Here is a 57671-nt window from a genome sequence, read left to right on the forward strand (position 1 = left end):
TGTGCAACCCCTTTGCCATGCCGATGACTCATCGATAGTTTTTGTAAGTTACTGAGGTACAAACAGTTATGGTGAACGGGAGGACGTCTCAGGCCAGGTGTTTTCGTCTCAAACCCTGTTCTTGTGGCTCATTTCATCTCACGCTGAGACAGACACCTTAGTCGGCTCGCGGTTACCTCAAGGGCAACTTGAGGTTCAATTAGCCTTGACTCAAATTGAGATTGCAGAGTACCTTGCACTTTCCCGCAGTTGGTCCCGCAATGCTGCGCAACCACTCATGAGCGTAGAGACGAACAACACCGCAGACGCGCAGCAGAACCGTGCTGAAGAGCTTCAGCAGTTGCTCGATATCACTTCTGAACTGGGAACCCTCGGCGATCTCGACGAGTTTCTTCAGAAGTTCGTCGTCCGCGCAGCTCAGTTTTTAGGCTTCCGTCGAGCGTTTATAGCCATCGCCGATCAGGGCAGGTTTGACATCCGTTGGGTTGCCGAAAATAACGCTGCTAAGGCATTGCACGCGCAGTTACCTGATCCCGGGGCGAAGCGGTTGGTCTCGAGTTCTGAACCGGTCTTCGGCGATAACTTCAATCAACTCATATCTGCCGACTCTCAGTTCAGCCTGCAAATCGAACGCTTCCTGTCTGTGCCGCTCCTGGCTTCCGACCGTTCTCCTCTGGGGATTCTGGCCGTCTACGACCGCGATGCCGGCCAAGTCTCACAAGAAGACATCCGCCGGGCCAAAGCGCTAGGGGCCGAGGTCGCTGTCGTTCTCGAAGCGACACAGAACCTGCATCTGGCCAAAGTGAACCGCGAGCGCGCCGAAAGCCTGATGAATCTGGCCCTAGAGCTAAATTCGTCACTTCGGTTGCCACAATTTGTCAGAAGCTTTACCCAACGTGCTGCCGACATGTTGAATTCCCGGGCCGCAGTCCTGGCGCTGGCTCAGCGGTCTGTCCTCGAGACGGTGCTGGTTCACGACCCCCAGAACGTTCCTGATAAAGGCCTGCTTCGACGGCTGAACTCGGCCATGACGGAACTTGCGGCCAATCATACTGAGGCTATCGCTACCGGAACGGCCGCTTCACTTATTGGGCAGTCCATCGCAACAGCGCTTAACTGGCAGAACCTTACCGTGGCCCGCCTCCGTAGTGGCGATGGCGAACTCATCGGGCTTCTCTGCCTTGTCGACCCGAGCCAACCCCTGGGCGAAGGCGATCGCAACCTTCTTCATGCGCTCGCTGCCCACGCGTCCGTTGCCCTGGAGAACGCCCGCCTGTTCACCCGCATGGACCAGGCGAACCGGCATTGGGTCGAAATTTTCGATTCCATCACCGACTTCATCGTCGTTCACGACGAAAGCAATCGTGTACTCCGTGTAAACCGCACGCTGGCAGACTTCATCGGCGTTCGTCCGTCGGAGCTAATCGGGGTCAGCATGCGCGCGCTGGTCGCCATGGCCAGTGACAACAGCGGCCAGCCATGCCCGTTCTGCCGCGTTGGACTCGACGGTGCCGACGAATACATCCATCCCGTGCTTGAGCGGACGTACCTGGTATCCACCTCGCGCATCCACGGCGCCCTGAACGAGGCCTTCCAGACCATCCACGTGCTGAAGGACATTACGGATCGCCGCGAAGCCGAGCGCCGCTATCGCGAACTGTTCGACACGATCCAGGAAGGACTTTTCTTTTCGACCCCGGACGGCCGGTTCATCGAAGTCAACGACGCCCTTGTCCGCATGCTCGGTTATGAAAGCCGCGAGCAGTTGCTGCAGGTCGATATACCGAGAGCGCTCTATATGTCTCCCGGCCAGCGGGAGACCTTCCAGAGCGCCATTGAAGGCGAAGGTATGCTGCGGAATTACGAGGAGGCCTTGCTCAAGCGTGATGGATCCATCATCCATACGCTCCAGAACGCCTTTGCGGTGCGCGACTCTCAGGGCAAAATTATTCAGTACCGCGGTCTGATCCTCGATATCACCGAGCAGAAGAACTATCAGGCTGAACTCCAGCGACAGCGCGACTTCAACAACAAGATCCTGAACAATACGCAAAGCATGATCCTGGTGGCCGACACCGCCGGGCTGGTCAGCTATGCGAACAAGCGGTGTTACGAAGCAGGTGGCTATACACAGTCCGAACTTCTAGGCCGCCGTTTGTCCGAGTTGGTTGCGCCGGGCCGACGGGAACTGCTCCAGGAAGCGCTCGAAACCACCATCCGCGGCCTTCAGGTCGACAATCTCGAACTGCCCATTGTTCTCGGCCGTGGCCGCGTCGGTCAGTTCGCCGTGAACCTCAGTCCGATGCGCGACGAATCCGGGCAGGTCGCGTCGATCGTGGTCGTGATGACCGATATCACGGACGCTGCCATGCTCCAGGCGAAGTTAGTCCACACGGAAAAGATGGCCGCCGTCGGCCAACTCGTCTCGGGCGTTGCACACGAGGTAAACAACCCGCTCACGGCGATCCTTGGATTCGCCGATCTGCTCATCGATCATCCGGACGTGCCGGAATTTGCCAAGTCCGATCTGCGGGTCATCCTGGAAGAAGCACAGCGCACTAAGCAGATTGTGCAAAACCTGCTTAGCTTTGCGCGCCAAATGCCGCCGCAGCGCAAGCCGGTGCAAATCAACGGCATCCTTCGCCAGACTCTCGCCCTGCGTGCCTACGACTTCGCCAATCACGGTGTGAAAATCGTGGAGCGTTTCAGCCCGAAAGTGCGCGAGGTCGTCGGCGATTCTCACCAATTACAGCAGGTGTTCCTGAATATTCTCAACAATGCCTACGACGCTGTCCGCGAGGCTGATCATCCCGGCCAGATCGTCATAGAGACCAGCGAGCACGACGGGATGGCGGAAGTGGTCTTCCGCGATAACGGCCCCGGTATTCTCTACCCCGAGCGTATCTTCGATCCATTCTTCACTACCAAGGAAGTCGGGAAGGGAACGGGCCTCGGGCTGAGCATCTGCTACGGCATCATCCGTGAGCATCAAGGCGAGATCACGTGCCGCAATAACCCGGACGAGCCAGGTGCCATGTTTGTGGTCCGGTTGCCGCTCGCCGCGGATGAAGCCATCGCTGCGTATGCGGCGGGAGCAAACGCATGAACCCTGCAACGGCGCCGCAAAAACTGCCTGTCCTGCTGATCGAGGACGAAGCGGCTGTCATGTCGTTTGTGAAAGCGGCATTGGAGCGTGCTGGCTACAGCATTGTCACCGCAGCTTCCGGCGTCGAGGCACTCCCACTACTCGAGGACGGAGACTTTCTCGGGGTGGTTAGTGACATGCGTACACCGGGCGGCGTGGACGGAGCGGATGTCCATGCTTGGCTTGCAAGCAACCGGCCCAACCTGGTGTCGAAGCTCATCTTTATTACTGGGGACATCGTCAACGAGGAAACGGCGCAAACGCTGGCAAAGACCGGCGCACCCTGCGTGGAGAAGCCGTTCCGTATTCAACAACTCTTGGAAGTCGTAAAAAAGGTAATGGGGAGTCCGCGATGACGGACGATTTTAGAGTACGTTTTCTTATCGTCGACGACGAGCAAAGTATCCGTCGTCTCTGCATGACAATTGGGGCTTCGCTCGGTTTTGACGTTGCCGAGGCCGAAAGCGCCGAAGCTGCACTGGCGTATCTTGAAACCGATTCTCCCGACGTCGTTCTTGTGGACCGCATGCTCCCGGCGATGTCCGGTGACGAGTTCCTAAAGCAGGCCAAACAGATGTTGCCCCGCACCGAATTCGCCATGATCACCGGTCATGGTTCGATCGAGTCGGCTGTCGAAGCCATGCGCCTTGGTGCCTACGACTACATCACGAAGCCGTTCGGTGCCGGACAACTCAAGCTCCTGCTTCAACGCATGAAGGAGAAAGTTCGCCTCGTTGCCGAGAACGAATACCTGAAACAGGTCGTCTCAAACGAGATGGAACTGAACGTTATTGACGGTTCCTCGGCGAAGATTCAGGACATCCTGCGAATGATCTCGCGCCTGAAGGACACCCGCACGCCTGTGCTGATCATGGGTGAGAGCGGAACCGGCAAAGAGTTGGTTGCGCGCGCCATTCACTTCCGCGGATCGTTGGCGAAGCGCCCCTTTGTCGCCGTCGATTGCGGATCCCTCGTTCCGACGTTGATCGAGAGTGAACTGTTCGGATACGAGAAGGGTGCCTTCACGGGAGCACTGAAAACGAAGCAGGGACTTTTCGCATCCGCGAACGGTGGGACGATTTTCCTCGACGAAATTGGCGAGCTACCGCTTGAAATGCAGGCCAAGCTCCTGCGCGTATTACAGGAAAAAGAAATCCGCCCAGTCGGTTCGAACGACAAAATCAAGATCGACGTGCGGATCGTCGCAGCGACCAACCGGGACCTGGAAGCTGCGTACAAAGCTGGCACGTTCAGGAAAGACCTCTACTTCAGACTCAATGTCGTCACCATCCAGATCCCGGCCCTTCGAGAGCGTAAGTCCGATATTCCCGCACTTGTGCAATCTTTCCTTACTCGTTATGCTCCGGACGAAAAAATTCAGCTCACGGCCGGTGTAATGAACTGCCTGCTGCAATATGATTGGCCCGGCAACGTCCGCGAGCTTGAAAACTGCATCGAGCGAGCGATTGCCTTGGGCAATCACAAGCTCATCGATATTCCTGACCTGCCGCCCGCAATTGCTTCCGCGGCGCCGGCGGGTATTGGTATTGCGCAGGTTGCTACGAGCAACACCGGCAACCTCGAAGACCTTGAGCGGGAAACCATTCGCCGAGTCTTCGAGCAGTGCAAGGGAGACAAGGTGCTGGCGGGGAAGACGCTTGGCATCAGCCGCGCTACGCTCTACCGCAAACTCAAGCGGTACAACATCGAGCCGGGTTCACCGCAAGCGATGGGCGTCGGCGCCAGCTAGCGAACAGATCTCTGGGCGACCGTTGCGTTCGTGATGGGCGCCCACTTTCTTATCGCGAGGGCGATCGGCAAGCCCACAAAGAACAGATGTCCGACCGGGCCTGAGATCAGTGATGCCCAGGTGAACCGCCCCTGTTGCGCCCGCGATAATGGAACCACCACGTAGTGCATAAACAGGAAGACGAACTCTCCGTAAAGCATTCCGAACAATACCGCGCGTTGTACGAGGAAAGTCAGCTTCCTGCTCGCAAGGTAGTAGACCGTCGCTGCCGTGAAGGCGATGGTGAAATGGAATCCCAGCCCAAGCAGCGCGGTGCTCCATCCACCGTCGAAGGCGGCACGTCCAAGTGCGCCGCTGGCGACGGATTGCAGGATTCGGATGGGCTTCACGCCGCGGATACCCCAGGCGACCATCGCTGAACTGATATCGAGGATCCCGCACCAAAAGCCGCCCCAGAAGATTGCCTTCAATGGACTTGCCATTCCACCCCTCCGCTGGTCGGAGAGTGTAACGTACTTGGGCTTCGGCGAGGAGGCGAACTGTTACGGAGCTACAGCCGAGTGCCTTGAAATGGGCGAAACCCAAATTGGGCCTCCGCCAAATTGCCTGGCGCGAATGTGCTGGCTTTTGCCCCCTCGTGGCGAGATCATTTCTGCACATCCGAGAAGGAGTACAGTATGTCTTCACGTTACTCCGCACTGTTTTCCTGCCTCCTGTTTGCAATCAGCGCTTTCTCTGCCGACCAAGTCACGCTCACGAACGGTGACCGATTCACGGGCGATATCCTGAAGTCAGACGGCAAGACCCTGACGTTAAAGACCGAGTTGGCCGGGACCATTGAGATCCAATGGTCTGGCGTCAAGGAACTCGCGTCGGACCACACGCTGACGGTGACATCTGGAGCCGAACATCCGTACTCCGGAATCGTGGCCGCGAGGGACGGCGTCGTGACGATTACCGCAGGACCTGGAGACGTCAGGACGGTGCCGCAAGCGGAGGTGAAGGCCCTGCGAACACCCACCGAACAACTGGCGTATGAGAAGTCGCTGAATCCTCCTTTGTATCGAGGGTGGAATGGCGGCATCAATGTGGGATTCGCGCTGACAGGCGGGAACAGCAAGACGACAAACCTGGGCGTGGCATTCACGGCTGCGCGTCCGACGCTCACCGACAAATGGAACCTGTATGCGAATTCCGTGTACGCGACGAACAACGCTCCTGGTGTAACTGCGACCACGACGGCGAACAACATCACGGCTGGAGCGCGTTATGACCGCAACATCACCAAGAGACTATTCGGCTTTGTGAACACCGACTTCCAAACGAATGAGTTGCAGGAATTGGACCTGCGATCACTGTTCGGCGGAGGTCTCGGCTTCCATGCCATCAAAGGCGAGCGCACGACGCTGGACTTGCTGGGCGGCGCGAACTATACGCACGAGACGTACTGGACCTTGTCGCGGAGCATCGGCGCTATGACGATCGGCGACGAGTTCATGCACAAGATCGGAGCCGGAACCACGCTGGTGCAGAAGCTCTTTTTCTATCCGGACATGAGCAACTTCGGCGAGCACCACACAACGTTCGACTTATCGACGGTGACCAAGCTGAGCAAGTGGCTTGGCTGGCAGAATTCATTCAGCGATATCTATGTGTCGAATCCGCCGGCTGGGGCGAGGAAGAACGACATCATCTTCACGACAGGTTTAAATATCGCGTTCACGCATTAGCCGAAGTTTTTAGTTCTTAGTCGTTAGTATTTGGCGGTGGAGTTTGTGGTACTCCATCTATACCAACGAAACCACAAGATGTTGTATCTCGCCAAATTTAACTCCAGGGTACCCCCTACCCCCTCCAGGTTAGAAAACAAAGCACTTGCACGACGGACTATGAAAACAAAGGACTTATAAGTTGATGATTCTAAAGCTAGTTACAGTTTGGATTTGATTCTAAAGGACTTACGAGTTGCACAATCGGTTGTATCTGGTGATGCCAGAGATTCTTCGGCTGCGCCTCAGAATGACAACCCCGCTCCCCCTCAGAATGACAAAAACTCAAAAGACCATCTACAAATTCAGAATAACAACTTGGGTGGGGGCATCATGCCACGGTTTTGAAATTTATTTTGTGAGTGGAATCAAGAGTTTGCGGGTAACGAGGGCTTTAGACCCCCTTGACAACAAATTTCCCGAAACGGGCTGCGGAGGGTTTGGCCGCGAGAGATCGCGGCCTTTTGTTTTGTTGAGCTGAGAATTGAAATCGAGGTTCCCGATTCAGGAATCCATCAATCTCTGATTTGGTTTACCAACCTCTGGCGTTATAATTCGCAGCGCAAATCAGAGACATACCTGAAGTTAACGCGAGTAAAGGGAGAGGAATCTGTGTCGAAAAGAGTCATTGCATGTTGCTTGTTAATCGCTCTGAGTTCCGAGATGGCGTTTGCTGGCCTTGGAAGCAAAAAGGTGATGTATGTGGGCGGCACTGCGACCGCAATTTCCGAACGGACGGAGGGAACAACGACGACGAAAGACGAGAAGGAATATGTGTTCACGTATCCCGGAGGAAAACTGTCGATTCCGTACGATCAAGTGGACAGCCTGGAGTACGGACAAAAAGCTGGACGTCGAGTCGGGCTCGCAGTTGCGATCACTCCTTTTGCGTTGTTCTCAAAGAAGCGGAAGCACTTCCTGACAATCAGTTGGAAGGATGAAGACGACAAACAGCAGGCGGTCGTATTGGAGCTTGGTAAGGACATCGTTCGTACTGAACTCGCGACGCTAGAAGCACGAACCGGGCGCAAGATCGAGTACCAGGACGATGAGGCCAGGCACGCCGGGAAGGGGAACTAACTGTGATCGGTAGCATTGTGTTGTTCGCATTGCTTCTGCAGGAGCCTGCACCTGCTCCTCAGTCGCCGCCGACGCCTGTGCCGGAACAAACGGAAGCGCCCGCTGCAAAGAAGGAGGCTCCACCGCAGCTGGACAAGCGGCAGGAGTTGTTGAAAGTTCGTCGGATCTTCGTCGAGAGCTTTGGGACGAGTGATGCTGCGCAGCAACTGCAGGCAATGATTGTGACGAGCCTGACGGAATCGAATCGGTTCACCGTGACGGAGAACAAGGAAAAAGCCGATGCGATTCTGAAGGGTTTTGCAGGCGAGAAGACATATCAAGAGACACATGCATACGGAAGCGGGACCGCAGTGTCCACCGCAGCGGGCGCGCATTCGTCGTCGATCAGCGGCAGTGGTTATTCAACTCCGAGCGGAGGGAGCGCTCATGTGTCTGGCTCGTCGAGCGGTGGCTTCCATGCAGCTGGTGGGGCAATAGAAGATTCCTCGGTGAATACGGAAACAATCGACAACGCAAAAGCGTCAGTTCGGCTCGTGAATCAGGAGGGCGATGTGATTTGGACTTCGACCCAGGAGAGCAAGGGCGCGAAGTTCAAAGGTGCGAGTGCGGACGTAGCGGACAAGATCGTGAAACAACTGCTTCGTGACGTGACCCGTGCGGAGAAGCCGCCGGCTAACACTGGAGAAGCGAAGTAACGGACTAAGGCACTTGATGTGAGCAGTAATGGAATCCCAGGTTAGCGCGGAAAAGCGCCGCGCGAACCTGGGGCACGAGGCAATCACTTGGGCACACTGCACAAAGGAGACACGTCACGAATGAACGCGACAGGAGGCAACACAAAGCTCTACGACACTCTTTGTAAGGTACTTGACGTTTTGAGAGCCGAAGCCCCCGCAAGTCAATCAATTTACCATCCAACATCCGGCAATAACGATGCACTAATTCAGGCACGTTCCCGGGCGTTGCTCCACTTGTTTCTTAAAGCTCGTTTTGGTCTCATCTCCTTTTCAGAGCGCGAGCGACTCGTGACAGATGGTCCCCAAGATGGCGGCATAGATGCGTACTACATAGACCAGAAAACAAAACAGATATTCGTCTTGCAGTCCAAATTCCGCGCTTCTGCAGGAAACTTCGTCTCAACTAACATGACCGCGACCGATCTACTTAAGATGGATGTAAGCAGAATATTGAAGGGGGAGAAACGCGACGAAAAAGGAATTGCCTACAACGACCGCATCGTGAAGGGATTTCAGCGGGCAATTCAGAGGCTCTCGGATGCAGCAAGCTATACAATTCGAGTGGTACTCCTTGGTAACACAGGAAATTTCACCAAGACTCAACTTGACAAGTTGATAGAGGGATATGCAGTAGACCAGTTTCCCCACGACCGTGCCTATCGAGACCTACTGTTCCCAATTATTAATGGTACGTACTTCACCGACCCTAATCTCACGATTGAAATCAATCTTGCAAATCTTAAAGGAGATACGCACCTCGACTACGACGTCAGGATTGGGCATTTGAAATCGAACGTGAAGCTTCTGTTTGTTCCCACTAGAGAAATCGGCAGAATTATGCAGAAGTACAAGAATTCCATTCTAACGTTCAATCCGCGAAGCTTTCTCGAGTTGAAGAACAATGCTGTCAACCAAGACATCGAGGCCTCGATCAGAAATGTAAATAGTAATGAATTTGCACTATTTAATAATGGTATAACGATTATTTCCGATGGTACCTCTATTAGCTCCGACACTGCCAAACAAGGGACTGCTCAAGTCGTTCTTCGGAATCCGCAGCTTGTCAATGGAGGTCAGACCGCTTACACGCTAAGCAGAATTTATGAGCAGTGCAGTTCAAAAGGTGATTACAAGGTTTTCACGGGTAAGGAGGTCCTTGTAAAAATCATCACGTTTGTGGGCCCGCGTAAGAAAGCAACAGAGCATTCTCATCTCAAATTAGTCGCGGATATCTCGAAAGCCAGCAATTGGCAAACACGAGTCGAAGAGTCGGACAGACGCTCCAACGATCCAATTCAACTGAGTTTACAAAAGGAATTATTCGGCAAGTACGGGTTGTTTTATGAACGCAAACGCGGAGAGTTCGCAGATGGGCTTCACTACGCCTACTTGTCGCATCGGCTCGTTTTAAACCGCGAAAAACTCGTGCGGGTGAGCCTAGCCTGCGGGTACCGTGCGAATCAAGCTCGCTCAAGTATAAAGAAATTTTTCAAAGAGGGTGTCTTGTCGAGCGTTCTCAATGTTACTGACGCCGGCAAGTACGCCTTTGGATACGAAGTTCTCGAATTGCTCGAACACAAGAGAAAAACAAAACCATCTGTGAAAGGCGATCGGTACCACACTAAAGATTTCGGACAAGCACTTCGATACGGACAGTATGCTGTTGTGGCAGTCTGCGCTAATGTAGGAATGACAAAGAAGATGAAGGAACTTGATGCTGTAAACAAAGTCCTTTCGCAGTGGCTAAAGTTCGAAAAATGGGCAAAGAAACAGGCAAATAACTCGAGCTACAGGATCGGGAGATCATTTGATTACGTCAACTACTACAAGGGATCAACAGTAAACGCTGACTTGGAAAGGTATCCCTTTGTCGTCTAATGATCAGTTAGTCTCTCGGCGCGGCTGAAGCCGCGCCCCTTCAAAACATCTTGTGTGATCTTGCGATCTTTTCCGGGATTTGAAATCCCGGACTACCGGTTTACCGCTCCCGGGGGGCGGGATTTGAAATCCCGGGCTACCCCGCCTGAGCGAACCATGGGCCTCATCGGGCTTATTGCAGGTTCATTAAGACTACGTCCGACTGGGATTGCAGGCGCTCCACGACGATCTGCGTGCCGTCTGCCGAGACGTCGAAGTCATGGATATCGAACTTCGGATCGAAGTTGGTCAATTGCCGCTCAGTTCCTTTTTCGAGATCGAGCAACCAGAGGCTCTTATGCGAGATGTCGCCGCGGAGGAAGAGGAGCTTTCGTCCGCGCGGCAGGAACACGAGTCTTCGAGCGCCGCGAGTGAGTTTCAGCGTGGGAGAAGCCATTGCAGAACCGCTCGAGGAAATGGCTTTGACTTCGAACGTAGTGCCGATATCGGGCCCGGAGTATAGAAGATAGCTCCCATCGGGTGACCATACGGGATCGAGCGAATACTCACGAACCAGGACTTGAGGCGAGCTTCCGTCGATGGGAATCCGGAATATGTGCGGTGTGCCCTGATCGTTGACGGCGGAGACGATCGACTGTCCATCGGGGGCCCAGGCCAACTCACCCTGGAGATTGAGTGAAGAGGTTACGACGCGAGCGTTGGTGCCGTCGTTTTGGATGACCTGCAATGACGGTTGCCCTTTTTGCATGATCGAAAACGCGATCCACTGTCCATCACGCGACAGCGCGGGGCCTCCGATGATTTCTCCCTGTCCGCTCCAGATCTCCGCAGCATTGTTGTTCGCAAGTTTCCAGATGCTGGTGCGGTCGGCATTGCTTGAGACATACAGGAGAAATCCGGCGCCGAGACGGGGGGAGAATCCGGAAGTCGTTGTGAGGGATATCGGAGAAGCGGCAGCGTTTGGTGTCGAGGATTCATCAAGCTGCAGGCGCCAGAGGCTTCGTTTGGGATTGGCGATGGTAGCGACGAGTCGCCGGCCATCGGCACTGGCCGACAGCGAAGTGTACCGTTCGGGACCGAAGGTCAGGCGGTGGGGATTGCCGCGATTGAGGTCGAGTGCGTAGATCCAAGGTCCAGAAGCATCGGGATTGGTGGCGAGATAAGCAAGGGTCTTTCGCCCGAGCAGCACCGGGAAGGTGATCGCCGCATTCTGCGAAGTGATGCGTTCTGGAGTCCCGCCATTGGAATGAATCCGCCAGATATCCAGCTTGTCGGGGAGCGCACCGTGAACGAAGTAGACGAACTTGTTGTCCGGCGAGAAGAAGGGGAAGTGCGAGTGTAAGCCCTGGGGCGCGGTGAAGATCGGTTTATCGGCGGTGTGACGAGCGCCCTCGGAGACGAACGTCGGGTCGCCGGGACCGGGGGTGTGATAGACAAGGAGCGAGCCGTCGCCGGACCAGTCAAATTCGGCGGCACCTTCAAGATAGGGCCGGGGCTCTCCGCCGAGAGTGGGAACGGCCCAGATACTGATGTCGCTGGAACTGTCGGACTTACGGGACCAGAAGGTGACGAGGGAGCTGTCGGGGGAAAATCCCAAAGTGCGAATCGATGGGTTGACCAGTTCGGGTACGCGGCCGCGAGTGAGATTGTGGAACTGGCCGGAACCAAGCTGCGTGACCCAGACGTCCATTTGGCCGTCACGGTCGGAGAGAAAGGCGACAAACTGTCCGTCGCGCGAGATGGCGGCGGCCTGGGCGACACCGTCGAAATCGGTAAGGACCTGAAAACGGGCGTTGGCGATGGGGTTGCGCCAGAAGACCTCACGTTCCTGGAACCAGACAGCAAGGCCAGCTACGACAACCAACAGAGCTACGGCGAGAATCGGCCGGAGTGGTTTGGCTTTGGGCGGCGCGGCCAGAATGGGATCTCCGGATTCGGGGAGCGAGACGCGGAGTTTACGACTTTGCCACCAGGAGTCGAGTTCGGAGCGGAAGGCGAAGACCGAGCCCATGCGATCGTGCTGATGGCGGTGAACGGGCATGCCTTCGCGCTTCTCCCAACGCTGGACGGTGGTGACGTCACGGTTGAGGTAAGCGGCGATTTCTTTCCAGGACTCCAGACGGTCTGACTTGCTGTCCGGCTGGGGCGCGCGTACGGACGCTTCGGCCAACTGTCCTCCTCAAAGTCCCCCACGAACCGAGGAGGAGAGATTGTACGTCGGAGAGAGGGTGCTGCGAAACACGGTATTTCGCGGCAAGGGGGTAAATCCGTGCTTTGCGGCTTGAAGGGCACGGCGGAAGAGGGGCATTGTCAGCCATGCGTCTGTGGGGCGCGATACAAGGAGATGGCAATGCGAAGAAAAATGTTCTGGTTGATGCTGCTGGCTGGTGCGGTTGCGCTGGCAGGAATTTATGGTGTCCAGACGGTGCGGGCGAATGACGCGAGCGGAGGGTTCAAGGGATCGACCCTATTTACAGCAACTTGGGATGAATTTGACGTCTTCAACAAGCAACTGGTGCCGGCGTCGGACACCGACGGCGCAGCAAGCGTCTGGTTATCGCAACAGAAAACTAAGGGCAAGTCGGACGTATATGTCCAAACTAACTCGTGGCCGGCGGGGGCGAGCACGGGGTGGCATACCCACCCGGGGCACAGCTTGATCTATGTCACGTCGGGGACCCTGACGGTGTACGACTCGCTGAACTGCGAGCAGCACGTCTATACGGCCGGGCAGACGTTCGTGGACCATGGTGGCGACCATGTTCACGTGATCCGAAACGAGAGCGGCACGGAGGCGGCGACGGGATACGCAATCCAGATTATTCCGCATGGCGCGCAGCGCAGAATTAACGCCGACCCTCCGGAGGCGTGCAGCACGATCCAGTAGCAGAACCGCCCAAAGAAGAAGGCCGCGATTGCTCGCGGCCTTTTGGAGTTTGGTGGAACGATTTGTTAGTCGCCCGGGACGCCGGCTACTTCGTCTTCGTGCACGGTAGTGGGCTTGTGGCCGTTGCCATTCCCGTTACCGTTGCCGTTGGACGGTGCGCCGAGTGAAGTCAGCGGAATGAAGCCTTCGGGCTGCTTTTCGCCGAGGACAACTTCCTTATAGAGCTTCATCATCTCGCGGTTGCGTGCCTCTTCCTTCGGATCGATAACCTTGAGCTGAGCGGCATCACGCTTGCGGAGTTTTTCCTCGCGAGCGTTCTTGGCGATGCCGAGGTTATCGAGATCGGTCTGCTCGGTTTCGGTGACGAGTTCGTCCTTGAGTTCGAGCAGTTCGAGATGGCGTTCGTTGCCGCCCGCCATGGCGACGCGCTTGCCGCCGGCGAAGATTTCGTGGCGTCCGTGCTCTTCGTACCACTTGGTGAGCGTGGCCGTCATGTGCATCTTCTCGACGATGTTGCGCCAGCCGATACCGGTGTTGTAGGCGCAGAAGCTGATTTCACCTTCGACGGTCGCGTACGGAATGATGCACTGCTCGGTACGGCGGAAGTCGTAGTTGAACAGATCCTGGAACCACATGCCGGCGATCATGAGGACGTTCCAGCGGTCCTTGCGGCGCTTCTCGATGTCTTCGAGGGTACGGTCGCCGCTGACCTTGCCGTAGGCGCCGGACTGAGCCTTCTTGGTGACGCCGAAGGTTTTGTCCATCTTCTTAAGGAATTCGAAGATGGTGAAGTGACGCGGCGTCTCGAAGGCGTTGTAGTTGCGCATGAGTGACAGCGCCATGCCGAGCGCCGACCAGTTCTTGGTCCAGCCTGCGTCGTTGATGAAAGCGGTGTCCTTGGCGAGCTGAACGGCGTCGAGGAACGCGGTGATGGCTTTGGCTTCCTTGGTTTCCTTGTCGACCATGACGGCCATACCGGTGCCGCAGTTCGGGTGGCATCCGCAGGAGAGCTGGCCCCAATCCTTCTGCGGTCCGTGAACGACGTCGGACCAATCGGAGAAGGTGGACATGAACGAGATGGGGAACCAGTCACGGGCGGGCTCGCCGATGCCGACCTGGTTCTTCACGTCGTGCGCCAGGTGCGACAGGGTGTAGCGCTGCGCTGCGCGACGCTCGTCGGTGACTTCCTCGTCACGGCCGGTGAACGAAACCGGCTGGAAGGAGAGGAAGGGAATAACCTTCGGGTTGTCGAGCGCGAACTTGACGATCTTGCCGACCTGCTCGTTGTTGATGCCGTTGACGATGGTGATGACGGGGATGATGTCCACGCCAGCCTTGTAAAGGTTCTCGATGGCGCGGAGCTTTACGTCGAACAGGTTGCCGACCTTACGGTGCGCGTTGGCGGCGTTGCCGATACCGTCGAACTGAAGATAGACGTAACGGAGTCCGGCTTCGGCGGCCTGCTGGGCGAACTCGACGCTCTTTGCGAACTCGATGCCGTTGGTCGCGGCCTGGACGGAGGTGTATCCGACCTTGCGGGCGTAACGGACGGCGTCGAGGAAGTAAGGCGAGAGCGTGGGCTCACCACCGGAGAACTGCACCGACATCTGGCGCTTCGGCTTAATGGTGATGGCGTTGTCGAGAAGCTGCTTGATTTCGGACCAGGAGAGTTCGTGAACGAAGCCGACCTGGTTGGCGTCCATGAAGCAGGGGTCGCACATCATGTTGCAGCGGTTGGTGAGGTCGATCGTAAGGACCGAACCGCGACCGTGCTTCACGGTGCTGGTGCCGTGGTTGTGGAGCTTCTCGTCGTTGTGGGCGCGGATGTCGCGTCCGGGGAAGACCTCTTCAAGGTGCTTGGTGAAGGCGGGGTCGATGGACATGATGTCCTCGAACTGTCCGTGCTCGGGGCACTCCTTCACCATCATGATCTTGCCGTCGCGCTCGATGATGGTGGCCTTGATTTCGCCGACCTTCTCGTTGCGGAGGACTTCCTGAGGGATCTTGCCGTCGAGAATCTGCTTGCGGACTGCGGGCACGCACTTGGGGCAGAGAGAGTCGGTGGTGCGCGGCCAGCCTAGCGGCGGCTTGGTCTTCTCATACGACTTGAGCAGCGGCTTGTCGGACCATGCTGGTGTGAAGGAGGGATTGGTTTTGCGGCGAGTGATGGCCGCGTATCCTACCCAACCTACCTTGGCAACCTGGGTCAGCGCCCACTCTACGTATTTAACCGGTTTGTGCATTCGTCAGATTCTCCCAATAAAGCTGCAAAACTTGTGGCGTGCCCGCGAAGAGGCACGGATAAGTAGCTGTACTTCCTAGAACTTAGTTCCCCACATTTCACATGCTACGGTGATGTCCGTCTCACCCCAACTGTGATTTTGTAAAACGGCGGAATTGGCGGTTCAGTGGTAAGGCTGTGCATTGAACGGTACAGGCTAAATGCTTGAAAATCAAGAGAAAGAGGCATTTTGCGGGTGGCGCCGGAGGGTGTGGAATTCCGAGGGCGAAGGGAGAAGAGCGGCTGTTAGAATCTGGGTTTGTCATTCATCCAAGGGCCCAGAAAGATGGAACACAGCCGTTCGAACCTGCAGAAGATATTTGGGGATGCGTTGAAGAATGCCCCCGCTGACCAGGCTCCCATGCTGGCATGGCCGATGGTGTGCGGCGCCAGCGTAGCCAAAAAGACGCGAGCACTGGACTTCGCACGAGGCGTGTTGCGAGTGCAGGTGCCAGATAAGGCGTGGAGGACGGAGTTGGAAGCCTTGTCGGGAGACTACGTGCGTGCGATCAACGATATGGTGGTGAAAAAGGTGTCGAAGATCGAGTTCGTGGTGCCGGTGGTCAGGAAGAGCGAGTTGGGAATAGCTTAGGAGAACGGTGTCCAAATGAAGGTCACAGAAAAAGACGTGGCGTATGTGGCGGAACTGGCGAACCTGGAACTGACGCCGGAAGAGCAACAGCGCATGTTGCGGGACATGAACGCCATCCTGGGGCATATCGATAAGCTGAATGAGTTGGATACGTCGGGCGTGGAGCCGATGGCGCAGGTTCATACGGACTCGCATGAAGCAATGCGCGATGACGTGGTGCGGCCGTCGTTGGACCGGGATGTGGTAATGAAGGGTGCGCCGAAAACGGATGGAAGCTTCTTTAAGGTGCCGAAGGTCATAGAAAAGTAGTTAGTCATTAGCAGTTAGTACTTGGTCGCAGAGCTCAATTCATTCCATGGATTTGAACGTTCTCACTGTCGAAGCTGTCCGTACCGCCGTTGTAGAGCGGGTGCTGAATCCTGTCGCACTGGTTGAAGAGCACTACAAGAAGATCGAAGCAGAAGACGCGAACATCGGCGCGTTTCTAACGCTGACCAAAGAGCGCGCGCTGGCGAAGGCGCATGAGGTACAGAAGGCGGCAGATAAGGGTGAAGCGCTTGGGCCGCTGGCGGGGGTGCCCATCGCGGTGAAGGACGCGATGGTGATGAAGGGAGTGAGGTCGACCGCCGGGTCGAAGATCCTCGACAACTTCGTATCCCCGTATGACTGCACAGCTGTGAAGCGGTTGGAAGATGCCGGCGCGATTGTGCTTGGTAAGACGAACTGCGATGAGTTCGCGATGGGTTCGTCGAATGAGAACTCGGGATACTGGCCGGTAAAGAATCCGCGAGACACTTCGCGAGTGCCGGGCGGGTCGTCGGGCGGGTCGGCTGCAGCGGTGGCTGCGGATTTTGCGGTTGCGGCGCTCGGTTCCGATACCGGTGGTTCCATCCGCCAGCCCGCGGCGTATTGCGGAGTGGTGGGATTGCTTCCGACGTACGGGCGCGTATCGCGCTACGGGCTGATTGCGTTTGCGTCGTCGCTGGACCACATCGGTCCGATCACAAAGACCGTGAAAGACGCTGCCATCCTTCTCCACCACATAGCCGGACGCGACGAGATGGATTCGACATCAGCGGCGGTTCCGGTGCCAAACTACGAAGAAGAGATCGGCAAATCGGTGCGCGGGTTGAGAGTTGGCATTCCGAAAGAATACTTCGGAGAAGGGCTCGATCCGGAGGTGCGCGCGGCGGTTGAGGCAGCGATCCAGAGGCTCGCGAAGGATTGCGAATGCGAGATCGTGGAGATTTCGCTCCCACATACGGAGTATGCGATCCCTTGCTACTACATCATTGCCCCGGCAGAGGCATCGGCGAACCTGGCGCGGTTCGATGGCGTGCGCTACGGCTATCGCGCTTCCAATGTGAAAACCCTGTCGGAGATGTACCGGCGTACACGTGACGAGGGATTCGGCGCGGAGGTGAAGCGTCGCATCATGCTCGGCACGTACGCGCTGAGCGCGGGATACTACGACGCCTATTATCGAAAGGCGCAGCAGGTGCGCACGTTGCTAACACGCGATTTCGAACAGGCGTTTGGGAAAGTGGACGCCATCGTTTGTCCTACCACGCCGACGACGGCGTTCAAACTGGGCGAGAAGACCGACGATCCCGTGGGGATGTACCTGAACGACATCTACACGGTTACGGCGGACCTGGTTGGCGTGCCGGGGATCTCGGTGCCGTGCGGGAATTCGAAGGAAGGTCTGCCGATTGGGTTGCAGATCCTGGGCAAGCACTTCGATGAATCGACAGTGCTACGACTTGCGCACGCTTACGAGCACTCACGCGCGGCAGTCTAGTTGCAGGTACATCCAGCATGAAGGTGGTGAACGTACACGAGCGGTTCATTCCGCACTCGGCGTACGACGTTGGGCAACTGCTGCGCACGCTGGCGAGCGACGACGATCGTATCTGGCCGAACGGCGACTGGCCGGCTATGCAGTTCGATCGTCCATTGCAGGTTGGCGCCACCGGCGGACACGGGCCCATCGGGTACTTCGTTGAGGAATATGTACCGGGGGACCGCATCGTATTTCACTTCCTGCGGCCTAAAGGATTCAACGGCACACACGGCTTTTATGTGATCCCGAAGGATGAGGGATGCATACTTCGACACGAGATGCGAATGCGTGCCAGCTTCACCTCGACCTTCCAATGGATCTTCGTTTTTCGGCCGCTGCACGATGCGCTGCTGGAGGATGCACTGTACAAGGCGGCGGGGAACTTCGGGAATCCGGGGTCAGCGCCGAGATGGTCCTGGTTTGTGAAGTTCCTGCGTAATCGGCTGCGCAAGAAGCGACAGCGCTCGTAAAGGGTCAGAGTTCCTCAAGGCGAGTAGTTTTTACCTAATCACTTGAATCCTTCTTACAGGTAAGTGGCTGAAACCGTGGGTACAATGCACGGCAGGAATCGTGCTGCACGGTATAGACAGGTATAGAGTTCCAGGTACCGCGCAATCAGGAGGTAACGTGAAACGAGTTTTCATTATTGCCGTGCTGGCGATATTCGCATTGAGCATGACCGCGTTCGCACAGGGTAAGGGCAAAGGAAACAGCAAGGGTCAAGGCCAGGGAAATCCGCACGCCCAGGCAGCACAAGGCCATGGAAACCAAGGCAAGGGTGCCGCAAAGTCGCATCGTGATGACGATGGATGGGAAGTGCGCAACGGCTTCCAGTACCGGAGCTATGAAGGCGATAGCCGTCCGCCCGGATGGAACAAAGGTAAGAAGGTAGGCTGGGGCAACTGCGACGTACCGCCGGGTCAGGCGAAGAAGGGCGGCTGCTACAGCTACCTGCACCAGGGACGCCGATACTACTGGTATCGCGACGATATAGGACGGATTATTGTTCGCCGTCCGGTGATCAGGGCCGGAGTTGAGATCGGGTTATAGATTGTAGGGTCTCGAGGAGTGGCTAGCGGAAGGGTACCCGCTAGCCATTTTTCATTTATCGCGGTTTTCCTGGAAACAGTAGTTCATCAATTCCTGTCCATACTTCGCGCGCGCGTCTGGCGGAACGTCTGATTCCTTCACTTCACGAAAATCAAACTTGATTTCGCCGTTGGTTTGCACGGTGCCGAGCAGATATCCGTAAACGTTCGTCTGTGCCATGTCCGCCTGTTTTGCGCCTTCGGGCAAACGATAGCGATAGGCACCGGCGGTGCCGACAATCCATCCGGGAAGCACGGTGTTCTTCGCGCGGTTCTCTTCGGTATTGAAGATGTTTGCCATCAGGTAATGCGAGTGGCTGGCGAGGAGATAGACGCGCTTGCCGGTCTTCTGACGAAACTCGATGAGTTGGTTGTAGACACGTCTTCCGCTATCTGTCTGCTGGGGAGTGTCGTTCATGCTGTGAGCGGAGGCGAGGCTATCCGGTAGAGCAGCGTGGGTGCCGAGGACGACGGTCTTTACGGCAGGGTTGGATTCAGCGCTCTTGAGGGTGCGGGTGAACCATGACATTTGCGCACGCTCGAACTGGTCGGAAGTGGCGTTATCGAGGTAGATGAAATCCACCCCGCCCTGAATCCAGTGATACCAGGTTTTTACCTTGTGGTCTCTGGGGTCATCGAGCAGGCGCTGGCGACGCAAGGTGGGCGAACTGAGCCAGTCAGCGAACTGCGCAATGAAGTCGGCGCGAGTGCGGCCCAGTCCCATCTCGTGGTTGCCAAGCCCGATGTAGAAGGGAATGTCGCCGAACGGATGAATCTGGTTGTTGATGAAATCCTGCCAGGCGGTGTTGGCGTATTCGTTGATGGAAAGGCGCTTCGTGCGGTCGGCGCGCATGGACATGTCCTGATCGAAGTCGGACATGGCGCGGAGATCGCCGAGATGCCAGTAGAATTCGGCGCTCTGTTTCTGGACGTCGGCGGCAATGAGTGGCATGACGACGGAGCCGCAGTTCCGGGAGTCGCCGGAGACGGCAAACTTGAGTTGAGCGACGGCGGGAAGGCTGAGGAGAAGTAAGGCGATGAGGGTGCGGATCATGATCACGAAAACGTTACCCTTTCCGTCATCGATTTGGCAAAAGGTAACATAAGGCAGAACCCGGTGAGGAAGGGACTGGTTGACCGACCGGAGCAGTGTTGGTGGCTTTGGTGTGCACCCTGAAGGTTCATTTAAGGCGCAGGTGAGGGCACCTGCGCCCACACGTTTATTGCTGAGTGTAGTAGCTCTCGCCGGCGCAGGCGCGGCACAGAGTTTTTCCGTCGCGGATGACGTGGCGGTTGAAGTTGATACCTTCGCCGCACTGGCTGCACACGATGCGTTCGCCTTTGAATCCGGGCATATCTTCGGGACCGAGAGTGACTGAGACCCAATAAAAATCAAAGAGGTCGGAGTCGGGCATTTCGCGGTAGGCGAGCATCTGTTGCTGGTTCTTGCTTTCGATCTCGGGGTGAAGTTCGCGGGCGAGTTGCTTGGATGATTCGCGGGCGGCGACTCGCACGGCGCGGCCGGTTTCGAGGTCGACGAAGGTGGCGGCCATCTTGCCCCAGTCGCGAAACTTCAGGGCGCGCTTGCCGAGGCGGCATCCGGTGACGACGCCGATGGCGTCAGTGGCGCAGCGGTCGATTTCGACAAAGGTGACGAGGCGCTTGCGGTGTTTGCCGCGGGGATCGTCGAGGCCGAGATGGGCGAGTCCGGCGAGAGCCATGCGTACGCCGAGGACTTGTCCGGCGCAGAGGTGGCCATGGGCGATTTCGGCTTCGCGGAGGAGTTCATCGAGCGAGTGCACAAACCTATGTTAGTGCAGAACGAGATACGAATCCCTATTGCTCTTCTTCTCCTCCGACTGGCATGGCGTCGGCGGCGTGGCCGAAGACTTGGAAGGTTTGTTTTTGTCCGCCGAGTGGCTGGAATGTAACGCGGATGGGATTGCGCTCCCACTGCGGCGTTTCGCATTCGGATTCCGGCATCTCGCCATTCTTGGCTTCGCCGAGGCGTTGTTTGAGGACGGGCTTTTTGCGTCCGATCTGGAAGACGACGGCGGAGACTCGGGTGGCGTCGTCGCTGAGTCCGCAGTAAGCGACGTAGTCACGGAACCAACTGGCACCGGAGTAGAAGGGATCGAACTCGGGCAGGTTGAGTTGCGTGATGCGCATGGTGGAGCGGTCGACGAGGAGCCATCCGCCGCGCTGCCACTTCCAACGATGTTGCTTGGCTTTGGGGTCCTCGGGGAGCCAGTCGTTGAGGCGATAGGCTTTGCGGACGACGAAAAAACGGTCGGTGACTTCGTGGATGTCGCCGGTGGTGAATTCCTTGATCTTGCCGTCCACGAGGAGAGTGCGGATTTTGATCTCGATGGAGTTGTTTTCGCTAGGGCCGAGGTAGAACGGGACTTTTTGCCAGGGGCCGAAATTGAGGAGTTTCGGCTTGGCGGCCGCGAACGCAGGGGTCATGAAGGCGATAATGATGGCGCAGATGAGCAGAGGCCGTGGTAAACACTTCATTCTTCAAGGCTACGATGGGTGAAACAAAGCCGCAACTCCTGTGGATATCGTATGCAACCATTTTGGAGAGGCGAGATTCCCACTCTGGAATGGGTGCAATTGCGCTTCCACGGCGAAAGACTGCCTGCATACTTGTGGTCGACGATAACCACGATAATGCAGTGCTGATGCGCGAACTTCTGCATACGGACGGCTACCAGGTGCAGATCGCGGGAAATGCCGTCGAGGCAGAGGCGGCGATCCGCAGAGCGATGCCGGACCTAATCCTGCTGGACGTGGTGATGCCGGGGAAATCGGGCATTGAGCTGTGCCGTGAACTGAAGAACAACCCAGAAACGCGATTGATCCCGGTGGTGATGATCACCGGCCTGACGGAACGGGACGACAAGATTCGAGCCATCGAAGCCGGGGCCGACGATTTCCTGAACAAGCCTATTTTTCCGGAAGAGTTATTTGCGCGGGCGAAGTCGCTGCTGAAACTGAAAGAGTTTACGGACGAGCTGGAGAGCGCCGAAGACGTGCTGTGCACGCTGGGATTGAGCGTGGAATCGCGCGATCCCTATACGGCCGGCCACTGCGAAAGGCTGGCGGACTACGCGGAGCAGCTAGGACGGCATCTGGGGCTGGATGAGGATTTCATCGTTGCGCTTCGGCGGGGCGGGTATCTGCACGATATCGGGAAGATCACCGTTCCGGATGAGATTCTGAAGAAAGGTTCGAACCTGACACCCTCGGAGTGGCAGGTCATGCGACAGCATCCGGCGACCGGGGAGAACATCTGCAGGCCGCTAAAATCGTTGAAGAATGTATTGCCGATTATCCGGCATCATCACGAGCACTGGGACGGGAGCGGATATCCCGACGGGCTGCGGGGTGAGCACATTCCGCTGCTGGCAAGAATTTTGCAGACGGTGGATATCTACGATGCGCTGCGGACGGCGCGTCCGTATAAGCCAGCGCTGAGCCACGAGGAGGCGGGGCGGCTGATGCGGAGTGAGGCCGAAGCGGGACTTTGGGATCCGAAACTAGTGGGCGAATTCTTCGATTTGCTGCGGGTGCAGCGCGCTGCCTAACTGGCGAGCGCGCGTTCGGCGCGTTCCTTGATTCCCAGCATCATCTTTCTTTCCATCACAAAATGAGCCGGGTCGAAGACCAGGAACTCAAAGACCATGTGCGGAAGGCTGGAGTAGTCTCCGGCACGGCTGCGGACAAGCAGACGGGTACGGCCCCCATGTAACGACCGCACGTGGAAAGACCAGCACCCATAGACGGCGGTTTCGCCCTCTTCGAGGCGGCCCATGTCTTGAGGCATGACAAGGGCGAGAGAGCGGTAGGGTTCGAGGGCGGCGACGACCATGCGGGCGCGTCCGCCGTAGCGTTGAGGGTTGGCGAGCCAAACGGTGTCGCCGACACGCCGCTCCTGGAATTCGGGGACGATCTCGTCGGCGTTGCGCATATCGGCCAGAAAGAGATTCTCGAGCCAGGAATAGCTGTAGAAGCCTGCGCGGTCCTGTCCGATCTGAACCAGCCAGGGCCATACCTTTTCGACCGGGGCATTAATGGTGACAGCCCGGGTAGCGCGGTAGCGGCAGTTGGGAGCCAGATCATCGCCGAGGAGGTGCATTTCGCTCTCGTCCTCGGTGGCGCCCCAGTTCAAAAGGGAGGGGCGAACGCGCATCGCGTAGGCGACACCTGCGGCCATTCCAAGGCCAAAAAGTGCGGACAGTTTGGAATCGAGATGCTTGTTCATATGGCCGACTCGAATGCTTCTTCAGAATAGCGCAGGTACGTAATTTCGGGCATATGTCTGCTGCTGAAAAAGTGGAAAAACTGGTCCGCAGGCAAAGAAACAACCTATTTGTGCCAACAAAGTACAATCCAAACAGCGTCTAAGCTGCTGAATGGACTCGATGACATACAGCATTGTTATACCGGCTTACAACGAAGGACAGCGGATTACTGCCACGCTGGACAAAATCCTTGCCTACCTTACCCAGCAACATTGGATGGCAGAAATCTTGGTGGTGAACGACGGTTCGAGAGACAACACGGCGGATATTATCCGTGACTATGCCAAAACCCATCCATCGATTCGCCTGATTGAGAACCCGGGAAACCGGGGAAAGGGCTATTCGGTCCGTAACGGCATGATGCATGCGCAAGGGGACGTGCTTTTGTTCTCGGACGCGGATCTGTCGTCGCCGATTTATGAAGCGCAGAAGCTCTTCCAAGCGATCGAGCAAGGGGCAGACGTTGCCATCGGGTCGCGTTGGCTGAACGCGCAGCTGCAGACGGAACGCCAACCGATTCATCGTCAATTGTTCGGGCGCATCTTCAACCTGCTGCTCAGAGTGATCCTGGGGCTGAAAGAGAAAGACACGCAGTGCGGTTTCAAGGCATTTACGCGGAAATCGGCACAGGAGATCTTTTCGCGTCAGAGGATTGAGCGCTGGGGATTCGATCCGGAATTGTTATTTCTGGCGCGAAAATTCGAGTTCCAGGTGCGTGAGGTTCCGGTAGAGTGGGCGCACGACGACCGTTCGAAAATTAATCCCGTAGTGGATGGGTTCAAGATGTTCCTGGAGATCCTGAAGATCCGTTGGGCGGATTTGACCGGAAAGTACAATCGCGGCGTGAACAGTTACGCCGCGACGAATACAACAGGAGTACAAAGGTAAGTTGTCAGGAAGCCGCTGCCCTTCGAACCGCAACCCGGGGTAGCGGCACGATGGGCACCGTAATTACGCCCTTCTCTCGATCGTTCACCACCGTAAATTCCGAGCAACATTCGCTACAGAGCCAGAAGAACTCAACGGCTCTGACGGGTTTCCGCTCTCCGACTGTTGGGGATCCGCTGATCGTTCTGGAATCAATCTCAAACAGCTTACCGTCCCGCAAGTACCGGAAGGGTTTGGAGCAGGCAGGATTGGCACATTTTGAAAGCATCTTGTAAGGCCTCCGCGCTGCAAATTTTTTTGGTTACTGGGGGAGGAAGAGGCACCACGGCCTGTTCCTGTCTTGCGGTCTTTCTAATCGTCTGATGCAGCAACCCTGCTTTGGGCTGCTGTGGAAAATTGAAACTGCCGGAGGTCCAAACTACCACGATAGTTAGTGGGTTTGGAGTCGGGTGGTAAGATTTCAGGCTAACAGTTTAGCGCAATTTCCGTGTTCGTTCGGTACTGTGGATTTTTATTTTGTCCTGGAGTTCCTGACCATGCGCATCAACAAACAACTTAAGATGGCCTCTTTTGCACTAGCATTGGTGCTTTTCACAATTGCTGCTCCGGTCCTGGCTGCGGCGGGTGATGAGCCTGACTTGGCGACGATCACCGCGATCCGGCAGGAAGGTTTCCGCCGGTCGCAAGTAATGGAGATCCTGAGCGACCTGACGGACATGATTGGGCCGCGACTGACCGGTTCTCCGTCGATGAAGAAGTCGAACGAATGGACACGCGACAAACTGACGTCCTTCGGATTGACGAATGCCCGACTGGAACCGTGGGGCACTTTTGATCGCGGATGGTCGAATGAATTCGTTTCGGTCCGCATGTTGGCACCAGATGTAGCGATGCTGCAGGCTTTTCCCAAAGCTTGGTCGCCGGGTACTGATGGCGTGGTGAAGGCGGGCGCGATCCTGATCAACGTGACCAAACCGGAAGACCTTGAGAAATACCGCGGCAAGGTCGCAGGAAAAATCGTGCTCGTGGGCGCAGCAAAGGATTTGAAGCCGCGGGAAGAGGTTGAATCAGAACGGTACGACGACAAAAAGCTGGCGGAAATCGTGAACTACACGGTAGGTAACCGCTACGAAGGTCAGCGTGCCACGATCCTGGCGCAGCGTGCACTGGCCAAGGCGGTAACGAAGTTCCTGGCGGAAGAAAAGGCGCTGGCAGCTATCGAACCAAGCCGAGGTGAGGGCGGGATGATGTTCGTGCAGGGCACGTCAGCCTATAAGAAAGATGAATCGCCCGGAATTCCCAGCCTGGTGATGTCTCCAGAACACTACGGTCGCCTGGCTCGACTGCTTGGGCGAGAGACCCCGGTGGAATTGGAACTGGATGTTCGTAACAAGTGGTACGACAACGTCCAGCAGTTCAACACAGTTGCCGAGATTCCCGGAACGGACAAGAAGGACGAAGTTGTGATGCTCGGTGGGCATCTGGATTCCTGGCATTCTGGCACCGGCACGACCGACAACGCGACGGGTGTAGCGGTGGTGATGGAAGCGGTACGCATCCTGAAGGCACTGGACCTGAAGCCGCGGCGGACGATTCGCGTCGGACTGTGGGGCGGAGAAGAGCAAGGCCTGCTGGGCTCGCGGGGATACGTGACGGAGCACTTCGGCAACCGCGAACGCGTGCTGACCGCCGGCATGAACCCGGAAACGCCTGAGTACCTGCGGCCGCTGGGCAAACTCACGCTCAAGCCGGAGCAGGCGAAACTTTGTGCTTACTTCAATCTGGATAACGGGACAGGGCGTATTCGCGGAATCTATGCGCAGGAGAATGCAGCGGTTCGGCCGATCTTTGAGAAATGGCTGGAACCGTTTGCCGACCTGGGCGCCCACTCAGTGACGATGCGCAACACGAGCGGAACCGATCACCTGTCGTTCGATATGGTGGGCATTCCGGCTTTTCAATTCATTCAGGATCCAATCGAGTACGAGACGATTACGCACCACTCGAACCTGGATGTTTACGAACGGGCACAGAAAGAAGACCTGATGCAGGCAGCAGTCATCATGGCGTCTTTTATCTACAACGCCGCCATGCGGGACGAGATGCTTCCGCGCAAACCGCTCGAGAAGCCGCTTCCGGAGCAATTAAAGACCCACGTCGCCGGCTCGACCCCAGCGCAGCCGAAAGGATCAGGACGCGGGAATTAGACATACATCGATTGCTGAGACGGGCCGGATTTATCCGGCCCTTTTTCTTTTCCGCGGCATTACGCGTTTGCAGGCTCGATGACGACCGCTTCAGGCTTGCTGGTGATTTTGGGGATAACCAGTACCGATGACGGAGAAAAGCGGACGACGCGCTCCGTGGTGCGGCCGAGGGTGGTGTACTCGAGGAAAGCACGGTGCTCGGCAGCAATGATGACAAGATCGGCCTGGTTTTCGCGTGCGTAACCAACGAGCATTTCTCCGGGATCACCCTGAAGCACGATGTCATGCACTTTTCCGGATGACCAGACAGAATCCGGGATCCAGGCTTCCAGAGCGGAGTGGGCCTCTCTTATTGGCGCATAAGAAGGTGCGACGAAGACAACATGGAGGTCGGCGTCGAGCATGAGTGCAATGTCCGCGGCAGCGAGGAGACAGCGCTGTGAGAAGTCACCCAGATCGACGGCACAGACGATCTTTGGGATTGAACTTGCGTTTGCCGGCAGGGGCGAGCCTTTGACAACGACGACAGGACACGGAGCGGTACGAACGACATTTTCCGCCACGGATCCGAGCAGTACTTCACCATAGCCGTCGTACCCATGGCTGCCGAGAACGATGAGGTCGGGTGGGCGCTCCTCGACGTGTTGCAGGATGGTTTTGACGGGGTGGCCCTGGACGACGGTGGAGACATATTTCAATTGCGTGCCAAAGGCGTCGTCGCAAAGAGAATTCACCTGGCCCTCGACTTCAGTGCCGAGAACGTCGAGGGAGATGTCGGCGCCATCAGCCATCTTGGGCGCCCAGAGCGCATGGAAAACTTCAATTTGAGTTCGATAGCTGCTGGCGAACAGGCGAGCCCAGCTCAGCACAGATGGCGAAACCTGGCTCAGGTCAACGAGGCAGAGCAAGCGTTTGGGGAGGAAGATCATGTCGATTCGCGAGCATGATATGCCTGCCGCGCAACCCGGTCTATGACACGTGTTTGCTACTCGTATTCGCCTAACGTGCGGATTGCAGCGTCTTGGCCAGGTCTGCTCGCGCTACGGAAACCTGTTCGCCCTTGCTGAGGTCCTTCAGCGCGAATTGTCCGCTGGTCGCTTCGTTTTCGCCGACGATAATGGCGAAGCGAGCGCCGAGTTTGCTGGCTGTCTCCAGCGATTTCTTCAGGCGGAAGGTTTCATCACCAAGTTCGATTACGAGATCGTGGCGGCGCAGTTCACGCGCGAGTCGAGCCGCTTCCTTATTCATGCCCGCGCCCATCGGAGCGATGTAGGCGTCGGGACGGCGGACGAGCGCATCCCCTTGCTGCTGCTGTTGCAGCGAGAGCACGAGACGGTCTTCGCCGATGGCGAACCCGATGCCCGGAGCTTTCGGTCCACCGATGGCCTCGGAGAGACCGTCGTAGCGTCCGCCGCCGAGGATGGCGTTCTGCGCACCGAGCGCACCGTGTGTGAATTCGAAAGCGGTGCGGGTGTAGTAGTCGAGTCCGCGGACCAGGCGGTCGTTGATTACGTACGGGACTTCGACGGAATCGAGGATGGCGCGAACTTCAGCGAAATGAGTGCGGCAGCCTTCGTCGAGGTAGTCGCCAATCCGCGGAAGTTTTTCGATGATCGGCTGATCTTCAGGGACTTTGCAGTCGAGCACACGGAGCGGATTGGTTTCCGCGCGACGCTGGCAGTCGTAACACATCTGTCCGACGACGGGCTTGAGGGCGTCGCGAAGAGCTTGCAGGTAAATGGGGCGGTCGTTGGCGCAACCGACGGAGTTTAGTTGTAGCGTCCAGTTTTGGATGCCGACGCGGTCGAGCAAGGTCGCGAGCATTTCGAGGACTTCAGCATCGCGCGCAGGCGACTCGCTTCCGGCGGAAGTAGGCCCGATGACTTCGGCGCCGATCTGGTAGAACTGGCGATAGCGGCCCTTTTGCGGGCGTTCGCGGCGGAACTGCGGTCCGATGTAGTAGAGCTTCTTTAACTCGCCGGACTTTGCCATCTGGTGCTCGATGTACGCACGCACGACTCCGGCAGTGTTTTCGGGGCGAAGGGTGAGCGATTGGTTCTTGTCGCTCTCAGCGCGACCGCGGTCCTCCCAAGTGAACATCTCCTTTGAGACGATGTCGGTTTCTTCCCCGACGCCACGCGCAAACAGTTCGGTCGATTCGAAGATCGGCGTGCGAATTTCCTGGAAGTTGTAGTCGCGGAAGACGTCACGGCAGGCGGCTTCGACAAAGTTCCACAGTGCCGTTTCCGGCGGGAGAAGGTCGCGGGTTCCTCGGATTGCTTTGATCATCTTCGTAAGCATACGGCTTTCAGCCGTGGTGGATAAAACGAACAGACAAGAGCGGTGCGAGAATCAGAGTCTGCCGTCGCGTATCCAAGCGCTCACCTCATCAGTTACGGAAAATCCCTGTTGGGGATTAGCTTCGAACCTCGCTCCTAGACTATACGCGTTCACTTCCAGAGGAATGCCGTCGTAGCCTCCGCCATCAAGGAACCCTCGCACATAAAGTTCTGCGAAGCGCGGGATACCAAGTTGGCGATACTGTTCTACGTGAACGAGTTCATGGAAGAGCAGACTTTTCGTAAAGGATTCGTGGGAAACGATGACGTCAGAGAATGTGATCGCCGTCATTCGCGTTTGATCTGGCAAATTTGAGAATCCTAAGTGCCGTAGCATTGGGTAGAACTCCGGATTCCGCACACGTTCGTTCTGAAGCACGAGTACTCTCGCGGACAACACGTCTTCGCGAAAAAAATTGCTCACGACCTTCATCTGCTCTTGTGTCAGAGGAGTCGCTCTATTCCGATACTGCTGTTGTTGATCCGTGATGTACTCAGCCACAAGCTGCGAGACCAAGCCGACTTGTTCTGGTGCTAATTGTGGATCTCCCACGCCTGATTCCTAAACATTGGTGGTTCAGAATTCCTTATTTGTTTCTAGAGACCATTGTTTCGTGTTTCCCTTAAATATTGGTCCCGATACCCCAAATAGTTCCTGCCGTATGTGAGGATCGACGCTTTTTCTTCATCGCTCAACTTGCGGCGGACCTTGCCCGGAGATCCCATTACGAGCGAACCGGGTTCGATGACGACACCCTCGGGGATTAGCGTTCCGGCGGCGACGATGCAATCGGAGCCTACGCGCGCACCGTTCAGGATTACCGCTCCCATCCCGATGAGGCAGCGATCTTCGATCACGCATCCGTGAAGCGTGACGGAGTGGCCAACGGTGACCCAATCGCCGAGGATGACCGGCCACTTGCCAAGCATGCCGTGAAGGACGCTGCAGTCCTGGATGTTGGAGTTGGCACCGATGCGGATCGAGTGCACGTCGCCACGGACGACGGCGCACATCCAGATGCTGGCGTTGTCGCCGAGTTCGACGTCACCGATGACCTGCGCGGACTCGTCGATATAGCAGCCCTGGCCGATGCGCGGCAGCACGCCCTTGTACGGTCTGATCACGATAGCCTTCCTGAACCTTTGAACATATCACGGCAGCGTGTGAGCGCCCAACCGGCGATGGAGCGAATGGCGGTACGCGTGCAAGGCGTCCCGAGGCGGGAACTGAAAAGTTGGATTCAGTGCGGGTTTTGAGACCTACGTAACTGACGGTTTCGCCGGATCGTTGTATCAGTACGGCACACCAATATTTATGGAGTGCTAAATGCTTCGGCGTGTGCTGTTTGCGGTGTGGTTCGCGGTGATGGTTCTGGTATTGCTGATGCCGGAACGGTTGTTCTCGCAGGATGTTTCGACAGGAAGCTTGCGCGTGGAGGTGCAGGACGCGTCGGGCGCGCGGATTGCGAAGGCGAACGTGCTGGTGATCCATGAAGAGACCGGACTGCGAAGGGCGGTGGAAACAGATGAGGATGGAAGGTGCCGGGCGTCGGTGCTGGTACCGGGAAGTTATAGGGTACGGATCGAGTCACAGGGGATGGCGCCGGTGGAGGTGAGCTCCGTCGTGGTGGAGTTGGGAGCTGAAACAGACCTGCAACTGACGATGCGAGTGGCGGGGACGCATGAAGCGGTGACGGTCTCCGATACGGCTCCGGAGGTGAAGACGCGTTCGGGTGAGAACGCCGAAGTGGTGGACCAGAAGAGCATTGCCGAACTTCCGCTGAATGGACGACGGTTTAGTGATTTGGCGCTACTGGTGCCGGGAGTGGTGGCCGATCCTCGGGGGATGACATCGGCTTCGAACGGAGATTTGTCGTCGGGAGGCATACGAGGATTTCAGTCGAGCTACCTCGTGGATGGAGCAGACAACAACAATTCTTTCTTTGCGCAGGCGCGAGGAAGGTATCGGGCACCGTATCAATTTTCCAACGAGGTGGTGCAGGAATTTCGGGTGAACACGAACAACTACGGGGCGGAACTGGGACGTGCGGGCGCAGCCGTGGTGAACGTGGTGACGAAATCGGGTTCGAACGAACTGCACGGAAAGCTCTTCTATTTCCTGCGCGATAGCACGTTCGGCGCGAAGCCTGCGTTTCTGGATTTCAAACCCGAAGATCAACAGCACCAGTTCGGCGTCACCGTCGGCGGGCCGATCCGAAAGAACCGGGCCTTCTTCTTTGCAGGATTAGACCAGCACATATTCAAGGTTCCGAGCGTAGTGCGGTTCGGTACGGGAACGGCGAGCGTGGTTCCCGGCGTCGGGGACTATGAAGTCAGTGATCGCGACCTGGTGTTTCTCGCTTCGGATGCGCTGAACAAGATGGCGGGAAACTTCGAGTCGAGGTTGATTGGGAATGCCGGCTTTGGGAAGTTGGATCTGGTGCTGTCGCCGACGAATTTGCTCTCTGCCCGCGTGAGTACGTCGCGTTATTACGGTGACAACAACGTGTTCTTCGATCCAGCGAGCCCGGTCACGAACTACGCGATTACGGAGAACGGCGAGGAAGACGTGAGCACGGTCAGCGCAGTTGCATCGTTGACCAGCGGCATTACGCGAGCCATCACGAACAGCTTGCGATTTCAGTACTCACGCGACTGGCAGGCGTCCACGCCGAACGCGAGTTTTGCGCGGACACAGATTGATGGCGTGATCGAGGGTTTTGGCCGGTCGCTGATCCTGCCGCGTAATACACATGAGTCGAAACTGCACCTGGCGGATTCGATCAGCGTGGATGGGCGGAACCACTCCTGGAAGTTTGGAGGGGACTTCGTCCGGACGAAGATCTACAACTACTTTCCTCTCCAATTCGGCGGGGGATACATATTCGACACGATCCGCGTGAACCCGTTCACGTTTGCGCCGGAGACGTATGGATTGCACCTAAGTCCGTTGCGTGCGTATGCGCACATGGTGCCGCGGTATTACATGCAAAACTTCGGGGATTCGGAATCGCATCCGGACACCAACGAATATGCATTGTTTGCGCAGGACTCGATGCGGATTGGGCCGGTGGGAATTACGTTTGGCGTGCGCTACGACCGGCAGAGGTTCCGATCGGACAGGTTGAAGCAGAGTCCGCTGTGGCCGGGTGCAGGCAGGGTGCCGAGCGACGGCAACAACATCGCTCCGAGAATTGGATTTGCGTACGCGCTTGGTGATGACCGTCCGCTTATGTTCCGTGGCGGCTGGGGAGTGTTTTATACGCGAATCCCGTCGATCTATACATCTTCTGTGGAGACGCAGAACGGGCTGAGCCGGACTCATCTGTTCCTCGACAATGCGGACTTCTACGACCGGCAAGTATTTCCGGTTTATCCGAATCCGATTGCCGAGTGTCCGTTGGGCGTGAAGACGTGCGCGCCTCCGGAGAGTATCGCCGGCAACATGACGAGCGAGGTGTCGGCGTTCGGCAATGGATTCCAGACTCCCTTCGTGCAGCAGGCGACGATCAGCATGGAGCGCGAAGTGGTGGACAAGGTGTACGTCAGCGGATCGTACCTGTATACGCATGGCGAACACCTGATTCGCGCGAGAGACGTGAACCTGCCGGCGCCGGTGCGGGTGAGCTATCCGGTGTTCGATGAGGACGGCACCGAGTTTCTCGGCGCCTACTACGATGTGGATTCGTTCACGACGTGGGAGTTTGCAAAGACATCCACATGTACGTTCCCGCCCTGTGCAGGACGATTGCAGCGACCCGTGTCGCAACTGGGAGCCATCAATGTTTTCGAGAGTGCCGCGACGAGTATTTATCACGGCGCGACGATTTCGGTGAAACGACGGATGAGTAAGGGCCTGTTCTTCCGGGTGGCGTACACATGGGGACAGGCCATCGACGATGGACAGGACGCGTTGGCAGCAGGCCGTCCCGCGGTCGTGCAGAACTCCTACGCGACAAAATCGGAGCGGGGATGGAGCAGTGTGGACCAAAGACAGCGCTGGGTGGGCGCGTGGACATGGCAGCCGCGCGTGTCGAAGGGGAACCGCTTCAAGGTGTTCGTGAATAACTGGAAGTTGTCGAACATGTTCACGTATGGAAGTGGGCGGCCAGTGAATGCGCGAATCGTGGGAGATGCGAATCGCGACGGCAATACGAGCAATGATCGGTTGCCGGGGTATTCAAGGAACTCGTTCCTGGGGCCGGATTACATGACGTCGGATTTTCGTGTTTCTAGGACCTTCCGATTTTCCGAGCGGGCGAAGGTCGAACTTCTAGCTGAATTCTTCAACATGTTCAACCGCGACAACAAGCGAGTGGAACTCAGCGATGACGGATTCGACAATTCGGCCGCGAGCTTTGTTCCGGAAGACACAGTGGTGAACGCGAAGCATTTTCCGGCGCAGTATCGGAAGCTAGATGGATTCCTGGTGCCGAAGAACGCCTATGCGCCTCGGCAGGTACAATTCGCGGTCCGATTTTACTACTGAGGATTAAGGTCGTATCAAAGTGAGAATATTACTGAAACTGCTTGACTTGTGGGCAGTTCCCGCAAAAGATAGATGAGGTGCCCGACGTGGGCTAGTTAGGTGGTGTTTCAGTTTGGCAGAAGTACGGGTCCAGGAGGGCGAATCGTTAGAGAACGCTCTTCGGCGCTTCAAGCGCAAGGTTCAGCAGGAAGACATCATTAAGGAAGTCAAGAGACACTCCTTCTACCTGAAGCCGGGCGAAAAGAAACGCGTTAAGGAAGCCGTCGCACGCAAGCGCAGCCGCAAGAAAGCGCGTAAGGAGCAAAGCGACTAGGCAAGAGTTATCAACAAATCGGGGCCGCTATTCAATCTCCCCCAAAGCGGCCCCTTCACTATTTCTGGCCGCGGCTTTGCGGCATAGTTAATACGAATTCATCAGCAGTCTGCAGTTTGCATTTATACGGCTTTATTCGAGTCAGGGCTTCCGCCCAGGGTCGAAAACAGGGAACCTTAACCTCGGCGGTACCGGATCTTGGTGCATAAGGCGGGGTGTAGTCGTATGCCCGGATGACGTGCCGCGAGGGGCGCGGGGTTGAAGGGAGCATATGGAATTCCAGGACAAGGTTTTAAAGTGCGTAGACTGCGGGTCCGACTTCGTATTCACAGCGGGGGAACAGCTTTTCTTCCACGATAAGCAGTTCAAGAACGAGCCAAAACGCTGCAAGGCGTGCAAAGCGAAACGAGCTTCAGCATTGGGTATCTCGACGCCCGGCTCGTATCCAAAGGTTGAAACCAGGACGAGTTGTTCCCAGTGCGGCAAGGAAACCACGGTTCCCTTTAAGCCCACGCAGGGGCGTCCAGTGTTTTGCCGTGAATGCTTCCAGCAGAAGCGGGCGACTGCAGCGACAGCATAAGCAGCAGGCTGGCAGGTCTCCATCCAGGTTCAGTGGTTTGCGCTCAAGGTGTGGTAGCCGTGGGCGCAAACCCAGTCTTCCGACCGGCGCCTTTGGCGTTCTCCTTTTTCCAGCATTGAGCTTCTTCCATCCCTGATAATGAAGAACATATGTCCCTTCTGGACCGGCTTTTTCCCCGTCAACGAATCACTATCGAAGATCAACTCGCAACTTTGGCGGAGTGTGGCATCCGTCTGAGTCCCGAATTCGGGGTTGATAATTTGCTGGAGTTCTTTCCTCGCGAAAAGTTCGAGTTGAGCAAATATGCCGGGCTGGTGATCACGATGGGTGGCGAGTGGAAGGACGGCCGACCGTTATCTGATAACGTCTGGCACCTGGATACGGAATGCATCGAGTCGCCGGGTGACTATGCGTTTATAGCCAAGCGGATGAAAAATCTCGCCCAGGGGGAATTGGCGATCGAGAACATTCGTGACAGGGTGGACATCGAAAACGGCGATGCCTGGGTGGAGTTTGACTTAAATGGCGAGACGATCCATTGGGGAGCACGAGTGGATCGGGATTGGATTGATCCGGCGATTTTGTCCCATTTCTGTGCACTCCTGGAAGCGCAGGGTGGCATGCGCCGCTTCACGTACATGGATTTGAAAGGCCAGGACTGTGTTCTCGGCTGTGCAACCGAGGAAGAACTAAGGCGCCTTCGCAAGGAAACAGGGTTGAGGTTCACCTGGCTGGCGTAAACGCCTGGCACGAGTAAGGGTTCAGGGCCCCGGCGTCCATAAAAATACTACTTCGGTCACCTCCAAAGCCGAGTAGAAGCATCCAAACTGGGGTTCAACCATTCAGCCACTTCGGGGACATATCCACAATCTGGAGGAAGTATGAAGTTGAAAGTCTTGTGTTTCGTGTTGGCTGCGAGCATGGTTGCATTCGGTCAGGGTCGAGGCGGCGGCCGTCCGTCGGGATCGATGGGAAGCGGCAATGCCGGAGGCATGGGCCAAAGTGGCATGGGCCAGAGTGGCATGGGTCAGAGCGGGATGGACCACGGCGGGATGGGTATGCCGGGGTCGACTACCCATGGAAATCGGCCTGACATGCAGCAAGCTGGCGAACATCAGAACACCAATGTAGGCAAGCAGTCCCCGGACACGATTCTCAGCAAAGACACCAAGCTGAGTTCCAATCTCGAGAAGCTGCTTCCGTCCGGTACCACGGCACAGCAGGCGTGCTCGGGTTACAGGAATCTAGGACAGTGCGTTGCGGCGATCCACGTTTCGAATAACCTGGGGATCCCGTTTGCTGACCTCAAGGCGAAAACAACCGGAAGCTCCTCGTTAGAACTCGGCAAAGCAATTCACGAACTGAAGCCCGAAGCGGATGCCAAGGCAGAAATGAAGAAGGCAAAGTCGCAGGCGAAGACGGACCTGAGCACGGCCAGCAATCCCGGTCAATAAGCAACGACAACTCAGTTGTGAGAGAGGCAGACGATTGTCTGCCTCTTTTTACATGTGCACGAGTTCCGGTTCCGGCGCTTCTTTCGAGACCGGCTTGGTATGAGGCGACCGCCCGAGTGATTGCAGCAATCTTGAGCGCTTTCGCGGGTTATGCAGCAACAAAACGAGCGGGACAACAGCGAAGGAGATCATCGCCATGATCCAGAAGGCTTCCACGAACGAGAGCATCGTGGCCTGCCGTTGGACCAAGCCGTAGAGGGCCCCGAGTGCCTGTCGCGAAGCAGTGTAGGCGTCCGAACCGCGCGACATGAACCAGAGTTTCATCTGCTCGAGCATGGTTTGCGTTTCAACGTCCCAAGCAGGAAGCTTTTCTACCAACCGGCTTTGATGTAACTGCGTGCGGCGGGACACAAAGGTCATCATCAGAGCCACGCCAAAGCTGCCGCCGATGTTGCGCATCAGGTTGAAGATCGCGGTGGCGTTTCCCATCCGGTCCTTGGGAATGTGCGAGATGGCGGACGCGGCGAGCGGGACGAAGGTGCAGCTCATGCCTACACCCTGAAGGACCTGGGGCCAGAAGATGTCCCAATAGCCCGCATAGAGGTTTAGCTGCGAGAGCTGCCAGGTGGTGAAGCCACTCATTGCGAGGCCAAACCCAAGGATCTTGCGGGGATCCCACTTTCCGGTGAGAACACCAACGAGCGGAGTGAACAGGAGCGCGCCGATGCCGCGAGGCGACAGGGCAAGCCCGGACTGCAGGGCGGGATAGTTCAGGAGTGTCTGCAAGTAGATGGGCAGGAGTACGAGGCTTCCGTAAAGGACGAAAGCCACAACGGTCATGAGGGTGACACCCGTCGCGAAGGTGCGGTCTTTCAGGGCGCGCAGATCGACGATCGGATGAGCCGCCGTGAGTTCACGGATGACCATGCCAACCAAACCGATCACGCATATCGTGGCGTAAATCTGGATGGAGTGGGAGGCAAACCAGTCATTCTTCTGGCCAGTGTCGAGGACAATCTGAAGGCATCCGAAACCGAGGGCTAGAAAAATGATTCCGGGTACGTCGATCTTGCCCTTTGGGCGCTTGAGGTAGGGAGGATCCCAGACGAAGGTTCCCATCATGACGAGGGATAGAACTCCGACGGGGACATTGATGAAGAAGATCCAGCGCCAGCTATAGGAGTCGGTGATCCATCCTCCGAGAGTTGGTCCAATGATAGGTGCGAGAAGGATGCCGATGGAATATGCCGCCATCGCGTGACCGTGCTTTTCGGGTGGGAAGCTCTCGAGCATGGTGGCTTGGGCCAAGGGGACCATGCCGCCTCCGGTAACACCCTGGAGGATACGGAAGAAGATGAGCGACTCGAGGCTGGTGGCGAGCCCGCACAGCAGCGAGGTGATAGAGAATCCGGCGACGCAGAAAAGGAGCATGCGACGACGGCCGAAGAAACTTGCCAGCCATCCCGACATCGGCAGGATGATGGCATTGGAAACAAGGTAAGAGGTGACCACCCACGTGCCCTCGTCAACGGACGCGGAGAGGTTTCCGGAAATGTGAGGGATGGATACGTTGACGACGGTGGTGTCGAGAACTTCCATGAACGTCGCCAGCATGACCGACCAGGTGACGAGCCATGGATTTACGTGTCTGTAGTTGTCTTCGGACACCTTCGTTTGACGTAAACGCTAGCTCGCAGCCGGATTCACGGCAGTGATGGAAAGACTACAGCCGCGTGATATGCGACAGGTATGGAACCTGACGGGAAGTAGCGGCGGGAAGAAAAGAGCGCAAACGCAAAAAAGCCTGGCAGTGGCTGCCAGGCTATAACAAAAACGTTACAACTATTCGGGCCGGTCGATCTGGGCCTTTTGGAGTTTGTCGGAGTAATCGACGTAAACGGCCTTCCATTCGCAGAAGAAGTCGAGTGCGCCGATACCGCCCTCGCGATGGCCGTTGCCGGTCTGCTTCACGCCTCCGAACGGGAGGTGAACTTCCGCGCCAATCGTCGGGGCGTTCACGTAGGTGATGCCTGCTTCGAGGTCGCGAACGGCTTTGAAGGCACGGTTCACGTCCTTGGTGTAGATGGCAGACGACAGGCCGTACTTGATGTCGTTAGCGATTGCGATGGCCTCGTCCATGTCATTGCAGGGAATAATTGAGACGACAGGGCCAAAAATCTCTTCCTGGGCAATGCGCATTTTCCGATCGACATCGCCGAAGACGGTCGGCTCAAGGAACCAGCCATGCGCGTACGCACCGTCCGAGAGACGGTTGCCGCCGGTCAGGAGTTTCGCGCCTTCCTTCTTGCCGATCTCGATGTAGCTGAGGTCGGTATTCAGTTGCGCTTCGTTCACCGCAGGGCCCATGTCTACTGACTCATCCAGTCCATTGCCGATCTTCAGTTTCTTAGCGCGGCGGACAAGTTCTTCCACGAACTGTTTGTAGATGCCTTTCTGCACGATGATGCGGCTGGTGGCGGTGCAGCGCTGGCCGGTGGTGCCGAACGCGCCCCACAACGCACCTTCGAGAGCGAGATCGAGGTTGGCGTCGTCGAGGACGATCATCGGGTTCTTGCCGCCGAGTTCGAGCGAGCAGCGCTTAAAGGTCTGCGCGCACTCGGCACCGACAATCTTGCCGACTTCCGAGGATCCGGTCAGGGAGATGGCACGGACATCAGGATGCTGGGTGAGCGGCGTGCCGACCTGGGACCCGGTTCCGGCGACGATGTTCACAACGCCTCTGGGAACGCCTGCGTCGGTGAGCGCAGAGACAAAGTTGAATACTGAGAGCGGCGTATCCTGTGCGGGCTTAATGACCGCTGTGTTCCCGGCCACAAGGGCAGGGAAGAGCTTCCAGGAAGGGATCGCCATGGGGAAGTTCCACGGCGTGATCATGCCGCAGACTCCCAGGGGCTGCTTCACGCACATTGCGAACTTGTTGGGAAGTTCGGATGGCGTGGTGTGGCCGAACATCCGGCGACCTTCACCGGCGAAGTAGTAGCCGGTATCGATGGCTTCCTGGGTATCGCCGCGAGTCTCCTTGATGACCTTGCCCATCTCGCGAGTCATGTCGCGAGAGAACTCTTCTTTCTTCTTTTCCAGAATGCGCGAGGCTTCGTAAAGCATCTCGGCACGGCGCGGAGCGGGAAAGAGACGCCACTTGGCGAACGCGCGCTTCGCGGCGTCGACGGCGGCATCCACGTCTTCTTTACCGGATTTCTGGAAAACGCCGACGATTTCACGGGTATCGGCTGGGTTGCGGTTTTCGAAGGTCTGTCCTGTACGCGACTCGACCCACTCGCCGTCTATGTAGTTTTTGTAGGTTTTAGTGCTGGTACTGCGAATGGCATCGGTAGCCATAGTTTCCTCCGGGGGTAAATCCAAACTCACTATCGTATCTGGCAGGGCAACAGTGGGCAACTGAGTCAAAATCGGGAATTCGGAAGGCTTAGTACCAAACGTGTAATCGCACAGTGCAAAACTAGTACCATCTGCCTATTGCGAGTACCTCTCAATGTGTTAACTTACGGGCGAACCTTAGAACAGCCAAAACACAACGGTCCGTGCCCCCAAAAGACCACAGCCCGAAGATCCAGATTGGATGGACGACAGTCACGTATCGAAGCGTGCTGATGCTCATTCTTTTGGTGGTTGCGGCGATCAGCTTTGCGAGCTATCTGGTTTTCCCTGAACCCACGAAGAAAGTGGCCCAGAAACTATGGGATATGACCGGCGGAAAGCTAGCCAATGTGGGCGACAAGGGGCCGGCGACGGGGCAGCAGCAGGCGAGCTTCACGCTTATTGAAGGTACGGTCAAGGTAAAGAAGGCCAGCAACAATACCTGGGTGAATGCGGATTACCAGCTACCGCTCGAGAAGGGCGACGTAATCCAGACGAGTTCGGAGGGCCTGGCGAAGGTCGTCTTCCCGGACGGAACCAATTACAACGTCAAACAGGATTCGCTGATCGTGATCGAGGAGAACTCGGCCAACGACCAGGCGCAGACGAATGTAGCCGTCCAGTTGACGACAGGTACCGTGGACCTTTCGACGGGGGCTTATTCGCAGGGTTCGAAGTCACAGGTGATTGTGGCCGGTGCGACGGCGACCTTCTCGCGAGATTCATCAGCGATGGTTCGGAATGATCCGCGAGCAGACCAGCACGAAGTGTTGGTGAAGCGAGGCGAAGGTCAGGTTTCTCGCGGGAACGAGACAGTGAAACTGACCGAGTACGAGCAGGTTTCGTTCAAGGCAGAATCTCCGCGAATGACGAAGGAGAAGCAGATCGCGCCTCCAACGTTGATTTCGCCAGGGAACATGTTGCCGATTTTCCTCGGCGATCCCAAGGCTCCCGTACAGTTCTCCTGGTCGCCGGTTACTTCCAGCATCGAGTACCGGGTGAGGATTTCCCGAAACCCGTATTTTTCGTCTACGGTTTACGACAAAACCCTGAGTGGTACGGATACGCAAGTAGCGGGTCTGGGTGAGGGCGCGTTTTACTGGATGGTGCAGTCGCAGGACATCAACGGGCGGATGTCCATAGAAAGCGAGAAGAACCGGTTTACGGTGATACGGAAGGGGCCGGAGAGTGTCTCCATTCCCCTTGACCTGGGTGCAATGGTCCAGCACGGACATGTCATTGAGATTAAGGGAAAGACCGAAGCCAATGCGCGGGTCATGGTGAACGGACAAGAGGTGCCGGTGGTCGGCGGCGATGGTAGCTTCCAGTACTTCACGCCTCCGCTGCCGAATGGCGAGAACTTGATCACGATTACGGCGCAGAATACACATGGCGGCGTAAAGACGGTCCAAAAGAAAGTAGTAATTCAGTAGGGCTCGTGCCGCGCAGCCGGGGAATTTTCTGGCATGATGAGGAAAGCGGGATTGAAGCCTCGGCAGAGACAGGCAGACGGCGGTACTAGGACTTCGGTTCCAACAGGTATCCATATACATCTAATAGAATCAGAGTGGCTGATTGTCCTGATCCAATCAAACACCCTGGCAAGAGAGTAGAAGTACACGTATGTCATCGAACGGATTCGGCGGTAGCTCGCGGTTCCACAACTTGCGGTCGCTCTTCAGCGTTTTTTCCAGCGATTTAGCCATCGATCTCGGCACGGCAAACACGCTGGTGTATGCCAAGGGCAAAGGCATCGTTGTGAATGAACCTTCCATCGTTGCGATCAACAAGAACACAGGCGAAGTAGAAGCGGTGGGCAAAGAGGCCAAGGAGATGCTGGGCCGCACGCCTGGTAACATCGTCGCCATCAAGCCGATGAAGGACGGTGTGATCGCCGACTTCAAGGTGACGGAAAAGATGTTGAATTACTTCATCCAGAAGGCGCACAACCGCAAGATGCTGGTGCATCCGCGAATTGTGATCGGCGTGCCTTCGGAAATTACGCAGGTGGAAAAGCGCGCCGTGATGGACAGCGCGTATCGCGCGAAGGCGAGCGAAGTTCATCTCGTCGAGCAGGCGATGGTGGCGGCGATCGGTGCAGGACTGCCGATCACTGAGCCCAGCGGCAATATGGTCGTCGACATCGGTGGCGGCACCACGGATATCGCCGTTATTTCGTTGAGCGGCATTGTTTATTCGCGCTCGGTGCGCATGGCCGGCAACCAGATGGACGAAGCCGTCATGAACTACCTGAAGCGTAAGTACAACCTGCTGATCGGCGAGCGCACGGCGGAGCAGATCAAGATGGAGATCGGCTCAGCGTATCCGCTGGACAAGCCGCTAACCATGGAAATCAAAGGCCGCAACCTCATCGAGGGCGTGCCGAAGTCCATCACCATCGACGACAGTGAGATTCGAGAAGCGCTCAGCGAGTGCGTCGCGACCATCATGAATGCCATTCGCGTGGCACTGGAACGTACGCCTCCAGAGCTTTCCGCCGACATCAGCGATCGCGGCATCGTGCTTACCGGCGGTGGCGCACTGTTGAAGAATCTCGATAAGCGTATTCGCGAGGAAACGGGACTACCGGTGTCGATCGCCGATGATCCGCTCGCAAGTGTTGTTCTTGGAACGGGCAAGATGCTCAGCGACTTCAAGTTGCTGAGAAAGATCTCGATCGAGTAGCGAAGTATCCAGTAGCCAGTACCCAGTTTCAGTCGCTGGCTACTGGATCAAGATTCGACTGATCTATCGGGAATGGTTTACTGGCTACTGCTTTATGGAAAACGTCATCAGCCGAGTTCGTAATACAGCCAACCTCATTGTGCTGATGGTGGTAATTCTTCTCCAGATCATCGGACTGGCAGTACAGGTCCAACGTCCCTCGGAAGGTGGCAGCACCCGGTTGATTCGGGTGTGGGCCATATCCATCGTTACGCCCCTGACGCGGAGTATCGTTCACACGGAAAATTGGTTCTCCACCAAGTGGCACGATTATGTGTGGCTACGTGGAGTCCGGCAGGAGAACGAGGACCTCCGCAATGAAATCGTGCAGATGAAGATGCGCGAGATACGCCTGGTGGAGGATGCGAACCAGGCCAGGCGGCTTCAACTCCTACTTGGGTTTAAGCAGCAATACATCGCGAAGACGGTCGCGGCACAGGTGATATCCACCACCGGTTCGGAGTTCTCGCGTGCCGTTTACATCGACAAGGGAGCGAAAGACGGACTCGCCGCGGACATGCCGGTGGTTTCTCCGGAAGGAGTGGTGGGCAAAATCCTAAGGGTTTTCCCATCGACATCTCTGGTGTTGCTGATCAATGATCCGACGAGTGGTGCCGGCGTGATTCTTGAGAAGTCGCGCTTGCAAGGAATCGTTAAAGGAAGCCCGAACGCAAACGGTTCCATCGTGATGCGGAACGTGATGGCCGATGAAAAGGTGGAAGTCGGCGATCGCATCCTGACGAGCGGCGGCGATCGCGTGTTCCCGAAAGGCATGCTGGTGGGAACCGTGGCCGCGGCGGCACCCGGACAGGACTTCTTCCTCAACATCAAGGTGAAGCCCGCGGCTGCGATCACACGTCTGGAAGAAGTGCTGGTTATCACGAAGGTAGAAGACCGGGCGCCGGAGGCCGTGGCGACCGATAACCCGATACGTGCGATCGACGTACTTGCGGAGCGTTTGCCAACCGTTGCCCCTCCACCGCCGAAGCCGGATGCCGCCAGTCCGGGAACTGCCGTGACAGGAACGACTGCTGCGACCGGAGCGACGAAGCCTAAACCTGCCAGTACCAATCCGAATCCAGAACTGAATCCGGCTGTAAAACCCGCACCTGCGCAGGCACAAGGTGCCGAAAAAGCCAAGACGGTTAAACAGGCGCAGACTGCCAAGCCTGAGGAAGTCGAGCCGAAGGACACGCCCCGCTAGTGACGATCGCGAACCCAAGGACAGAACGGATCGAGGTTTACCGGTTTAATCCGTTTGTGACCGTGCTGGTGGTCTTGCTTGCGCTTATCCTGCAGGCATTCCTTCCGGTCAAGTTGCACTTCTTCAGCGCCTTCGACCTGCCTCTTATTATCACGATCTTCTTTGCGGTGGCGCGGCGGAGCCAGATATCCGGATGCCTTACAGGAGCTGTAATCGGGATACTGCAGGACAGCCTGGCACACCAGCCGCTGGGAGTGTTTGGGATTGCCAAGTCAGTGATCGGCTACGCGGCGTCGTCACTCGGTGCGAAGATCGACGTGGAGAATCCCGGGTCGCGTCTACTGATGACAGCAGGCTTCTACCTGGTGCATGAGGCCATTTACATGGCGATTGCACGCGGCCTGGTAAATATGGACCGGCAGTGGATGTGGGGTCACGAACTGCGCAATGCGGTTGCGAATGCCGTCCTGGCGATCGTGATCTTCGCGATTCTCGACAAGTTCAAGCAGCAGTAAGCGCTACGCCAATTCCTGCATATTGATGATCCGCCCGTAGATTGCCTTCGTGATCTGCTGCGCAATTTCTTTGGCCTGAGTGTTTTCGGGTTGGTGGGCGAAGCGCAGCAGGTTCCGAGCAGTTCCGTTGGTCAGGTATCCGAACTTTCGGAGGTCGCTGACGACGTGGAGGGCCGTCGACTCCCCCGTAGAGCCGTACCACTGGTCGCAGTACTTGCGGATGGCGTTGACATCGACCTTGGCAACCTGGGAGATTTCGCCGCCCAGTTTGTGGGCGGCCTGCCCCTCGGCAGGCTGGAGTTTGACATACGACAAGTTGATCGTCTTGCGACCGGCGTGCTCGAAAAGAATGGTGGCGACATTTCCTTCGGTGGAGAGGATTTCGCCAATGCCCCACTCGGGCTTCGCGGGATGGGTGACCTTGGGGTTCAAGGGAAGAAGGTAAGTTCGATTGGAAGCCGCCGTCAAGGGGAGGTGGCTGGGTACCCAAAGGATTAAGGCTTTCGCCGCGATGGCAGGAACTCAGAAACTGCTAAACTGATTGACAGGATTCCCCCTCCGCAAAGCGTTGTACACAGCCGAAACGGTTCGCGACGGTCCGCGGTGGGCCGCATCTAAGTCAATAAGCAGAGCTGGCCTGAGAACATGGTTTTTGGCCGTGAAGAAAAAGTCTCTCCGATCCGGATCACGGCGGTCCAATACCTCATCCTTGCCGTTTTTCTTGTATTGGGATTTGGACTCTGGCGCCTTCAGGTAGCCGGCACCGATTACTACGTGAGTCTTGCAGAGAGGAACCGGGTACGAACGGTTCCGATCCTTGCGCCGCGCGGCAAAATCCTTGACCGCGAAGGCCGTGTAATCGTCGACAACTATCCGTCTTTCTCGGCACTGTTGTTACGCGATCAAACGCGCGATTTAACCGCGGACGTAGACAAGATCGCGGCCGGATTGCACATGGATCCCGACGAAGTGCGGGACCGTATCCAGAAGTTTCGCAACACTCCGCAATACCAACCGCTGTTCCTGAAGGACGACATCACACCCGACGAACTGGCGTTCATCGAATCCCATCGCAATGAGATTCCTGAACTGGACACGATCATGGCTCACCGGCGCTTGTATCCGAAGAACGGATTCATGGCGCACGTGATCGGGTATGTGGGTGAAGTCAGCGAAGACATGCTGAACATGCCGGCGTTCGAGTTCTATAAACCTGGCGATATCGTGGGCAAGTCTGGCGTGGAGCAGTTTTATAACGACATCCTGATGGGCAAAGACGGGTCGCGGCGTGAAGTGGTGGATAGCCGTGGACGCGTGGTTGGCAAGATGGACGAAGTGCCCGCGGTTCCGGGCAAGCAGCTTCGGTTGACGATCGATCTCGACCTGCAGATTGCGGCAGAACAGGCGCTAGAAGGGAAGAAAGGTGCGATCGTCGCGATGAATCCGAAGACCGGCGAGATTCTCGCGATGGTGAGCCGCCCGACTTTCGATCCAAACCAGTTCGCGGTGCGCTTGACCAAGCAGTACTGGAACCAGTTGGTGACCGACGACGGCAAGCCGCTGATGAATAAAGCCATCCAGGCACAGTTGGCGCCAGGATCGGTATTCAAGATCATCATGGCGACGGCCGGCACGCAGGAAGGTATCACGCAGAACCTGCATGTGAACTGCGGTGGCGGAGCAAATTTCTACGGACGCTATTTCAAATGCTGGGTCGTCGCAGAGCATCGCACACACGGCGTTGTGGACCTGCCAAAGGGTATCTACCAGTCGTGCGACGTTTACTTCTACACACTCGCCGAACGTCTGGGCATCGGACGGATCGCGAAATGGTCAACCGCTCTCGGACTGGGGCAACGGACCAACGTTGATCTCCCGCAAGAAGTTTCGGGAGTCATGCCATCGGAAGAGTGGAAGATCCGCAACTTCAAGCAGAAGTGGTATGCGGGTGAAACGATCTCCGTTGGCATTGGCCAGGGAGCGGTGGCGACGACGCCCATCCAACTGATGCGCGCGATTGGCGCTATCACGATGGAAGGAAAGCTGGTGCGTCCGCACGTGGTGACGTTCGATAACCTGCCGGAAAACGTCCGCGGCCATTACAAGGAGATTGCGGCGAGAGTTCCGGAAGCTACCACTGTGCCGATCGATCCCCAGAACTGGGAACTCATCACCGACGCCATGACTGAAGTGGTGAACCCGATTGGAACTGCGCCAAGCGCTCATCTGAACGGAATCGATTTCGGCGGAAAAACGGGATCGGCGCAGACGATCAGTAACGCAGCTCTGGCCAAGCTCAGCGGCGATAGGTCGCGGTTCAAAGACAACGGCTGGTTCGTGGGCGTGGCGCCAAGGCGTAACCCGGATATTGTTGTCTCCGTTCTCATCGAGCAGGGAGAACACGGCTACCTTGCCGCCAGAACCGCGGCGCAGGTCATTAAGGCATTCGTGGAAAAGGAACGCAAGATTCAGCAGAACGTGGCTTACGCGGTGCCTCCGGGCTACGTTCCAAAGCAGCCGAAGCCTGCTGCCGACAAGCAAGTTGCGCCGGCAACAACGACGCCTGCTCCTGCCACAGCAACTCCAGCGGCGAAACTCAAGGCCGAGGACGTTGAGATTGCCGGTGTGTGGTCGCAGAGACTGGACAACGAACAAGACGCCATGGGTAGCGGACGCTTCCGGGTTACGCCGGATGCAAAGCCGAAAAAGCGAGTTACCGCAGCGCCGGGGATGACCCCGTAAATCAATGCAGAGATACATTTCATTACGCGATTTCGATTGGGTGCTACTGACTTTCGTACTGGCGATATGCTCGCTCGGTGTGGTTGAGATCTACTCTGCCACCCTGCATACGAAATTTGTGGGCGTTCACGTTAAGCAGATCTACTGGATCATCTTCGGTCTGGTGGTGATGTTCATCGCAAGCCGGGTGAACTACCAGGCACTGCTGGAAAACGTGCCATGGATGTACGTGCTCAGTATCATCGCGCTGCTGGCGGTGTTCGTATTTGGCCAGAAGTATTTGGGTGCGAGGCGCTGGATCCGCATCGGCGGCAGCACGCACTTTCAACCCTCGGAATGGGTCAAGCTAGTTCTGATTCTTGCGATGGCAAAGTACTTCGCCGATAACCAGTTCCGAGACATGACACTGCGCGACCTGATCAAAGCGGGTTCGATTGTCGGAGTGCCGTTCATGCTGGTGCTGGTGCAACCGGACCTCGGGACGGCCCTGACCTATGTGCCGATCGCGGTGATGGGTTTGTTCCTGGGCGGAATGAAGTTTCGGCACGCGGCTTTGATCCTGATACTGGCTGCCATCGTTGCCGTGCCTGCTTATCACTACGGGCTGAAGCAGTATCAGAAGGACCGGATCCGCACTTTCATCGATCCTGACGTCGATCCACAGCATAAGGGGTACCAGAGTATTCAATCCCAGATCGCGGTTGGATCCGGCGGAATCTGGGGCAAGGGGACGACGAAAGGCTCGCAAACACAGGGTCTTTTCCTGCCTGTGACTCACACCGACTTCATCTTTGCCGCATTCTCGGAAGAACACGGTTTTGTGGGTGCGGTGGGGGTGTTACTGCTATACTTTATGGTGCTGATGCGGTTGATCCAGAACGCTCAGACGGCACCAGACCGTGCCGGAGCGTTCGTGGTGATGGGTGTGGTAGCGATATTCGCGTTCCATATTCTGGTCAACATCGGCATGGTGGTCGGCTTTATGCCGGTCGTCGGGATTCCCCTGCCGTTGATGAGTTATGGCGGGTCGTCTATCCTGTTCATGTTTCTCGCGCTCGGAATCGTTATGAACGTCCGCATGCGGCGATTCGTGAATTAAGTATTCCCAGGAATTACCTCCACGGATGTGGAGTTGAAGATCAAGATTACGCAACCCTCACGTGACGAGGGAACAAGCCGGCAATAAGTTGCCGGGAAGGATTGAAGCAAGAGCTTCCCTGGCGGGAAGTGGGACGCAACCGAGGCGGGTAACGGCCCCCCGGTCAAACCAGAAGCACTGTGGGGTGATTCTGAGTTTGGCTTGAGAGAGCGGTCACAGACCTCGATTGACGTAAGGTGCGAAAGATTCCGAAGATTCGTCCAAGGAGTGCGCCCGACCAACGACTACACGGGCGCGGTCATCACCAACCAGGCGCGGGATTGATCCGCGCAAGGGCTGTTGTGTTTGACCTGCACTTTCTTTTCTTGCCGATTGTCCTTCCTGACAACTCCGTGGTGTGAACCACATGCCGGTAATAGCCGTTCTCCCAGGGGACGGCGCCGGAGAATGAATGTCTAAAGAATTGTTTGTCTCTTCCACGCCACACCAAACCAAGGTGGCGCTCGTGGAAAATGACCTGATTTCCGAGGTCTATTTCGAACGAGAGAATGAGTACACACTAGCCGGGTCGATCTACAAAGGCCGGGTAACCCGCGTATTGCCGGGAATGCAGTCCGCGTTCGTGGATATAGGCCTCGAACGAGACGCCTTCCTATATGTTTCCGACTTCTTCGAAATGGAAGATGACGATGAGGCAATCGAGCCGATCCCAACCGCTCCCATTGCCAAACCTTTTGAGCTGAAACCAAGCGAACCGCAACAGCGGGGAGACTCCTTTGACACATCGTCCGTGTTCGAGGGTGGGTTCTCGGATGAGGGTGAGAATGGTGCAGCCGAACGCAACGGCACCGCAAGCGAAGAACGCCAGGAAAACGGCGGTGGCCGCAGGTGGCGAGGACGCAGGCGTCGGCGTGGTGGCCGCGATCGTGGATTCCCGGAGTCGAAGTTCGCTCCTGCTGAGGAGGAATCCAAAGAGCAGGAAGTGGAAGCGGCAGAGGAGCCGGTTGCAGAGGTGGCGCGGCCGGAAGAAGGCTCCGAGCAGCCGGCCTATAAGCCGATCATTCTGCCCGGTGAGTCGATTGCAAAGTTTAATCGCAAGCCCGACCAGCAGACCGAGTCGGCAGCTTCGACCGAGGGTACACAGCAGGAACCGGAAGAAGAACGCCCGAGCGAGCGCTCCGCTGACCGACGCTCGCGCTTTTCGCGTGATCGGGACCGTAGACCGCGAGGATTTGCTCCGCGTGGCCGAGGGTTCGAGCGCGATCGGACCGAAGAGGAACCCGATCGTCCGTACGCTCCGATCATGCTTCCGGGAGAAAGCATTTCGAAGTACCGGAACCTTCAACATCAGGAAGCCGAAGCCCCCGCTGAGTCGGGCGAGAGTTCGGAAACTGTGCAGGAGGAGATGCCGCACGAGTATCACGACGCTGTTGTCGGGTCTGCGGAGTTCGAGGATGTGCATCGTGAGGCAGCAGCCCACGACGAAGAAATTGAAGAAACTCCCAAGGATTCCATGATCGCCCCGGTTGTTGAGGAAGAGGAAGTTGAAGCGACGCATGTGAATCCCGCAACAGTGGAATCGGCTGAGGAAGAGGCGGCTCCGAATAAGGAACAGGAAGATCGCTTCGAACAGATGAACGTCGCTTCCGTTTTCGGAGGAGCTGCCACCGAAACAGAAGAAGACTCTGGTGTTCAGGGAGAGCACGACGAGGAAGAGGCGCAAGAGATTTCAGCCGCAGCCTCTCCAGTCGAACAAGCGCCGGAAACCGACGAAGAAGACACCGCTGCGAAGCCAAGTTATCGGGAAGCTCCCGAAGGCGCGTTCGAAGAAGAAGAGTTCGATGCGGACGAAGAAGACGACCTGCCGCATCCGACGGAAGCCTTTTACGAGCCCGAGGATTACGAGGAGCTGGAAGAAGAAACTCTGGAACCGATGGAGCAGGCAGCCAAGGAATTAGTTGAAGCCATGGCTGAGACTGGCGCCATTCACGAGATCAGCGGCGGATACCAAGGTGAAGAAACAAACGGCGAAAATGAGGACGAAGAACTCGACGAGATCGAAAACGCCGCTTACGCCGAAATTGGCGAGCCTGAGAACGCGCACGCCGAACTGCGTGGACCTTCCGGAACGGCAGGATTCCAGCAGCGCCCGGCGCGTCCGGAGTTTGATCGTCGTGGTGGCCGGGGGCGGCGTGGACGCCGTATGGGACGCGGGGCACCGCGCCGTGAGCAGTCACGTCCCCAGGTCCTGATTTCGGAAGTTCTGAAGGAAGGGCAGGAAGTCCTGATCCAGATCGCGAAAGAGCCGATCGGGAAGAAGGGTGCCCGTATCACGAGTCACATTGCGCTGCCGGGCCGATTCCTGGTGTACATGCCGACGGTGAACCACGTTGGCGTGTCGCGGAAAATCAATTCCGATGAAGAGCGCATGCGCTTGAAGCGGATCGTCATCAGCGAACGCGAGAACGGACACGGCGGCTTCATCGTAAGGACGGCGGCTGCCGGAATCAGCGAAGAAGATCTACGAAACGATATCCGATTCCTGAAGAGCCTCTGGCACGACATCCGTACACGAGCGGACAACAGCAAGTCGCCCTCGCTGATTTATCACGACCTGAACCTGGTGGAGCGCACCATGCGCGACCTGGTGACGGAAGACTTCACGGCGATCTGGGCGGACACCGAACAGGAATACGAGCGCATCAACCGGTTCGTGGCTCGGTTCCAGCCAAGCCTCGTACGGCGCGTAAAGCTGTATACGAAGGACACACCGCTCTTTGAGCAGTTCGGTCTCGATGCCGAAATCAATAAGGCGCTGAAATCGAAGGTGTGGTTGAAGAGTGGCGGCTACATCGTCATCAATCAGACCGAAGCGCTGGTGGCCATCGACATCAACACCGGCAAGTATGTCGGGAAGACGTCGCGGCTTGAAGACACGATCTTCAAGACGAACGTGGACGCAATTAAGGAAATCGTCCGCCAGATCCGCCTGCGCGATCTTGGCGGCATTATCGTGATTGACTTCATCGACATGGACGAGCGCAAGAACCGCCAGAAGGTGATGCAAGCGCTTGAAGAGGAGATGAAGACTGACCGCGCACCATCGAAGGTGTTGCAGTTCAACGACTTCGGGCTGGTGGCGATTACCCGTAAGCGCGTGAAGCAGTCGCTGGAACGCACGCTCGGAACACCATGTCCGTACTGCACCGGTAATGGTTATGTGAAGTCGCCTTCGACAGTTTGCAACGAGATTTACGTCGAGATGCGCAAGATGGCGAAGCAGTTCGAAAGCGATATCCTGCTCCGCGTGAATCCGGAAGTTGCGAAGGCGCTCAAGGCGAACAACGGGCGCTGGCTGATGGAAATGGAAGAGCTTACCGGACAGAACATCCTGGTGAAGTCCGATGCCACTCTCCACCAGGAACAGTTCGACATGTAGTCTGAAAGAGACCGAACAGAAGGCCGCGACCTCTCGCGGCCTTTTTCTTGCAGGTCAAGCAGCGCGGCGGCGCTTCCATAGGACGCCAGCTCCGATCGCTCCCGCGGTCGCCACGCCCACGGTAATCCACTTGACGGGATCCGGAGCCGGAGGCGGTATATACACCGGCCCGGTGTGATCGGCCTTAGCGGGCTGATTTACATAGCGCCCTTTCACCGGTTGCGGCCATTCGGTGGCCAGACGCCGCAGTCCTTCACGCGCAGCAGCCCCGAACATCGGTTCTCCATGCCCGGCACCGATGACCTCAGGATCGAGTTCCGACAGCCGCGCTACCGAGTCATAAGCCGCTTCCCAGTCGCAGGTGTAATAAGTCGGTGGAACTGAAACTTCCGGCTTCATCGTAAGAACCGCAAAGGCAGAGGCCTGATTGACGGTGGCGAAGGCGTCGCCAGCGAGGAGCACACGATCCGCCGGCCTGAAGAATGAAATGTGCCCGGGTGTATGGCCGGGCGTCTCGTAGACGGTCCAGCCTTCCATGCCGGGAACCGCGGTCATCGGAAGCTCTCGCATGTGTTCGGAGAAATCGTAATTGCGATTCGGGAAGAACCGAACCATGTTAGCCATGAACCCGCCTACAGTTGGATCTGGCGGCGGATACTTGGCACGTCCGGTAAGGTACGGAAGCTCAAGACGGTGCGCGCAAATCGGAATGTCCCAATGTCTCGCCAACTGTCCTGCCGAGCCTGCATGATCGAAATGGCCATGCGTGAGCACGATGCATTCGGGCCGTGCACCTAGCCCGAAACGCTGTTCGGCGATGTTACGGATTCGATCATGATTTCCTTCGGTGCCGGCGTCCAAAAGAGTCCATCGCTGAGGGCCGCCAACGATGTAACAGTTGCCGATCTTTACCGGAATGCGGACGACGTCGTGCGCAATTGTTCTAACGCTGTTCATGTTGTACCTGTTCTTGTTGGTTCCGGGGATAGATGCGAACGGGAGGCGAGGAGCAGTCTACGTTTTTGATTTGGAATGAAAACGATGGCTAGTCGGCGGAAACCGAGAAGTGCTCGTGCACAATTCGGAGTTTGTGATCGGAGTCGACAAGGAAAACCTGCGTAGCCCGCCCGTGCTGGATGTCTTCTTCCACGGCGTTACCGGCTCCGGCCGCAATCCGGTTGGCATGAAACTGGAATGTGTAACTCGCGACCGCCGCATCATCGGATAGAAGTTGAACTTCAATGTAGCCAACCTGAACGCGGACACTCGACTGCTTGTCAAAGTATTCGCGTTTGCGGCGGGCGACGGCGAGGCGTCCAGGTTCAGAGCGAGCCGAAGAGGAAGCAAACACCGACGCGTCGGGAGCGTAGAACTCCTCCAGCAGGTCGGATGCCTTCGAGGTGAACACATTCCAGAAACGAGTCACCTCGGCACGCACTTCGTCGATGGACAGACTCGACATTGGCAGGAAAGTAACGTACGTCGGAGTCATCGGCAAGCGTTATTGGCTGCCTTTAGGTTACGATTGACACAGCTGCAGGATGCAACGAAAGTGAGGGGACAGGCCTTCTAACAGGGGGCCCGGTTCTCCGCTTCCGGGTATCGGGAGAGAATGAATGGTGAATTGGAAGAAGGCAGTCGTTGTGGGGTCTGTTGCGGCAGGAGCGCTCTTGTTGATCAAAGGACGGCGCGCACCCGGAGCAGCACTTACCACGGTGGGTTTGGTTGTGTTGGCGTCCGAATATCCCGAGCAGTTCGAACAGTTCTGGGATAATGCCCCTGACTACATCTCGCGTGGGGCGCAGATATTCTCAACGGTACAGAAAATCGCAGAACGCTTCGCCGATGAAGCCCAGCGGCATGGCGTCTCCGGCGCCCTTCGGGAAGTCGGGTCCGAGTACATGGGCTAGGTGCGATCTCTCAACAGACTATGAGCGGGCGTGGTAATCCACGCCCGTTGCTGTTTTGGAGCATCGGCGTCAGCGAATTCCAGACAAATCAGCCTGCGCGACAGCATTCTTCGCCGAGAACGTAAACCGCTGACGCTCAACGGCATCAATACGATCGGCGAAGTCCATAAAGTCCTTGTAGTCCTCAGTGCTGACCACCTGCACGGGTATGTCGAATTCCCGGACAATTTCAAAACTGTTTTTGCCGACGTCGCGAGTGGCGAACGCGTAGCGCCCGAACCGAGACTGGATGGTGCGATTGGGCGTGCGGCGCGCAAGGCGCACGTTGGAGGGCAGAGTTACCCGAAATGTGGTCCGCTCCACCAATGGAGTATCGACGTAGAGCGGGAAGTTGCGCGTAGCCACATTCGCGTACAGGCGCCGCAATCCCAGCGTGGGAGCGAGTTGATCGGTGTCGATCCGCGACGACGAAAGATCCAGGAACCCCGGAACGCGGCAGCGGAACGAGAGTTCGAGCGGCTGCTGGAGGTCATGCAGATACCGGATGTCACCGGTGGTGTCGGTGGCGCCCGGGAAGATGCGCGAAGCGATCTGCTGAAGGAACTGGCGGTACCCAAGCGCGTCGACAGTCTCGAGCGAATTTCTCATCTGTCGTGAGCGGTTCGCGCCGAGTTTGATCGTAACTTGCGCGAGAAGGTCGCCTGCGGGAGTCACTCGGATGTCGGCATCGGCCAGACTTAACTCCGACACAGACGCCCCAAGTCCTATTAAGGGCTGCACGTCTGGGGCGACTCGAGGAACGTGCAAGGCGTCACGGCGGCTGTCTGTTGGAGGGATCGCGTTGAAGCCAATGTTTTCTGTCTCCGCGTCGAGCAGGAAAGTGCTGTTTCCCGACTTAATCATCACCAGCGGATTAGTGAAGGAATGGCGGGAAACTACCGGTGGGAACGAACTCACGTCGCGAGCAAGGACCATGTCCGGATCGAAACCTGCGGCCGAAGCGAGTGCCAGCAAGGCGGCTGTACGGTTTCCGTAGCCGGTTTCGAGAGTGTCTTCTCCCGCTCTCGGAGTGCCACTCTTGAATGACGATCCATCGGAACGGATCCGCGAACTCACGTATTCGAATATTCGCAGGAGACTCTCGGCATCATTCCTACCCTGGAGTCTGAGTTGGTTCAGAATGAGAGCCGACCGGGTTCCGCTCTGCGAGGCGTTGATGAGAACTTCACGGTAATAGTCGCGAACATCGGCCCAGCCGCCTTCCGGTATGCCGATGACTGCCACAGTCGGCAGCACTTCACGCGAGGGAAGCGAAGGCTCCATCGCACGTGACGGAGCGTCCTGGGATTCCCAGATCTGCACACGCGTCCGCTGGTCCGTCGAGATTCGTGCTCTGGGAGCGCCATTTAGCTCACGCGCAGCCACCGACAAGGATGTTGGGGTGAGCGATACAAAGCGCATGAGAAGCACGGGCATCTTGAATGACCCGAAGGTAAACACAAAATCGGGTCCATGGGCATCGAGTCCAGCGCGATGGGGATAGCGAATCACGTATTCCTGGTCGATGACCGACCCGGGGAGGAGACCCGGCATGGAGATGGTGGTCTTATGCTGGTGGAACTCGGGTTCCGAAACCGTGCCATCAGCAGCAATGGTTCGAAGTTCGAGGATTTGCGAGTTCTCCGGGATGGATACTTCGCCGTAGCTGCTCACACCGGCGCGCGTGAGAATTTTCAAGACTTTGTGGTAGTAGACCGACACGGTACCGTCCTCAGCAACGTGTGCCACCTTGTCATCGAGCAGCATGATCGCCGGTCCGGAATCCGTGCGTTGCTTCGTTTCGCGGATCAATGCGAGGGCGTCGCGCCGGTAGGTCGCGTAGAACGGCGCCGAGTCCGTGATCAAACTCCCGGCGTCACTTTGATCGTCAGCAAAGCTCGTGGGATCCATGGGCGAAACCGCCAGATCACGGAACTTTTTGGAGTTGGGAGCGATGGCAGCAAGTTCCTTCGCGGCCTGCGTGGCCTGCGCGGTTTTACCGGCCAGAACCAACTCGCGAACGAGCAGGAAGCGTGCTTCGCGCGAGAGAGGATGTGTTCTAACGACCTTCTCAGCAGCAGCGGTTGCAGATTCGTGATCTCCGGCAATGCTGTGCAATTCAACGGAGGTGGTCGAACCTGGCGCGCAGGTTTCCGAATCCCGCAGCAGTCGGGAACTATTCTGAAAATTATTTCGTTGGACTGAAAATTTATAGGCTTCGGCGATGACTGCACACGTCGGTGTCAGTTTTAAGAGACGGTCGTATAGAGGGCCTGCCTCACTTGTCATCTTGCGGGACAACGCCAGTTCTACTGCCAGGCGAATCCCCGGAACGAACTCAGGCCTTTGCTCCAAGACTTCGTTGATGCGACGCCATGCTTCGTCAATGCGCCCCGCCATCCTCGCTTTCTCCGCCAGTCGAAAGTTAATGGCAGTTGCATCGGGCGAAGCGCTCAACGCAGACTCCAATAGACTCGCCTCGTGCGGGGAGTTGCTGAATGACCGCGCCAGTGTCTGCGCGAAAAGGAAGTCAGCAGCAGTAGACGGAGTGCTCTTGCGCAGTTCGGCCAAAGTAACTGCGGCCTGCGGGAAATTGCCGACCCAATATTGCTGCAGCGCGGTGACGTAGCTGGACTCGACCGGATCCATTTCCGGTTGCCCTTGCTGCCGCGATGAAATGGGCAGAACTGATACTCGGAACGGCAGCGCTTGCGGTGTGAATTTCACCAGCACTGCCTGAGGTTTGGCCGGAATCTTGATTTCCTGCGAGACGACTTCTGGGCCCTTGCGAAATCGGAGGTCGTTACGCAGAACCCTGCGCCTATTCAGAAATATCTCAAGCGTTCCGGCTGATTCGATTCGCAAAATCCGGCGCGCAGATCGCGGTAAGTTCAGTGTTGCGGCTGCGTAATACACTCCCGAACGCGGAAAATAGTCAGGCAATTGAAAGTTGCCATCATCGAATTGCAGCCGCTCCGATGGCTTGTCCGAAACCTCTTCAGCAACACCGTCGCGTTCCGGTTGCCACGATTGATCGAATGCCACGTTGCTGTATTTTCCGAACGGACCTTGAACCCGCCAATGGGTGATGATGCCGGCTTCGCGCGTCTGTGTGTCGAGATCGATTCCGGGTGCTCCTTCCATTTCGGCGGCTATCAGCGAATTTCGCAAACCGGCCACACAAGGAGAGTTGTCGGCGATCAACTGGTGAACTCTCGGTATAACGTTGCGGAACACTTGCGTGTTGCCGGCGAGATGGCGAATGCGAGCGGCAGCGATGCTGGCGCGAGGATCGTTTCTTTCGGCAACGGCACACAATCGAATCGCCGAACTCAGAGTGTTTTCGGTGTCAGCTTGTAACGCGTGGGCTTCCATCTTCAGGAAGAGCAACTCGGAATTCGCGGGATTCCGCCGCAGAGCTGCATTGGCGAGGGCGACAGTCGCTTCCAGATTGGAAGCGGGGAAAAACGCGGAACGAACCGGGGCTGCAACATCGGGCTTCGTTTCAGCGGTTTTCGGCGAATCCTGCCCCTGGGCTACAGAGAGCAATGCGACTAGCAGAATGGCGATGGTTCTTGACGACATCCGAACTGATTCGATGCGTTAAGCCGCGTACCGGCAGCTCTGTCTCGGCTTAGCTGCCGAGTTTCAGTGTGACTTCCTGACGGAAAGCTTTTTCGACATCGGCGCAGAACTGCCGGAATGCGGGATACTCGCTCGCTTCAATGCGAAGCTTTCGAAACTGCACAGAAGTATTCACGATCAGTTCACGTCCGCGAAGTTCGTAGCGAATAACCGCCGTGCCGAACGGAGTCTCGTGTCGGACGTCAGCCGGGAGCACGTCGATCTTTCCTCCATCCGGGATCGTGAAGTGGATTTCCTCTTCGGTCGTCCAGGGAGCCGGCAACTGCAATTGCTGTGTGCGGGTATAAGCGGCTGCCAATGAGTTTACGTACTGATGCGGCAGCCACGAGGAAGCCAACTGAAGTTGCTTCTGACCTGAGAACTTATCGAGAGATCCGCTGAACTTCACGTTGATGTCGCGCTCAATGTCCTGGGCGCCGTCCACATGGACTGAGTCCACCTGGACGCTAGGGTAGACCTGCGCCAGATTGGCACGAACCGTATCGCGCTGACGGTCGGCGATCTCGTACTCGCGCCTCAGACCGGGGGCATCTTCACCGCGTGTATAAGCCGAACCTCTGAACAGGATGTTGCCGTCGTCCTGAATGTCTGCACGAACCACACGGTGCGTGTAGTTCTGCATGGGCAGGGTGACGGGTATGCGGCGCAGGGTCGAATTGCCGTTCAAGTTCACGGTCAGCGCCATCGCGCCTTGATCATCGAGTGGCAACTCGCCGCGCGAGCCCGCATATTCAGCGGTTCCATCCAACCACAAATCGTATTTCGGAATATACGCAACGGCGTGGTTGAAGACCGAAAGCGCGGTCGCTCGCTCATCAACGTCGCCGAGCTTGCGGGTGCGGACCAACGCCATCTCCGCGTCAACGCCGACCGCCCTCATCATGGCGATCATCAGGCTTGCTTTGTCTTTGCAGTCGCCAAAGCGTCGTGCGTAGACCTGGGTGACAGGATATGGTTTGTAGCTGTAGATTCCGAACTCCATCGCGACGTAATGCGTGTTGCGCAATACGAACTCGTGGATGGCGTGGATCTTTTCGAGCTCGGTAGTGGCATTCTTCGTGATACCCGCCAGTACATCGCGCAATTCGGAATCGAGGTTGAATTGCGGCGTGATCAGGTCGGCGTACCAGCGTCCAAGCTCATTCCAGTCTGCAAACGTTGACACCGCTACGTAGGGAGCCACTTCCGTAAGCGAGGGACCGCGAGGTTCGCTCGCCAGTGGCGCCATGTTGATGACGTCCCAGCGGCGAATCACCTGCCCGCCGGCTTCGGAAACCACACCGCGCACCGGCATGCGTTCTTCGATCACGTTCAACTTCCGTCCCACA

46 protein-coding genes (1 of these 46 only partly in view) are annotated in these 57671 nt (G+C 56.9%); 28 read left to right on the top strand and 18 right to left on the bottom strand.

Features of this window, described 5'->3' with window-relative positions; genetic code table 11:
• The first annotated feature begins 277 nt into the window (after nucleotides 1-277).
• From VN577_16370 to VN577_16380, 3 genes are read left to right on the top strand one after another with little or no spacing between them, the layout of a single operon-like run.
• Nucleotides 278-3106 (top strand): PAS domain S-box protein, encoded by a 2829-nt coding sequence (locus VN577_16370; GenBank protein ID HWR16399.1) that lies wholly within the window; start codon nucleotides 278-280, stop codon nucleotides 3104-3106.
• Nucleotides 3103-3501, top strand: a complete 399-nt coding sequence (locus VN577_16375) for a response regulator (protein ID HWR16400.1) — start codon at nucleotides 3103-3105, stop codon at nucleotides 3499-3501. The genes VN577_16370 and VN577_16375 overlap by 4 nt, the downstream gene beginning before the upstream one ends.
• Entirely contained in the window at nucleotides 3498-4895 is a 1398-nt protein-coding gene (locus VN577_16380) for a sigma-54 dependent transcriptional regulator (protein HWR16401.1), read from the top strand. The genes VN577_16375 and VN577_16380 overlap by 4 nt, the downstream gene beginning before the upstream one ends.
• On the opposite strand, the gene VN577_16385 is transcribed toward VN577_16380, so the two are convergent.
• Complete coding sequence (locus tag VN577_16385; protein ID HWR16402.1) at nucleotides 4892-5377, bottom strand: hypothetical protein; 486 nt, start codon at nucleotides 5375-5377, stop codon at nucleotides 4892-4894. The two genes, VN577_16380 and VN577_16385, sit on opposite strands and share 4 nt — an antisense overlap.
• A 195-nt stretch (nucleotides 5378-5572) precedes the next feature.
• Here VN577_16385 and VN577_16390 point away from each other — a divergent pair, with 195 nt between their 5' ends.
• From VN577_16390 to VN577_16405, 4 genes are all read left to right on the top strand, one after another.
• Entirely contained in the window at nucleotides 5573-6625 is a 1053-nt protein-coding gene (locus tag VN577_16390; protein ID HWR16403.1) for a DUF481 domain-containing protein, read from the top strand.
• Nucleotides 6626-7276: 651 nt separating this feature from the next.
• Entirely contained in the window at nucleotides 7277-7744 is a 468-nt protein-coding gene (locus tag VN577_16395) for a hypothetical protein (protein HWR16404.1), read from the top strand.
• A 2-nt stretch (nucleotides 7745-7746) separates the two neighbouring features.
• Nucleotides 7747-8439 (top strand): hypothetical protein, encoded by a 693-nt coding sequence (locus VN577_16400; protein HWR16405.1) that lies wholly within the window; start codon nucleotides 7747-7749, stop codon nucleotides 8437-8439.
• Between the two features lie 120 nt (nucleotides 8440-8559).
• A complete protein-coding gene (locus VN577_16405; protein ID HWR16406.1) occupies nucleotides 8560-10359 on the top strand; it encodes an AIPR family protein in 1800 nt (599 codons plus the stop codon).
• A 172-nt stretch (nucleotides 10360-10531) separates the two neighbouring features.
• Here VN577_16405 and VN577_16410 read toward each other — a convergent pair whose 3' ends face one another.
• Entirely contained in the window at nucleotides 10532-12529 is a 1998-nt protein-coding gene (locus tag VN577_16410) for a hypothetical protein (protein ID HWR16407.1), read from the bottom strand.
• A 180-nt stretch (nucleotides 12530-12709) separates the two neighbouring features.
• On the opposite strand from VN577_16410, the gene VN577_16415 reads away from it, so the two are divergent.
• Entirely contained in the window at nucleotides 12710-13246 is a 537-nt protein-coding gene (locus tag VN577_16415; GenBank protein ID HWR16408.1) for a cupin domain-containing protein, read from the top strand.
• A gap of 65 nt (nucleotides 13247-13311) precedes the next feature.
• Here VN577_16415 and VN577_16420 read toward each other — a convergent pair whose 3' ends face one another.
• Entirely contained in the window at nucleotides 13312-15489 is a 2178-nt protein-coding gene (locus VN577_16420; protein HWR16409.1) for a radical SAM protein, read from the bottom strand.
• A 324-nt stretch (nucleotides 15490-15813) separates the two neighbouring features.
• On the opposite strand from VN577_16420, the gene VN577_16425 reads away from it, so the two are divergent.
• The 5 genes from VN577_16425 (at nucleotide 15814) to VN577_16445 (ending at nucleotide 19012) form a co-directional block, all read left to right on the top strand.
• Complete coding sequence (locus tag VN577_16425; GenBank protein HWR16410.1) at nucleotides 15814-16119, top strand: DciA family protein; 306 nt, start codon at nucleotides 15814-15816, stop codon at nucleotides 16117-16119.
• A gap of 15 nt (nucleotides 16120-16134) precedes the next feature.
• A complete protein-coding gene (gene gatC, locus VN577_16430) occupies nucleotides 16135-16428 on the top strand; it encodes an Asp-tRNA(Asn)/Glu-tRNA(Gln) amidotransferase subunit GatC (GenBank protein HWR16411.1) in 294 nt (97 codons plus the stop codon).
• 46 nt (nucleotides 16429-16474) lie between these two features.
• A complete protein-coding gene (gene gatA, locus VN577_16435) occupies nucleotides 16475-17920 on the top strand; it encodes an Asp-tRNA(Asn)/Glu-tRNA(Gln) amidotransferase subunit GatA (GenBank protein HWR16412.1) in 1446 nt (481 codons plus the stop codon).
• A 17-nt stretch (nucleotides 17921-17937) separates the two neighbouring features.
• A complete protein-coding gene (locus VN577_16440; protein HWR16413.1) occupies nucleotides 17938-18432 on the top strand; it encodes a hypothetical protein in 495 nt (164 codons plus the stop codon).
• Between the two features lie 157 nt (nucleotides 18433-18589).
• Nucleotides 18590-19012: a hypothetical protein gene (locus tag VN577_16445; protein ID HWR16414.1), complete on the top strand. Its 423-nt coding sequence runs from the start codon at nucleotides 18590-18592 to the stop codon at nucleotides 19010-19012.
• A gap of 51 nt (nucleotides 19013-19063) precedes the next feature.
• On the opposite strand, the gene VN577_16450 is transcribed toward VN577_16445, so the two are convergent.
• From VN577_16450 to VN577_16460, 3 genes are all read right to left on the bottom strand, one after another.
• On the bottom strand, nucleotides 19064-20104 hold the full coding sequence (locus tag VN577_16450; GenBank protein ID HWR16415.1) for a hypothetical protein: 1041 nt from the start codon (nucleotides 20102-20104) through the stop codon (nucleotides 19064-19066).
• A 166-nt stretch (nucleotides 20105-20270) separates the two neighbouring features.
• The gene (locus VN577_16455) at nucleotides 20271-20852 is read right to left on the bottom strand and encodes an FmdE family protein (protein HWR16416.1); all 582 of its coding nucleotides are present in this window, start codon (nucleotides 20850-20852) and stop codon (nucleotides 20271-20273) included.
• 34 nt (nucleotides 20853-20886) lie between these two features.
• Nucleotides 20887-21567, bottom strand: a complete 681-nt coding sequence (locus VN577_16460; GenBank protein HWR16417.1) for a hypothetical protein — start codon at nucleotides 21565-21567, stop codon at nucleotides 20887-20889.
• An 89-nt stretch (nucleotides 21568-21656) separates the two neighbouring features.
• Here VN577_16460 and VN577_16465 point away from each other — a divergent pair, with 89 nt between their 5' ends.
• A complete protein-coding gene (locus VN577_16465; GenBank protein ID HWR16418.1) occupies nucleotides 21657-22640 on the top strand; it encodes an HD domain-containing phosphohydrolase in 984 nt (327 codons plus the stop codon).
• On the opposite strand, the gene VN577_16470 is transcribed toward VN577_16465, so the two are convergent.
• Entirely contained in the window at nucleotides 22637-23317 is a 681-nt protein-coding gene (locus VN577_16470; GenBank protein ID HWR16419.1) for a hypothetical protein, read from the bottom strand. The genes VN577_16465 and VN577_16470 overlap by 4 nt on opposite strands.
• Before the next feature lie 160 nt (nucleotides 23318-23477).
• On the opposite strand from VN577_16470, the gene VN577_16475 reads away from it, so the two are divergent.
• The gene (locus VN577_16475) at nucleotides 23478-24245 is read left to right on the top strand and encodes a dolichyl-phosphate beta-glucosyltransferase (protein ID HWR16420.1); all 768 of its coding nucleotides are present in this window, start codon (nucleotides 23478-23480) and stop codon (nucleotides 24243-24245) included.
• A 536-nt stretch (nucleotides 24246-24781) separates the two neighbouring features.
• Nucleotides 24782-26452, top strand: a complete 1671-nt coding sequence (locus tag VN577_16480; protein HWR16421.1) for a M20/M25/M40 family metallo-hydrolase — start codon at nucleotides 24782-24784, stop codon at nucleotides 26450-26452.
• A 59-nt stretch (nucleotides 26453-26511) separates the two neighbouring features.
• Here the strand turns inward: VN577_16480 and VN577_16485 are convergent, their stop codons facing one another.
• From VN577_16485 to VN577_16500, 4 genes are all read right to left on the bottom strand, one after another.
• Nucleotides 26512-27381 (bottom strand): universal stress protein, encoded by an 870-nt coding sequence (locus VN577_16485; GenBank protein HWR16422.1) that lies wholly within the window; start codon nucleotides 27379-27381, stop codon nucleotides 26512-26514.
• A gap of 70 nt (nucleotides 27382-27451) precedes the next feature.
• Nucleotides 27452-28753, bottom strand: a complete 1302-nt coding sequence (gene hisS / locus VN577_16490) for a histidine--tRNA ligase (protein HWR16423.1) — start codon at nucleotides 28751-28753, stop codon at nucleotides 27452-27454.
• Between the two features lie 51 nt (nucleotides 28754-28804).
• Complete coding sequence (locus tag VN577_16495; protein ID HWR16424.1) at nucleotides 28805-29083, bottom strand: hypothetical protein; 279 nt, start codon at nucleotides 29081-29083, stop codon at nucleotides 28805-28807.
• Nucleotides 29084-29388: 305 nt separating this feature from the next.
• Nucleotides 29389-29916 (bottom strand): gamma carbonic anhydrase family protein, encoded by a 528-nt coding sequence (locus VN577_16500; protein HWR16425.1) that lies wholly within the window; start codon nucleotides 29914-29916, stop codon nucleotides 29389-29391.
• 202 nt (nucleotides 29917-30118) lie between these two features.
• Here VN577_16500 and VN577_16505 point away from each other — a divergent pair, with 202 nt between their 5' ends.
• The 4 genes from VN577_16505 (at nucleotide 30119) to VN577_16520 (ending at nucleotide 35627) form a co-directional block, all read left to right on the top strand.
• Nucleotides 30119-33280 (top strand): TonB-dependent receptor, encoded by a 3162-nt coding sequence (locus VN577_16505; GenBank protein ID HWR16426.1) that lies wholly within the window; start codon nucleotides 30119-30121, stop codon nucleotides 33278-33280.
• 112 nt (nucleotides 33281-33392) lie between these two features.
• A complete protein-coding gene (rpsU, locus tag VN577_16510) occupies nucleotides 33393-33593 on the top strand; it encodes a 30S ribosomal protein S21 (protein HWR16427.1) in 201 nt (66 codons plus the stop codon).
• A 729-nt stretch (nucleotides 33594-34322) separates the two neighbouring features.
• Nucleotides 34323-34913 carry a hypothetical protein gene (locus VN577_16515; GenBank protein HWR16428.1) on the top strand — a complete coding sequence of 197 codons (591 nt, stop codon included), beginning with the start codon at nucleotides 34323-34325 and terminating at the stop codon, nucleotides 34911-34913.
• A 141-nt stretch (nucleotides 34914-35054) separates the two neighbouring features.
• Nucleotides 35055-35627 (top strand): hypothetical protein, encoded by a 573-nt coding sequence (locus tag VN577_16520; GenBank protein ID HWR16429.1) that lies wholly within the window; start codon nucleotides 35055-35057, stop codon nucleotides 35625-35627.
• Between the two features lie 48 nt (nucleotides 35628-35675).
• Here the strand turns inward: VN577_16520 and VN577_16525 are convergent, their stop codons facing one another.
• Entirely contained in the window at nucleotides 35676-37295 is a 1620-nt protein-coding gene (locus VN577_16525) for a DHA2 family efflux MFS transporter permease subunit (GenBank protein HWR16430.1), read from the bottom strand.
• Between the two features lie 174 nt (nucleotides 37296-37469).
• Nucleotides 37470-38987: an aldehyde dehydrogenase family protein gene (locus VN577_16530; GenBank protein HWR16431.1), complete on the bottom strand. Its 1518-nt coding sequence runs from the start codon at nucleotides 38985-38987 to the stop codon at nucleotides 37470-37472.
• Nucleotides 38988-39190: 203 nt separating this feature from the next.
• Between VN577_16530 and VN577_16535 the strand changes: the two genes are divergently transcribed.
• The 4 genes from VN577_16535 (at nucleotide 39191) to mreD (ending at nucleotide 43469) form a co-directional block, all read left to right on the top strand.
• A complete protein-coding gene (locus VN577_16535; GenBank protein ID HWR16432.1) occupies nucleotides 39191-40459 on the top strand; it encodes a hypothetical protein in 1269 nt (422 codons plus the stop codon).
• Nucleotides 40460-40649: 190 nt separating this feature from the next.
• On the top strand, nucleotides 40650-41711 hold the full coding sequence (locus tag VN577_16540; protein HWR16433.1) for a rod shape-determining protein: 1062 nt from the start codon (nucleotides 40650-40652) through the stop codon (nucleotides 41709-41711).
• Between the two features lie 94 nt (nucleotides 41712-41805).
• Nucleotides 41806-42954 carry a rod shape-determining protein MreC gene (mreC, locus tag VN577_16545; GenBank protein HWR16434.1) on the top strand — a complete coding sequence of 383 codons (1149 nt, stop codon included), beginning with the start codon at nucleotides 41806-41808 and terminating at the stop codon, nucleotides 42952-42954.
• Nucleotides 42954-43469 (top strand): rod shape-determining protein MreD, encoded by a 516-nt coding sequence (gene mreD, locus VN577_16550; GenBank protein HWR16435.1) that lies wholly within the window; start codon nucleotides 42954-42956, stop codon nucleotides 43467-43469. Before mreC ends, mreD begins: the two co-directional genes overlap by 1 nt.
• A gap of 3 nt (nucleotides 43470-43472) precedes the next feature.
• Here the strand turns inward: mreD and VN577_16555 are convergent, their stop codons facing one another.
• Nucleotides 43473-43901, bottom strand: a complete 429-nt coding sequence (locus VN577_16555; protein HWR16436.1) for a DUF3553 domain-containing protein — start codon at nucleotides 43899-43901, stop codon at nucleotides 43473-43475.
• 213 nt (nucleotides 43902-44114) lie between these two features.
• Between VN577_16555 and mrdA the strand changes: the two genes are divergently transcribed.
• The 3 genes from mrdA (at nucleotide 44115) to VN577_16570 (ending at nucleotide 50749) form a co-directional block, all read left to right on the top strand.
• Complete coding sequence (gene mrdA / locus VN577_16560) at nucleotides 44115-46211, top strand: penicillin-binding protein 2 (GenBank protein ID HWR16437.1); 2097 nt, start codon at nucleotides 44115-44117, stop codon at nucleotides 46209-46211.
• Nucleotides 46212-46215: 4 nt separating this feature from the next.
• Nucleotides 46216-47310 carry a rod shape-determining protein RodA gene (gene rodA, locus VN577_16565; protein HWR16438.1) on the top strand — a complete coding sequence of 365 codons (1095 nt, stop codon included), beginning with the start codon at nucleotides 46216-46218 and terminating at the stop codon, nucleotides 47308-47310.
• 451 nt (nucleotides 47311-47761) lie between these two features.
• Nucleotides 47762-50749, top strand: coding sequence for an Rne/Rng family ribonuclease (locus VN577_16570; GenBank protein HWR16439.1), 2988 nt, complete (start codon nucleotides 47762-47764; stop codon nucleotides 50747-50749).
• A gap of 54 nt (nucleotides 50750-50803) precedes the next feature.
• Here the strand turns inward: VN577_16570 and VN577_16575 are convergent, their stop codons facing one another.
• Together VN577_16575 and VN577_16580 are read right to left on the bottom strand one after the other, a co-directional pair.
• Nucleotides 50804-51706 (bottom strand): MBL fold metallo-hydrolase, encoded by a 903-nt coding sequence (locus VN577_16575; protein ID HWR16440.1) that lies wholly within the window; start codon nucleotides 51704-51706, stop codon nucleotides 50804-50806.
• An 88-nt stretch (nucleotides 51707-51794) separates the two neighbouring features.
• Complete coding sequence (locus VN577_16580; GenBank protein HWR16441.1) at nucleotides 51795-52211, bottom strand: nuclear transport factor 2 family protein; 417 nt, start codon at nucleotides 52209-52211, stop codon at nucleotides 51795-51797.
• Nucleotides 52212-52365: 154 nt separating this feature from the next.
• Here VN577_16580 and VN577_16585 point away from each other — a divergent pair, with 154 nt between their 5' ends.
• Nucleotides 52366-52659, top strand: a complete 294-nt coding sequence (locus tag VN577_16585) for a hypothetical protein (protein ID HWR16442.1) — start codon at nucleotides 52366-52368, stop codon at nucleotides 52657-52659.
• 69 nt (nucleotides 52660-52728) lie between these two features.
• On the opposite strand, the gene VN577_16590 is transcribed toward VN577_16585, so the two are convergent.
• Together VN577_16590 and VN577_16595 are read right to left on the bottom strand one after the other, a co-directional pair.
• Nucleotides 52729-56283 carry a DUF3857 domain-containing protein gene (locus VN577_16590; protein HWR16443.1) on the bottom strand — a complete coding sequence of 1185 codons (3555 nt, stop codon included), beginning with the start codon at nucleotides 56281-56283 and terminating at the stop codon, nucleotides 52729-52731.
• A gap of 49 nt (nucleotides 56284-56332) precedes the next feature.
• A protein-coding gene (locus VN577_16595) for a DUF3857 domain-containing protein (protein HWR16444.1) crosses the window boundary here: on the bottom strand, nucleotides 56333-57671 show its 3' end. It continues 2096 nt past the right edge of the window; only the last 1339 of its 3435 coding nucleotides appear in the window; the start codon falls outside the window, past its right edge — the gene reads right to left on this strand; it ends in the stop codon at nucleotides 56333-56335.

This window comes from Terriglobales bacterium, from assembly GCA_035561515.1.
Lineage (GTDB): Bacteria > Acidobacteriota > Terriglobia > Terriglobales > Acidobacteriaceae > DATMXP01.

Coding starts and splice junctions, on each gene's coding strand:
- VN577_16370 (HWR16399.1), top strand. CDS start 278: ATGAGCGTAGAGACGAACAACACCGCAGACGCGCAGCAGAACCGTGCT.
- VN577_16440 (HWR16413.1), top strand. CDS start 17,938: ATGAAGGTGGTGAACGTACACGAGCGGTTCATTCCGCACTCGGCGTAC.
- VN577_16580 (HWR16441.1), bottom strand. CDS start 52,211: ATGTCGAGTCTGTCCATCGACGAAGTGCGTGCCGAGGTGACTCGTTTC.
- VN577_16530 (HWR16431.1), bottom strand. CDS start 38,987: ATGGCTACCGATGCCATTCGCAGTACCAGCACTAAAACCTACAAAAAC.
- VN577_16485 (HWR16422.1), bottom strand. CDS start 27,381: ATGATCTTCCTCCCCAAACGCTTGCTCTGCCTCGTTGACCTGAGCCAG.
- hisS (HWR16423.1), bottom strand. CDS start 28,753: ATGCTTACGAAGATGATCAAAGCAATCCGAGGAACCCGCGACCTTCTC.
- VN577_16385 (HWR16402.1), bottom strand. CDS start 5,377: ATGGCAAGTCCATTGAAGGCAATCTTCTGGGGCGGCTTTTGGTGCGGG.
- VN577_16375 (HWR16400.1), top strand. CDS start 3,103: ATGAACCCTGCAACGGCGCCGCAAAAACTGCCTGTCCTGCTGATCGAG.
- VN577_16570 (HWR16439.1), top strand. CDS start 47,762: ATGTCTAAAGAATTGTTTGTCTCTTCCACGCCACACCAAACCAAGGTG.
- VN577_16520 (HWR16429.1), top strand. CDS start 35,055: ATGAAGTTGAAAGTCTTGTGTTTCGTGTTGGCTGCGAGCATGGTTGCA.
- VN577_16470 (HWR16419.1), bottom strand. CDS start 23,317: ATGAACAAGCATCTCGATTCCAAACTGTCCGCACTTTTTGGCCTTGGA.
- gatA (HWR16412.1), top strand. CDS start 16,475: ATGGATTTGAACGTTCTCACTGTCGAAGCTGTCCGTACCGCCGTTGTA.
- VN577_16390 (HWR16403.1), top strand. CDS start 5,573: ATGTCTTCACGTTACTCCGCACTGTTTTCCTGCCTCCTGTTTGCAATC.
- VN577_16425 (HWR16410.1), top strand. CDS start 15,814: ATGGAACACAGCCGTTCGAACCTGCAGAAGATATTTGGGGATGCGTTG.
- VN577_16540 (HWR16433.1), top strand. CDS start 40,650: ATGTCATCGAACGGATTCGGCGGTAGCTCGCGGTTCCACAACTTGCGG.
- mrdA (HWR16437.1), top strand. CDS start 44,115: ATGGTTTTTGGCCGTGAAGAAAAAGTCTCTCCGATCCGGATCACGGCG.
- VN577_16420 (HWR16409.1), bottom strand. CDS start 15,489: ATGCACAAACCGGTTAAATACGTAGAGTGGGCGCTGACCCAGGTTGCC.
- mreC (HWR16434.1), top strand. CDS start 41,806: ATGGAAAACGTCATCAGCCGAGTTCGTAATACAGCCAACCTCATTGTG.
- VN577_16415 (HWR16408.1), top strand. CDS start 12,710: ATGCGAAGAAAAATGTTCTGGTTGATGCTGCTGGCTGGTGCGGTTGCG.
- VN577_16465 (HWR16418.1), top strand. CDS start 21,657: ATGGGTGCAATTGCGCTTCCACGGCGAAAGACTGCCTGCATACTTGTG.
- VN577_16585 (HWR16442.1), top strand. CDS start 52,366: ATGGTGAATTGGAAGAAGGCAGTCGTTGTGGGGTCTGTTGCGGCAGGA.
- gatC (HWR16411.1), top strand. CDS start 16,135: ATGAAGGTCACAGAAAAAGACGTGGCGTATGTGGCGGAACTGGCGAAC.
- VN577_16515 (HWR16428.1), top strand. CDS start 34,323: ATGTCCCTTCTGGACCGGCTTTTTCCCCGTCAACGAATCACTATCGAA.
- VN577_16590 (HWR16443.1), bottom strand. CDS start 56,283: ATGTCGTCAAGAACCATCGCCATTCTGCTAGTCGCATTGCTCTCTGTA.
- VN577_16405 (HWR16406.1), top strand. CDS start 8,560: ATGAACGCGACAGGAGGCAACACAAAGCTCTACGACACTCTTTGTAAG.
- VN577_16480 (HWR16421.1), top strand. CDS start 24,782: ATGCGCATCAACAAACAACTTAAGATGGCCTCTTTTGCACTAGCATTG.
- VN577_16475 (HWR16420.1), top strand. CDS start 23,478: ATGACATACAGCATTGTTATACCGGCTTACAACGAAGGACAGCGGATT.
- VN577_16495 (HWR16424.1), bottom strand. CDS start 29,083: ATGACGGCGATCACATTCTCTGACGTCATCGTTTCCCACGAATCCTTT.
- VN577_16460 (HWR16417.1), bottom strand. CDS start 21,567: ATGAAGTGTTTACCACGGCCTCTGCTCATCTGCGCCATCATTATCGCC.
- VN577_16450 (HWR16415.1), bottom strand. CDS start 20,104: ATGATCCGCACCCTCATCGCCTTACTTCTCCTCAGCCTTCCCGCCGTC.
- VN577_16380 (HWR16401.1), top strand. CDS start 3,498: ATGACGGACGATTTTAGAGTACGTTTTCTTATCGTCGACGACGAGCAA.
- rodA (HWR16438.1), top strand. CDS start 46,216: ATGCAGAGATACATTTCATTACGCGATTTCGATTGGGTGCTACTGACT.
- VN577_16505 (HWR16426.1), top strand. CDS start 30,119: ATGCTTCGGCGTGTGCTGTTTGCGGTGTGGTTCGCGGTGATGGTTCTG.
- VN577_16575 (HWR16440.1), bottom strand. CDS start 51,706: ATGAACAGCGTTAGAACAATTGCGCACGACGTCGTCCGCATTCCGGTA.